Genomic DNA, 57,671 nt, shown 5'->3' on the forward strand with positions numbered 1-57,671 from the left:
AGCAGGAGCAAACAAGGAAGACCGTTCCGTATCCAAGAGAAATCCTCCATCCGCACGACAGCAGCAGAATGCAACAGCGCAATGCCTGTGTCAACCACAAGCCCAGTCATCTCTTGATTGAATCAACTCTGACGATCCAACCCACGGAGTTCGATAGCATTCGAGAAACCGCCGCACTTCCCTCCCTCGACCAGAACGATGCCCGTCGCAATGTGGCTCTCCGTAACATCGGTCAACGGGCCAGAAACGATAAGCGTAGAGCCGTCATCCATCAGGAATCTCGCCTCCACCATATTGCCGAAGACAGCACTCGCAGGCGTGGATTGCGTCGCGCCCGAACTGAAGCAAGGAGATCCTTGCACCTTGATACTACCTATGAGCAAAGCGCTGCTGAAATAGTTCGAAGCTGCTCCGTTCCCCGGATTCGTCACTGTGCCGCCCTGCTGCAGCGTCACTTCGAATGTGAGTGGCACTGCCTTCGGAACGCCATTCGGGCCCGCCAGTGTGCTCCCGGTTCCAACATAGACGCCGCTAACCAATGGAAACGATATTGCTGTGAATGTTCCTGAAAAATTCGCATCGCATGCAGGCAGATGTGCGCCGCCCAAAGATACGGTGTAACTGCCGGACCAGGGCTCTCCGCTTCCCTTGGGAGCCGTACCCTTGATCGATACCGCTTCAAGAGGAGAGGTTGTCGGAGCCACTGTAAAGCTCCCATCCGTAGCAAGAATCCCGCCTGCCACGTCCCCAAACTCGAACCCCGCCTCAACGTTGTCGCAGAAATTACTACCGAAACCTCCCGCGATCACTTGGTCGCCCGCCACATCGAAGGTCATCGCAAGTCTGACCCCACTCGGAGTAGGAGGAGCAGGAGGAAACGAAAACTCATTCGTCGGCATCGGCCCTACAAGAAGCCAATTTCCCGCCAATGGGCTTACAACCGCCGGTGTACTTCCCCCACCGCAACCACAAAGCAGCAAACTAATTCCACAAGCCGTGAAACTCAACAAGGCCCAAGTCTTCATGTCGGTAACACTCTAGCACGCGCTATCTTTCGCGACCATCAAAAAGAAAAGGACCGACGAGAGATCTCATCGGCCCTTCCTTCTTTGAGACAACCGCTAAAAGATATTCCAAAGCAGCTGGTTATAAACATCGTGATGGAACTGCACCTCAGGCGCCTTCACAATCGTCCCCAGCAGCCGCGCACAGCGATCCGCCGAAGCCTGCTTCAGATCCGCATACCGGGCCTTCACATCCTCGCCCAGCAGCTCCGTCGTCCACTCCGCCGCACGGAAGTTCTCGAGCGCCGTATAGACATTGTCCGGCAGATACCGCTCCGCCTGACGCAGGTTCTTGATCTTCGAAGTATCCCCATGCAGCCCGCTCTTGAAGATCGAGTACAGCGCCAGGTAAGGATTCGCATCCGGCCCAACCGAACGCACCTCCACACGCGCCGACTTCTCGTTCCCGATCGGAATCCGAACCATCGACCCGCGATCCGTAGCCGAAGCCTTGATCTGATTCGGAGCCTCAAAGTGCGGATCGAGCCGACGATATGCGTTCACACTCGCATTCAGCAGCAGGCAGATGTCATTGCCATGCGTCAAAATGCGATCCGTAAACTGCCACGCCATCTTCGAGATCTTCTCCTCGCCCTTTGGATCCCAGAACAGATTCTTCCCGCCCTTGGTAATCGAGACATTCGTGTGCATGCCGCTGCCGTTTACGCCCACCACAGGCTTCGGCAGAAAGCTCGCCGTCATCCCCATCTGCGTCGCGACCTGCCGGCAGATCAGCTTGTAGAGCTGAATCTGGTCCGCCGCCGCAACCACCTCACCATAGCTGTAGTTGATCTCGAACTGCGAAGGCGCAACCTCAGGATGGTCCTTCTCGTTCTCGAAGCCCATCGCCCGCTGCACTTCAGCCGTCGTATCGATAAACTCCCGCAGCGGATCGCCAGGCAGCGAGTGATAGTACCCGCCCTTGTTCACATACTCGAAGCTGCCCGTCTCGTGATAGCTTCGCTCAGCATCGATTCCCTCAAACAGGAATCCTTCAATCTCATTCGCCGCATTCAGCGTGTAGCCGCTCTTATCGAACAGCTCCTGCGAAAAAGCCTTCAACACTCCGCGAATATCAGCGTTGTACGTCGCGCCGTTCTTGTCGATCACCTCGCCGAACACCATCACCTTGCCCGCGCCAAAAACATCCGCCGGCACCCAGTAAAACGCGCTCCAGTCGATCCCCAGCCGCAGATCGCTCTCCCGCTGGGCCGTAAATCCGCGAATCGACGAGCCATCGAAGGTCAGGTTGTCGTAGCTCTTCACCAAAAACTTCTTGTCGTAGTCCAGCATGTGCAGACGACCTTCGAGATCGCTGAACAGAACTGTCACAGCCTTGATCCGCCGCTCATCGGTCAGGTACTTCAGCCGTTCCTCACGAATCACATCGGCTGCCACCCGCTTCCTGCGCTGCTCCTTGGCCGCCAGGTTCAGGTCCTCAAGTTCGCCGTAGGAAAGCTCCAGAAAATCACGAAATTCGCTCAAAATAACACTCCTTCTGCAATGAGATACACGTCTTACTGCAACTGCCGGGAAAGATGTTTTTAGGTGATTGGAAGAGGGCGCGCCTGACCTTGATCAAACCGCTCCACACCTCAAAACTAACAGAAAATTCACCGGCAAGAAAGCGAACTCCGTCATCCAACGCAAAGGACATCTGCGCCCCCCGCACTTCCATGCGCCTGAATCCATGCGCCCGAATCGTGGTCCGCTTCAAACACGTCTAATCAAATGTCCGTCCGAACCCTCGGCGAAAAGGATAACCATGCAATACAAGACTCTCGGTGACACCGGCCTCCTCGTCTCCACCCTCTGCTTCGGCACCATGACCTTCCACGGCGGCACCGGCCTCTTCCGCGCCATCGGCACCGTCGATCAGGCCGGAGCCGACCAGCTCATCAAAGCCTCCATCGACGCCGGCATCAACTTCTTCGACACCGCCGACGTCTACTCCGAAGGCGAGAGTGAAAAGGCCCTCGGCCAATCCCTCAAAACTCTCAACATCGCGCGCCACAGCGTAGTCATCGCCACCAAAGTCTTCGGCCGCACCGGCCCCGGCCGCAACGACGTCGGCGCCTCCCGCGGCCACATCATGGACGCCGTCGACGCCAGCCTCCGCCGCCTCCAGACCGACCACATCGACCTCTACCAGATCCACGGCAACGACTCCGTCACGCCCATCGAAGAGACCCTCCGCGCCCTCGACACTCTCGTCCAGCAGGGCAAGATCCGCTACATTGGCGTCTCCAACTGGCAGGCCTGGAAGATCGCCAAAGCCCTCGGCATCTCCGAGTTCAAAAACCTCGCCCGCTTCGACACCCTCCAGGCCTACTACTCCATCGCTGGCCGTGATCTCGAGCGCGACCTAGTTCCCCTACTCGAAGCCGAAAAAACCGGCCTCCTCGTCTGGAGCCCACTCGCCGGCGGCCTTCTCTCGGGCAAGTTCTCCCGCGAAAACCAGCGCCCCGAAGGCTCCCGCCGCTCCGAGTTCGACTTCCCCATCGTCGACAAAGAGCGCACCTGGCGCATCCTCGACGTCATGGCTCCCATCGCCAAGGCTCACAACTGCAGCCCCGCCCGCATCTCTCTCGCGTGGCTCCTAGCGAAGCCAGTGGTCACCTCCATCATCATCGGAGCCAAACGTCTCGACCAACTCGAAGACAACCTCGCAGCCGTAGACCTCAAGCTAGCCACCGAAGAGCTCAAGCAGCTCGACGAAGTAAGCGCGCTCCCACCCGAATACCCCGGCTGGATGCTCCCCTTCCAAAGCTCCAATCGCCTCGAGCCGATAGCTCGCACCGTCCCAGTCCCGCCGAAGAACTAAACTCCGGAGGACACTGACAGAGACTCAGTGTCCTCCGGCAATCAAAGCCGGGTGCCACTCATGCAGTCTCACCGCATGAGTGGGCATTCGCGCCCCGCGCGAACCGCTTTCCATCGAGGCGCCAAATCATCCAAAAGATTAAGCTCTCGCAAATTACCCACTCCCTGGCCGCCCACATCCTCACCTCACGCACAAACGCCTATAAACTTGAATCAGGATCATCATGACGACAACCAACAGCAAGACCACCACCAACAAACGCATCGGCCTCATCCAGATGTCCTGCGTCCCCGACACCGCAGCAAACCTCGACAAAGCCGCCGACCGTGTCCGCGAGGCCGCCCGCGCCGGAGCCAACGTCATCTGCCTGCCCGAGCTCTTCCGCGCCCAATACTTCTGCCAGCGCGAAGAGCACGCCCTCTTCGACACCGCCGAGTCCATCCCCGGCCCCTCCACCGAGCGCCTCAGCGCCGTCGCCAAAGAAGAGAAAGTAGTCGTCATCGCCAGCGTCTTCGAGCGCCGCGCCCCGGGCCTCTACCACAACACCGCCGCCGTCCTCGAGTCCGATGGCAGCCTCAAGGGCATCTACCGCAAGATGCACATCCCCGACGACCCCCTCTACTACGAGAAGTTCTACTTCACCCCCGGCGACCTCGGCTTCAAAGCCATGAAGACCACCCAGGGAGACATCGGCACGCTCGTCTGCTGGGACCAGTGGTACCCCGAGGCCGCCCGCGAGACCGCCCTCCGCGGCGCAAACACCCTCTTCTACCCCACCGCCATCGGCTGGCACCCCACCGAAAAAGCCGAGTACGGCGAAGCCCAGTACTCCGCCTGGCAGATCACCCAGCGCGCCCACGCCATCTCCAACGGTGTCTTCGTCGGAGCCGTCAACCGCGTGGGCCACGAGCACGGCGACGTAGTCCACGATGGTGTAGAAATGCGCGGCCCAGGCGACCACACCCCACAATCCGGCCTGGAGTTCTGGGGCGGCAGCTTCATCGCCGACCCCTTCGGCCGAGTCATCGCCCAAGCCAGCCACGACAAAGAAGAGATCCTAATCGCCGAGATCGACCTCAAGCTCCAAGAAGACACTCGCCGCAACTGGCCCTTCCTCCGCGACCGCCGCATCGACGCCTATAACGGCATCACCAGCCGCTTTCTGGATTAAGACCGAGGTTCTATGAAGAGTGAACCGATCGGCCTTCGAACGTTTACGTGCCTTGCAAACGAAACCACACACGAAGTCCTAACTGTCCTATATGCACCCATCGAAGCAGATGGCGCATATGGATGCCGCTTTACGGTGGAAGGGCCAACAATAAATCTCGTTGAAGATATAACGATCTTTGGCCAAGACGGTTTCCAGGCAATTCAGCTGGCACTGTTCATCCTAAGAAGTACTCTGATTACAACCAGCGAAACCTCCAATTGGCAGTGGTTAGGTCAAGACGAACTTGGCTTACCCACAGTAGCGACGTGAAGTCGTGTGCCGGGTGCCCCATTCATGCAGTCTCATCGCATGAATGGGCATTCGCGCGAAAGCGCGAACCGCATCTAGATAGGCCCAGCCTTCAGGCTTGTCCATCCCTTGCGGCCAGGAAGAAAGGGGCTTTAGCCCCTGGGGTATGCTCTCTCTCAATACCCGCAATCCGCCAAGGAGTCAGAATGCTTCCTCGCATCGTCCTCTCCCTCACACTCCTCACCTCTCCCGCCTTCGCCCAAACCGAACCCATCATCCACACCGCAACTGACCTCCAGCAGCGGGAGGCCAAACTCCTAGAAGCCGCGAAGGCAAGCCCCACCGGCCTCGCAATCGGCAGACTCGAAGACTACGGCAACGACTACACCCTCCTCGTAGTCCGCACCAGCACCGGCGAATCCGAGCGCCACCAACTCTTCGCCGATCAAATGGTCATCAAAACCGGCACGATCACCCTCGTCACCGGCGGCACCATGCAGGGAGAGCACCCCAACAACGGCCCCGGCCGCCCCGGCGAGACCCTCGGCTCCGGCATCGAAGGCGGAAAAGAAGTCCTCCTCCAAGCCGGAGACATCGTCCACATCCCCGCCGGCATCCCCCACTGGATCAAGCTCGCCCCCGGCATCACCACCACCTACCTCGTCTTCAAAGAAAAGTAGTCCCTCCCGAAACCCAACCGCGATCTGTCAACCCCCAAACCCACCCAACCTGCCGCCAATCAACGACATCCATGTGGCGTATCAGTTCCATCCCGCCAGCTATACTTTAATCAGTAGCTCAGCATGAGCCCGGTTCAGCAGAGATCAACTCCAATCTGGTACCCTGCCGCTGACGCGTACCGAAGTACAGGGCAAAGTCTTTTGGATGGAAGACTTTGCATACTTTAGACGGGGAGGGAGGGGTACCTCGCCGCGAGAAGCAGAACTCAAAGGAGCAGCATTCAAGTGACCAGAACCAACGACAAGCCGACGACCTACCGCATGCCCGCCGAGTGGTCCCCACACGCCGCCACCTGGATCGCCTGGCCCCACAATGCCGAAGACTGGCCCGGCAAGTTCCAACCCATCCCCTGGGTCTACAGCGAGATCGTCCGCCACCTCTCCCGCGTAGAAGACGTACACATCCTCGTCAACGATCTCGCCGCCGAGCGCCGCGCCACCAACCTCCTCCGCCGTGCCGGAGCCAACCTCGCCCGCCTCCACTTCCACCACTGGCCCACCGACCGCGTATGGCTGCGCGACTCCGGCCCCATCTTCGTCAAGAAGATGACCGAAGGTTCCACCAGACACCCGCAAGGCGAGCTAGCCATCACCAACTGGCACTTCAACGCCTGGGCCAAGTACGACAACTGGCACCGCGACGACCAGATCCCCAATCACGTCGCCAAGCTCTACAACATGCCCCAGTCGCAACCCGAGAGCGTCAACTACATCGGCCACCCCCACCGCCTCGTCCTCGAAGGCGGCAGCATCGACACCAACGGCGCCGGCCTCCTACTCACCACCGAAGAGTGCCTCCTCTCCGAGATCCAGCAGCGCAACCCCGGCCTCGGCACTGAAGCCGAAACGCGCGTCCGCCTCGAGCAAGCCTTCCACGACTACCTTGGCATCGAAAAGGTTCTCTGGCTCCACAAAGGCTGCGCCGGCGACGACACCCACGGCCACGTCGACGACATCACCCGCTTCGTAAGCGAAAACAAGATCCTCACCGCCGTCGAGCCCAACAGCCACGACGAAAATCATCTCCCCCTGGCCGAAAACCTCGACCGCCTCCGCAGCTTCCGCAATCTCGACAACAAGCCCTTCGAAATAGTCGAGCTCCCCATGCCCGCACCCGTCACCTTCGACAATCAGCGCCTCCCAGCCAGCTACGCCAACTTCTACATCGCTAACTCGCTCGTCCTGGTCCCCACCTTCAACGACCCCAACGACCGCCACGCCCTCAACATCCTCGCCGCCTGCTTCCCCGGCCGCGAGATCATAGGCATCCACGCCGTCGACCTCGTCTGGGGCCTCGGCACCCTCCACTGCCTCAGCCAACAGGAGCCCGCATAACTTCGTCGAGGAACAATGGACAACTTCACATGGCTAGAGTCGTGGTATCAGAAACACTGCAATGGAACATGGGAGCACCAATTTGGAATTACGATTGAGACAGTCGACAATCCTGGCTGGCACGTAGCGATTGATCTAAACGACACGCCCTACGCCATCCTTCCTAACTATCAGATCCTCAATGAATCGAACGGTGATTCAGATTGGATTCGGTGCAACTGTATAGACGGAAGATTCCAGGGTTATGGGGATCCGTCCAAACTGGGGCGAATAATTCAAATTTTCAGGACTTGGATTGAGAACTTCTAATGACCGCTAACCCGCCGCAGACTTCCCCCTACCGCGCCGCCATCGAGAACTACATCGCCACCCACGCAAACCCGACCCACAAGTTCGGCCATCAGCCCCGCCTCTACGCCCTCACCCAACAGATAGGCGCAGGACTGGGTCCAGCCCTCACCTACGACGACGACGTAGTCTTCGCCGCCGTCTGGCTCCACGACCTCGGCGTCTTCATCGGCCAACGCCCCGAAGACCCCGAAGCCCTCAAGACCTGGAACCACGTAACGTACATCATCGAGAAAGCCCCCGCCATCCTCACTGAAGCCGGCTTCCCCGCAGAAAAAATCCCCGCCGTCCTCGAAGTCATCCGCACCCACCAGCCGCAAGACACACCCCTCACCGTCGAGGCCACCATCGCCCGCGACGCCGACATCCTCGAACAACTCGGCGCCATCGGAATCACCCGCACCCTCGCCAAACTCGGCAGCGACACCCGCTTCGAGACCTTCACCGAAGCTCACGCGGCGCTCAAAAAACAACTCACCACTCTCCCCGATCAACTCAAACTCGACACCTCCAGAGCCCTCGCCATACCCCGCTTTCACATCATGCAATCTTTCCTCGATGCCCTCGAATCCGAAGCCGGCCAAAATCTCTACTAGGCGCAATCAACTCAAAGCAAATCTAAACTAGCCTCCCATGCCCTCCAGCGAAAACGACGTAGCCTACCTCCGCCAGGCCCTCGCCGAAGCCAACGACGCCGAAGCCAACGGCGAAGTCCCCGTCGGCGCCATCGTCGTCCACGGAGACAAGATCATCGGCCGCGGCCAGAACCGAGTCCTCCGCGACAGCGACCCCACCGCCCACGCCGAGATCGTCGCCCTCCGCCTCGCCGGCCTCCACCTCCGCAACTATCGCCTCGCAGACTGCACCCTCTACGTCACCCTCGAACCCTGCGCCATGTGCGCCGGTGCCATCCTCCACGCGCGCATCACCCGCCTCGTCTACGCCGCACCCGACCCCAAAGCGGGAGCCTGCGGCAGCGTCCTCTCCGTCATGAACCACCCCCAGCTCAACCACAAAGTCGAAGTCACCCCCAACCTCCTCGCCGAAGAGTGCAGCGCCCTCCTCACAACTTTTTTTCGCAAACGCCGCCAGGAAAAGTCACAAGCTCGCATCCTACAAAACGAAGCAGCGAGCAGAGAGACGGTCAAGGAGACACTCATGGCAACAAAGAAAAAGTGGTCCGCAGAGGTAGACACCGACTCAACCCATCCCGACGAGGACCTCTTCAAAAAGAGCGCTTCCTCTATAGCCAAAGCCCTCGCCACAAAGAAGGTCTCGCCTAAAGGTCCCGCCTCCGGCATGCAGATGCTGAACTTCTACATCAACCGCGCCGGCAAAAATCTATCGCAGGAGCGCCACGCCGAACTAGAAAAAGCCAAAACTCTCCTCTCCGAAATCATCGCCAAAACAAAACCAGAATCCGAAAAGCCAGCCACAAAATCCGCAGCAAAAAAAGCTCCAAAGAAAACAGCAAAGAAGGGCACGAAGAAAGCTCCCGCAAAAAAGAAAGCCCCTACAAAGTCGACCGCCAAAAAATCCACCAAAAGATAGGAGCCTTCCATGTCAGGTCGTCTCGCAGGCAAAGTAGCCATCGTCACCGGCTCAGGCTCCGGCATCGGCCAGGCCATCGCCATCCGCTTCGCCAGCGAAGGAGCCACAGTCGTCGTCGACTATCGCAACAACATCGACCAGGCCCAGGCGACCGTCTCCAAAGCCGAAGCCGCCGGCGGCAAAGCCATCCTCGTCAAAGCCGACGTCTCCAACCTCGCCGACACGCAAAACCTCGTCGATCAGGCCTACACCCAGCTAGGCCGCGGCGACATCCTCGTCAACAACGCCGGCATCGAAAAAGAAGCCGCCTTCTGGGACGTCACCGAAGCCGACTACGACGCCGTCCTCAACGTCAACCTCAAGGGCGCCTTCTTCCTCACCCAGGCCTTCGTCCGCCGCCTCCGCGACGCCAAACTTCCCGGCCGCATCATCAACATCTCCTCCGTCCACGAGGACATGGTCTTCCCCAACTTCGCCACCTACTGCGCCTCCAAGGGCGGCATCCGCATGCTCATGCGCGACCTCTCCGTCGAGCTCGGCCCTCTTAACATCACCGTCAACAATATCGCCCCCGGCGCCATCGCCACCCCAATCAACACCAAGCTCATGGAAGACAAACCCAAGCTCGACGCCCTCCTCGCCAACATCCCGCTAGGCCGCATGGGCACACCAGAAGAAGTCGCCGGCCTCGCTCTCTTCCTCGCCTCCGACGACGCCGCCTACGTCACCGGCTCCACCTACTTCGTCGACGGCGGCCTGATCCGCAACTACCACGAGCAATAAAGTCAATCCCGACCACGGGAGGGCCAGCACCGTAGCAATCGCAAGAAAAGGTAAACCCGCCACGAGTGGCCGCGTCGCGTGCAGCGAGCCCGTCCGGCAGGACAACCGGGTCTAGTGCGTAGCGTAATAAGCGGTCAAGTCGGTATTAGGAGGCTGCACCCCAAAGCCGCGAAGCATAGTAATAATCTGCCCACGATGGAAGCTCGAATGGTTGACTGCGTGAAGAACAATCTGCCAGCGAGGCACGCGGAAGTCGGCATCATCAGGCAAAATTGTGGAGAGCTCAAACGTCAGATCATCCTCAGAAGCCGCTTCGAGCCACCGACGATAACCCTCCCAAAGTTCAGGCCACGATTGAACCAGAGACTCAAACGAGTGCTCAGGAGCAGAGCCACGAGGCAGGCGATCATTGTCCACCTCCACCAGCCGGCGAAGCCAAACCTTCTCCCCGTCGTGACTATGGCGAAATGTCTGCAGAAGACTCGAATGGGACGCACCACAGTTGCGGCCAAGCTGCTCCTCCGTCAACGGCGAGCAGGCCTCCAGCACCCGGCGCGTAGCCCACGCGGAGTAACCAATATGCGCCAGCAGAAGCTCTCTAAGCTGCGACATAGCAGGATTGTAATTGAGCTGCCCGAACGGCCCCTGCCACGCAACAGGTAAAATAGAACTCTATGGATCTGACCGTCTACTCCGCCTCCTGGTGCCGCGACTGCCGCGAAGCCAAGCGCTTCCTCACCACGCACAACATCCCCTACAAAGAGATCGACATCGAGAACACCCCCGGCGCCGCCGACCTCGTCATCGCCAACGTAGGCAAGCGCGCCATCCCCCAGTTCGTCATCGACGGCAAGTGGGTCCAGCCCTACCGCCCCGGCGAAGGCTTCCTCCACGATGAGATGGCCGACCTCCTCGGCGTCGTGAACTCGTAAAACTCTTGAACTCGTAAATCTGTGCAGCCCTGGACACACATCTACTTGAAGTCGTCATCCTGAGCGAAGTTGCTCACGGCACTATGTGAGCAACGCAGTCGAAGGATCCCCGTATTTGCTTTCGCTTGTGCCATTGCTCTCTCTCTTCGCAGCGCGACACTTTTTCAGAAGAAGGAACCAACATGATCGCCCGCTACACACGCCCCGAGCTAGGCCGCATCTGGTCCGACGCCAACAAATATCAGTGCTGGCTCACCGTAGAAGTAGCCGCCTCCCAGGCCCTCGCAAAGTTCGGCCTCGTCCCCCAGTCCGCCGCCGACACCATCCGCGACAAGGGTGCCTTCACCGTAGACCGCATCAACGAGATCGAAGCCGAAGTCCGTCACGACGTCATCGCCTTCACCACCACCGTAGCCGAGCACATCGCCGACCCCGAAGCCTCCCGCTGGCTCCACTACGGCCTCACCAGCACCGACGTCGTCGACACCGCGCAATCTCTCCAGCTCAAAGAAGCCTCCGCCATCATCCGCGCCGGCATCGTAGCCCTCTCCGAAACCCTCAAAAAACGCGCGATAGAGTTCAAGCACACCCCCATCATCGGCCGCACCCACGGCATCCACGCCGAACCCTCCACCTTCGGCCTCAAGCTGCTCCTCTGGTACTCCGAGATGCAGCGCAACCTCACCCGCTTCGACGCCGCCGCCGAAGACCTCCGCGTCGGCAAGCTCTCCGGAGCCGTCGGCACCTTCGGCCACCTCAAGCCCGAACACGAAGAAGCAATTTGTAACCAATTAGGTCTCAAACCGGTAGCCATCGCCACGCAAGTCGTCCAGCGCGACCGCCACGCCGCCTACATCTCCACCCTCGCAGTCCTCGCCAGCACGCTAGACAAGATCGCCACCGAGATCCGCCACCTCCAGCGCACCGAGGTCCGCGAAGCCGAAGAGTTCTTCTCCGAAAAACAAAAGGGCTCCAGCGCCATGCCCCACAAGCGCAACCCCATCACCAGCGAACAGATCAGCGGCCTCGCCCGCGTTATCCGCGCGAACGCACAAATCGCATTCGAAAACGTAGCCCTCTGGCACGAGCGCGACATCTCCCACTCCTCCGCCGAGCGAGTCATCCTCCCCGACTCCACCATCCTCGCCGACTACCTCCTCGCCAAAACCGAAAACCTCATCGCCAAGCTCCTCGTCTACCCCGCCCGCATGTTGAAGAACCTCGAGTCCACCGGCGGCCTCATCTTCTCCGGCCAGCTCCTGCTCGACCTCGCCGAATCCGGTATGTCCCGCGAAGACGCCTACCGTCTCGTCCAGGGCCACGCCATGAACTCCTGGAAGAACGACCTCATCTTCCGCGACGAGATCGCCAAGGTCCCCGAGATCACCAGTCGCCTCTCCCCCGAAAAACTAGCCCGCGCCTTCGACTACAACCGCCAGCTAGCCAACGTAGACGCCATCTTCGCCCGCGTCCTCGACCAATAGAAATTTCCACCAGAGCGAGCGCTCTTCCTCATCCAATTCCAGCATCCCATCTAGGGGAGTTCTCATGCAGAAGAGGCCGTTTCGCAAAGTAATCCAAGTAGCCGCCACCCTCGCCTTCTTCGTCCTGCCCCTCGCCGCGCAGAACCCCGACTACGACCAGCCCTACCGCCCGCAGGTCCACTTCTCCCCCGAAGAGCACTGGACCAACGACCCCAACGGCCTCGTCTTTTACCAGGGCGAGTACCATCTCTTCTTCCAGTACAACCCCGAGGGCGACCAGTGGGGACACATGAGCTGGGGCCACGCCGTCAGCACCGACCTCCTCCACTGGCACGAGCTCCCCGTCGCCATCCCCGAGCACGACAACACCATGATCTTCACCGGCAGCGTCGTCGTCGATCATCAGAACACCAGCGGCCTCTGCACTCACGGCGACTGCCTCGTCGCCATCTACACCGGCCACACCCAAACCTCAGAAGGCATCCGCCAAACCCAAAACCTCGCCGTCAGCCTCGACAAAGGCCGCAACTGGGCACAGTACCCCGGCAACCCTGTCCTCGATCTCCACATGGCCGACTTTCGCGACCCCAGCGTCTCCTGGGATCCCATCGCGCGCCACTGGATCATGGCCGTCTCCCTGCCCAAAGAGCATAAGATCCGCTTCTATTCCTCCACCGACCTCAAGCAGTGGACACAGCTAAGCGACTTCGGACCCACCGGCGACATCAACGGCGACTGGGAGTGCCCCGACCTCATCCGAATCCCCGCGTCCAACAGCGCCAAAAGCATCTGGGCCCTCAAAGTAGGCCTCAACCCAGGAGCTCCGCAAGGCGGCTCCGGCGAGCAGTACTTCCTCGGCGACTTCGACGGCAAATCCTTCCATCAATCACGCCTCCGCGGCTCCCACGGCTGGACCAACTACGGCAAAGACGACTACTGCGCCATCAACTTCAACAACCTGCCCAAAGATCAGAAGCCAGTTCTCCTCGGATGGATGAGCAACTGGCAGTACGCCGCGAAGATTCCCACCACTCCCTGGCGAGGACAGATGAGCCTTCCCCGCCGTCTCTCCTATATCAGCGACCCCGCAGGTCTGGCTCTCAAACAGGAGCCCATCGTCGCTCCCCTCCGAGGAAAAAACTACGAGATCTCTGCCCTCTCCACGAACACCTCTGCCCTCTACGGGAGCGAACATACCCTCCAGCCTCCCTTCGAGATCCGCCTCCACTTCGGCCATCCCGTCGAACCCGTCTTCGGCCTCAAGATCTTCTCCGACCCGCAGCACTGGACCGAAGTAGCCTTCGACACCGCCAAAAAAGAGTTCTACATCGATCGCACCCACTCAGGCGCAGCCATCAGTCCGGACTTCCCCGTCCGCACCAAAGCGCCGCTCGTCACCACGCGCCCCTACGACCTCACCCTCATCGTCGACCGGTCCTCCGTCGAAGCCTTCGCCCAGGACGGCACCATCGCCATGACCGACCTCGTCTTCCCCGTCTCCAACAATCTTCAGATCCAGATCTTCCCCGACGACGCCAAGCCAATCCAAAGCGAAGGCCAACTCTGGGAGCTCAAATCAATCTGGTAGCCGCTTCCATAGTCTTTGTTACGATTCGAAGGCATGCCTAGCCGATCGGAGTTCTTCATGAAGAAAGCAACCCTCGCACTGTTCGCAAGTGCCCTGTTGATCGGTAGCGCAATCGCGGCCCAACCAGCAGACGTGATGACACCAATCCGCCAGTTCGTCGATGGCTTCAACAGCGGCGATACCCACTCAGCATTCGCCGCCTACGAAGACGGCGACATCACCATCATCGACGAGTTCCCTCCTCACCGATGGACAGGCCCCCACGCCGCTCACGAATGGGCCGCCGACTACGAAAAGCACGCAGCAGCCACAGGCGTCACTGACGGCATCGTCAAATACGACGCCCCCACCCGCACCGAGATCGAAGACGACCTCGCCTACGTCATCATCCCCACCCTCTACCTCTACAAGGAGCACGGCAAACCTCTCGCCGAAGAAGGCCAGGCGACCTTCGTCCTGCACGCGGGGCCGGCAGGCTGGAAGATCCGCAGTTGGACCTGGACCGGCGTCAAGCCGCACCCGGCAAAATAACTCCGAACACACCCAGCAAGCGGCTCACCCCAACACTCGCCCTCGCGACAGCGTTGAAGCCGAGCCCTGTTCGAAAACCATCAGCCCGTTATACGATCTCTCTATGAGTGATTTCATTCCAAAAGCAGCCGAAGTTAAGACACGCGGGCTAAGCCCGAAGGCACAGAAGCTCCAGGCCGCACGCGAAAAAGCCGCGGCTCAGGCAAAAGGCGGCGACAAGGCCCTCGCCGGATCATCGACCGCTTCCGTCAAGGCGAAGGACTCCTTCGCCGGAACCAAAAAAACAACCTTCCAGCGCAAAGCTGTCTAGCAACGTGGCGCCGGCCGCACAGTCAATCGTCAAACCAGGCCGGTGCCGCAAAACACGTAATCGAACGCGCCATCGAGCGCACAACCCTCCTCCGAATCACCCCACACGCAAACGTCATCCAATCGCAGTCAGCCGCTTGACCGAAAGGATCTCCCATGTCCCGCACCGCACTCATCGCCGGAGTCACCGGCATCGTCGGCATTAACCTCGCGCAGCAACTCCTAGCCAACGGCTGGCAGGTACACGGCCTCGCCCGTCGCCCGGCGAACAACATCGAAGGCGTAAACTTCATCGCCGCCGATCTCCTCGATCCCTCCGCTCTGCGCTCCGCCGTCGCCGGCCTCAAGCCGACTCACCTCTTCCTCACCACCTGGCTCCGCCAACCCACCGAAGCCGAAAACATTCGCGTCAACTCCGCGATGGTGCGCAACATCCTCCAAGCCGTCTCTCATACAAAGTCAGTCAAACACGTAGCCCTCGTCACCGGCCTCAAGCACTACCTCGGTCCCTTCGAGGCCTACGGCAAAGGCAATCTCCCCGCCACGCCCTTCCGCGAAGAGCAGCCCCGCCTCGACATCGAAAACTTCTACTACGCGCAGGAGGACGAGCTCTTCGCCTCTGCCACTCATCATCTCTTCAACTGGACCATCCATCGCCCCCACACCATCGTCGGCTTCGCCCTCGGCAACGCGATGAACATGGGCGTCACCCTCGCGGTTTACGCCACCATCTGCCGCGAAACCGGCCGCCCCTTCCTCTTCCCCGGCTCCGCAACCCAGTGGAACAGCCTCACCGACATGACCGACGCAAGACTCCTCGCCCGCCATCTCGAGTGGGCCTCCACAACTCCCGCCGCGCGCGATCACGCCTTCAACGTAGTCAATGGCGACGTCTTCCGTTGGAGCTGGATGTGGCCTCGCCTAGCCAGTTGGTTCGGCATCGAACCCGCTCCCTTCCCCGGCCACGCCACCCCACTCGAGCAGCAACTGGCCGGCACCGAAGAGATCTGGAGCAACATCGCAAAATCCCACAACCTCATCGAGCCCAACCTCAACAACCTCGCCTCCGCCTGGCACACCGACGCCGACCTCGGCCGCCCCATCGAAGTCGTCACCGACATGAGCAAGAGCCGCAAGTTCGGCTTCCTCGACTACCAACCCACCGACGAAAGCTTCTTCGACCTCTTCACCCGCCTCCGCCACGACCGCATCATTCCCTAAGAGGCCCCTTGGAAATGGCGACCAATAAGCGGTGCGAAACCTGCATTTCCGCACTGCGGAACCTTATAGTCGCTTCCACAGTCTAAGAAACTGATGAACACTACAAGAAGGACTGCGCGACGCTCCACTTACTTCCTTCGAATTGCGTTGCTCTTGGCTACGTTGGTTTCAACAATGCATGCCCAACACTGCGGCCCCTCCGCATCGAACAAAAAAAATCGATGGAAAGGCTTACAGCCGATCGTTCTCCTCACGGAATACAATCCTTGGGCGATGGCGATTTGCTCCGATTCTCCGTCCTTCGCTCTTTACGTCGATGGGACCGTAATCTATTGGCAGGGAGATCAACGATCTGGCCACTATGTATCAGGCCACCTTTCCAAAATCGAAATAGAAAATCTGCTCTCACTCTCGCATCTCGATCACGCTTCCGAATTCAACGATTGGTACAGCATTGTCGATGCTACTGATATGCCAACCAATGTTCTCGTCGTAAACACTGCAAACGGATTCAAGACAGTCTCCGTGTACGGTCCACTTCGCCATAGCATTCCAGATCTACCTATAAGAAAACTACCTTCCGATCTGCAGACGGCATTCGAAACACTATTCGCTTTTCGCGTCAGCGATCCAAAAACTTGGCAGCCCCCTTTTTTCGAAGTAATCATATGGCCATTTGCCTACGCAAAATCCAGTACAAAGTGGCCAGCCGATCTTCCGACTGTTAGAGATGCCCGCTCCGTCCAAACGAAGGACGGATACAATTTGTTCATACCCATTGCAAAACTTGCTGAGTACAAAACGTTTGTAGCGAAGCTGCAACCAAAACAAGCGGTAGAGATCAATGGAAAGAAATGGACAACGAGCGCACGTTTCCCTTTTCCACACGAATGATCTTTGCAAATGGTGTGACACAGATTCTGAGATGTGAGCATCCGCGTAAAACGAAAATCCTTCCACTTCGTTGCAAATGTCAGACACCCTTATCCAGATCGTAGACACCGCCCTAGCCGACGCCTACCAACGCGGCGGCCACCACCTCGTCTGCCATCCCGGCTGCTCCCAATGCTGCATAGGCGTCTTCCCCATCGCACACGAAGACGCAGCCCGCCTCCACGAAGGTCTCACGCTCCTCGAAACAACAGACCCTCAAAGAGCCGCACGCATCCGCGCAAGAGTAGCCGACTCCCTAACCCGCCTCGACCCCTGGTTCCCCGGCGACCTCACCACCGGCATCCTCAACGAGGACCACGAAGCCGCCATCCTCTTCGAAGAGTTCGCCAACGACGAGCCCTGCCCCGTCCTCGACCCCGATCACGGCACCTGCGACCTCTACGAGCACCGCCCCATCCTCTGCCGCACCTTCGGCCCACCCATACGCAGCGAAGGCGACAACGGCGAAGTCAACCTCGCCACCTGCGAGCTCTGCTTCATCCACGCCACCACGGAAGAGATCGCCGCGTGCGAACTCGACCCCACCATCCCCGCCCAGGAAGAAGCCAGCAACCACGCCTACAACGCCGCCCACAACCTCCACGGCCAAACCCTCATCGCCTACGCCCTACGCAACCAGCAACCCTGAACCCTGAACCCAGCACCCCGCTCTTATCAGCCTCTCATCCCTCTGATCACCGTTACGCCTTCCACCCATCAGCGATAATCATTCTGTGCCACAGTCCCTCCACACCGAAGCCCCGACCAACATCACCCTCGCCGTCACCGGGGCCAGCGGCAGCATCTACGCCGCCGAGATCCTCCGTGCCCTCGCCGCCGACAACCGCGTCGCCAGGATCAACTTCGTAGCCTCCGACAGCGCCCTCCGCGTCTTCGCCGAAGAGCTCAACCTCAGCGGCCGCAACGACCTCGCAGAAAAGCTCCTCGGCGCTCCCTGCCCCAAACTCCAGCAGCACGCCGAAACCGACATCGGAGCCAACATCGCCAGCGGCAGCTACCCCACCAACGCGATGGTCGTCCTCCCCTGCTCCATGGGCACCCTCGCATCCATCGCAAACGGCCTCGCGCAAAACCTGATCCACCGCGCCGCCGACGTCTGCCTCAAAGAGAACCGCCCCCTCATCCTCTGCATTCGCGAGACGCCCTTCAACCGCATCCACATCCGCAACATGCAGCTAGCCTCCGACGCCGGAGCCACCATCTTCCCTGCCATCCCCACCCTCTACAACCACCCGCAAAGCACGCAGGAGATGGCCCGCAACTTCGTCCACCGAGTCCTGGCCCACATCGGCCTGCCACAACCCAACGCCTACCAGTGGCAACCCGACTAATGCTATCGTCCCTGCCGGACGCGCCTCCTGCGCGGAGAGCGGTCACTTCGTGACGTGTATACCGGTCACGACAGGATGAGCTCTAAGGTCCTTCCGCTGGTCGGCACAATCTCCCACCGACCAACGGGAGGGACCAACCGAAGGGGTACACGCGTCACGAAGTGACCGCCCGAACCGGGGTCCCCGCAAACAGGTCTTCGTTTGCGGGGTGGCCTAGCGAAGTGGGCCCGTCCGGCAGGACATCTTTCAAAAGGACCCCGCAGCAAACGTCCGACCACCCCCACGCATAGGCGGCTGCGACCGCAAAAACTCCACCGTCCCCTCTACCACCGGCTTAGCGCACTCCGCAGGAGCCAGATGCCCGCACCCCTCGACAACATCCAGCACAGACTGCGGCACCCCCCGATGAATCGCCTCGCCCGACGCCAGCGGAATCAACTCATCCTGCGCGCCCCAGACAATCAACATCGGCTGCGAGATATCATGCAGACGAAAGTCCAGCAGATCGCGCCCACCGATCATCGAAGCCGTACTCCGATTCACCACCCACGCATTCCCCTGCAGCTTCCGCACCATCGCCTCCGCCGCAAAGTCCGGAATCACCCGAGGCTTCGGCGTAAGAATCGCAATCAACTTCCTCACCCCTGCCGGGTCGCTCGGAGTAAACAGCTCCGGCCCAAACGTAGCCGGAAAATACAGCCCCGCGCTGTCATACACAATCAGGCGGTCCACCATCTCCGGATGATCCAGCGCAAGCTTCATCGCCACCCATCCGCCCATCGACCATCCACCCACATCAGCCCGCGAAACATGCACCGCCTGCATGAACGCGGCCACCGTCTGCTCCTGCAGTGAGATCGAGTAACTCACATTCGGCTTAGGTGATCTTCCATATCCCAGCAGATCCGGCACATACACATGAAATCCCTGCGCCGCCAGCGCGGGAATCATCGCCCCCCAATCTTCCCCCCGCGCCCCCAGCCCATGCACCAGCACCAGAGGAGTCCCATCCGCAGAGCCCGCCTCAAAGTAATGAAGCCTGTACCCCCCAGCTTCGATATAGTCGCTCTTCACGCCCTGACGCCAAAGATGAAATCGAGTATGCTGATCCGCAAACCACAGCGGATACCGGTAAAAGGCCAGCCCAATCACCGCCGCCAAAAGCAAAACTACAACCAGAACGCGCAGTGCAAGCTTCATAGCCAGGTCATCTCCACTTACAGCTTCAGAGGCTTGCCAAACTCTTCTCCAAACACCGTATGTCCTATCTCGAACCGCCCGCCATCGAACTTGTCCGGACCCTTGGCATGTCCAATCGCCAGCAGCGCCACCACCCAATAACTCAGCGGAAGACGCAACACCTCATGCACCTTATCCTGTTCGAACCCCTCCATCGGCGCGGTGTCGTATCCCATCACCTCCGCCATCAGCATCATGTGCGTAAACGCCAGCATCACCTGCTTGTTCAGCCATGCCTGCATCTGTCCGCTGCTGAAGCTCGACATATAGTTCGGCACGCTGCTCTGTGCCTGCGCCGCGTAGCTCTCCGGCATCCCGCCCTTGCGCCCCTGCTCCAGGATCAGGTCCAGATCCTTGCGCCACCCATCTGAATCGCCGCAGGCCACAATCACCGCCGACGCCTCTTCCACCTTGCCCTGGTTATAGCTTGCCCCACGCAGCTTCTTCTTTTGCTCCGCCGACTGCACCACCACAAATCGCCAGGGCTGAAGATTGTACCCACTCGGAGCATGCAGACCCGCATCGAGAATCTGCCGCAGATCCTCCGCAGGAATCGGCGCACTATCAAAACTCGGTGTCGCCCTGCGCTCTTGAATTGCCTGACTCAGCGTCTTTTTATTTTTTGTCATTGTTCTCTTTCTCGTCCCTATCAATAGAGTGACAGTCCTACCCTGGAAGGTGAGTCTTGGTCCGGAGTTCTGGTCGTGAGTCCTGGTCCGGCGCATTCTTTACTGCCCTGCTAAAACGATTCTCAAGATATCACTACCCAGTCAACCGCCGGGAGAAGATCAAAAAAATGGACCCAGCGGACCATCTATCCGCTCAATGAATCTGGCTCATCGCCTGCTCCGTCGCAAAGGGGTTCTGACCAACAACCTCCGCAATCATCCACACTCCATGAAACGGCTTCCGCAACTCCGGATAAGCAGCCACCAGCGCTGCCATCGCATCCGCATTGCGCTTTCGTGCAGCAGCCGCATCGCCAAGCTCGTCCACCTTCAGGTGCGCCGTCACATCCACCTTGTCGTTCCCCAAAGAGTCATCCACGCCAAGCGCAGTAAACCGGTACTCCGCGCCATCGGCCCCCTTCACCACCAGTGGCGACTCGGCACTCACGCCCTCCGACAACGCAGGCGGAGCAACCGCCGTCTGCTCCGCCTTCAACTTCTCAAGATGCGTGCTCTGAATAAAATTCGTCGGCCGCAGCAGATTCTCCGCCTGCTGGTAATACAGCCACGCATTCCAACGTTCTTTCTGCAGCGTCATCTGCCGCGCCTGCGTCCAGTACCACAGCCCATCATGACCCGCCGCCAGCAAAGGCTTCGGATAAAACCCCGCCATCACCCACTGCCCCTGATCCTGCCGCAGCAAAAACGACAGCCGCCACGGCGCGCTGCCATCCGCGACATCCACAATCGCAAATCCATACCGCCCCGGAGCCAGCCCCGAGATTATAAAATCCGCCTCGGCCACCGACTTATTCAGCGAGCAGAAAAACTGCGCATCCGGCACCGACCCATCCGCCGCCCGCTTCAGCTGCGTTCCATCCAGCACGTACACTTGCTCCACCTTCAACGTGCCGCCCTTCACATGCGCAGAGGTACTTCCAACAACGTCTCCAATGCCGCCGAAGTCCTTCGCATACTCCGCCGCCGTAGCCGCACGCAGACCACTCACATCGCCGGCCTGCACCTTCGCCGCCAGCCCACGCGCCGCAGCAGCTAAAGCCTCCCGCTCCGGCCCCGTCATCTGCGACTGCGTCGTGCACACCTCAGCCGACGCCACCCCTCCCACCAACAACACCAACGCCAGCAATCCAGTCTTCCGTCTCATCATCACGCCCGCCCTATCAGCCTGTCGCCATGCCCCAACTCACAGGAATCAGATGCCCGATTCGAGCCACGCGAAAGGCCTCCCCAGTCTACAGCCACTCCATAAATCCAGACAGGATGTCCCTTTCACAGTTACTCTAATCAAGCCCGCAGCCGCGAAGAACAGCTTTGCTTGACGGAAAAGCTACACCGAAGATTCTCCCTGGGATTCACCTACTGTGAACCCGATTTAGACCCGTCCTCTAGGGCGAACGAGTATCCCAGCATAGTACTGTCGGCTCCCGAGTCGTCAGCTCCTTCAACCCCACCGGCCGAAGAATAAAGTGCCATTGCGGAGACGTTGTTTCGATAGGTCAGAACCCATGCGACCGTGCAGTTCTGAGCTCGGCCTACCTCGAGCAAAGCTCGTAGCACGGCTTTGCCCAGCCCGCGATGTCGATGAGTCGGTGCAAGCGCGACCTCGTTGATCCACAGCTCTGGCCCCTTGTCTGGGTGGATGTAGTGGACTCCCGATGCGAAACCGACGACCAACCCATCGTCGATAACAACAGCTATATGATGTCGAGAGTCTTCAAGAAATTCCCTGGTCAGGTCCGCATCAATTGGATTGTCGAACACCTCTTCGGCGACGTTCGTCAGAATGCTCTCGTCATCGCGCTGTAACACCTTGATTTCGATGCCCATAGCGGCACCTCATCCGCCATGTTACAGAACGGATCGTCTAACTTGCACTCTTCGCAAAATCAAAATTAGGACACTGCCCGAAATCCAGCATCTCCCGCTCCAGACCAAACGGGCCATCAGCTGGATGTGAAAGAAAAGTGGCTTCCCGCACCTCGTCCACAACACAATAAGTTAGATCGATAACCTGGATCACCTAATTGATAAACTGATTCATGACAGCATCTCGTCCCATCGGATGACCTTCCTTCGCCACAACCCGTCCTACTATCACATGCAGAGCATCACGCCAATTCGTTTCGTCACCTGCGTCGGCTTCACCCTCTCCGCTCTGCTGTCAGCCAAGCCGACCCCGGCCCAGACCAACCCGGCCCCGCAGGCCACACCCTCAGTCCAGTCAGTGTCCACCCTGCCGCCCACAGCCCCAACCAGCGCACCCGCGCCGCTCACGCCAGCCCTACCTCTCACCCCAGCCCAGGAACAACCAAAGCACGCTCAGGTCACCCTCGCCAACGGCATCCTCTCCGTCACCGCCGACAACTCCAGCCTCAACCAGATCCTCCGTCAAATCTCCCACGAGACCGGCATCAAGATCATAGGAGGGGTCGTCGACGAACGCGTCTTCGGCAAATACGGCCCCGACGCCCCCAGTCAGATACTGGCCGAGCTACTGGACGGTACCGGCAGCAACATGCTCCTCCTGGCACGCGACGGCGCAACCCCGGCACAACTCATTCTCACCCCGCGCCAGGGTGGTCCCACACCGCCTAACCCCAACGCGCAGGCCTTCGACGACAAACCCGACACCGACGACGCTCAATCAGCATCAGAGCCTCCGCCTGCTGCCTCCGCCGAACCACCTTCCCCCCGCAACAGGACGGCTCCACCCATCACCCCGGCCGAACCAGCTTCAGCGAATCCGACCGACGGGTCCCAGCCGGAGTCCCCCAATGGCGTCAAAACGCCCCAGCAGATCTACGAGCAGCTCCAGCGCCTCCGCCAGACAGCTCCTCCGCAATAGCATTCAGATGTGTGATTGAACTTCAAACAGACCGCGACTGTCAGCCCTTCTGCAGCGCCGCCTAGCTCTTCAAGACCTGCACCGCAGCCGTCACCTGACGAGCAGCATTCCCAGCGATCTGACGCGCATGCATCTGGAACGCGCTAAACATGGCGATACAGACTCCGTAAGCCACCAGAACGCCCACCGCCAACGAAGCCAACACCGCAGACACCAACACAATCGACGAATTCACACCCACTCCTCGGATTTCCAGGCTGCCAGCCCCTTCCGCCGGCAACAAGACTTTTACATCGTGGTTATTGTTACAAACTTCCGGGGGATTACAATGACCCGAAAGTCGAGCTTATTGCACCTTCGGATACATCTTTCCCATTCCGGGGTTGCCCGATCCAAACCCCCGCCACAAAACCGCCAGCCGCCCCAACAAAATCTCTCCCTCAAAATGCCGTATTCTAGAGACTTGGCCGAACATCGCCACAGACATCTCATGGGCATTACACACATCACCGTCCGCGGCGCTCGCCAGCACAATCTGCGCAACGTCGACGTCAGCATTCCGCGCAACACCCTCACCGTCGTCACCGGTCTCTCCGGCTCCGGCAAGAGCTCCCTCGCCTTCGACACCATCTACGCGGAGGGCCAACGCCGCTACGTAGAAACCTTATCGGCCTACGCCAGACAATTCTTAGACCAGATGGAGCGCCCCGACGTCGACGCCATCGACGGCCTCTCCCCCGCCATCTCCATCGAGCAGAAAACCACCTCCCGCAGCCCCCGCTCCACCGTCGGCACCATCACCGAAATCTATGATTATCTGAGGCTTCTGTACGCAAGCGTAGGCCAGCCCCACTGCCCCAACTGCCACCGCCCCATCACCCGCCAGACCGCCGAGCAGATCGTCGAGCGCATCGCCAGCCTCTCCCCCGGCGAGCGTATCACCGTCTACGCCCCCATCGTCCGCGGCCGCAAAGGCGAGTTCCGCGAAGAGCTCGAGGCCCTCGACCAGCAAGGCTTCCGCGCCCGCATCGACGGAGAGATGACCGAGCTCACCGAGGGCATGCGCCTCGAAAAGCGCAAGAACCACACCATCGAAGCCATCGTCGACCGCATCATCCTCAAACCGCTCCCGTCCGACAACGCAAACGCAGCCCTCGCCGTCGCTTCGAAAGAATCAGCCGCCCCCAAGTACGACACCCGCCGCCTCGAAACCTCCGTAGCCAAAGCCCTCCAGATGGCCAACGGCCTCGTCCTCATCGCCATCCACGGCATGGACGAGACCCTCTACTCCTCCTCCATGGCCTGCCCCGACTGCGGCATCAACGTCCCCCGCCTCGAGCCCCGCAGCTTTTCCTTCAACTCCAACTACGGCGCCTGCCCCAACTGCCACGGCCTCGGCAGCATCTACGACTTCGACCCCGCCAAGACCATCACCGACTGGTCCAAGCCCCTGCTCGACGGCGCCATGGGCCCAGGCTCCGGCTCCGCCTACCTCCTCCGCCTCATCAAGCTCTTCGCCGAAAAAACCAAGATCAACATCAAGCTCCCCTTCGAAGACCTCACCACCGAACAACAAAACCTCTTCCTCTACGGCCCACCGCGCAGCGAAGCCGGCCGCACCGGCTTCCACGGCATCTTCAACTACCTCCGCTCCAACCTCGAAGACACCAAATCCGAGGGCTATCGCGAGTACATGATGCAGTACATGTCCGCGACCCTCTGCCCCGTCTGCAAGGGTCGCCGCCTCCGCCCCGAGTCCTTAGCCGTCACAGTAAACGGCGCCTCCATAGCCGACTTCACCGGGCTCCCCCTGGTCCGCGCTCTCGAAGCCGCCCGCAACATGAACTTCGTAGGCCGCGACCGCATCATCGCCGACCGCCTCCAGCGCGAGATCATCGAGCGCCTCGAGTTCCTCAACGCCGTCGGCCTCGGCTACCTCGCGCTCGACCGCAGCGCCGCCACCCTCTCCGGAGGCGAAGGCCAGCGCATCCGCCTCGCCACGCAGATCGGCTCCCGTCTCCGCGGCGTCCTCTACGTCCTCGACGAGCCCTCCATCGGCCTCCATCAGCGCGACAACCAACGCCTCATCAACGCCCTCGAAGACCTCCGCGACCTCGGCAACACCGTCCTCGTCGTCGAGCACGATGAAGACACCATCCGCAAAGCCGACTACGTCCTCGACCTCGGCCCCGGCGCAGGAAAAAACGGCGGCCTTCTCATCGCCGACGGCACCCCCCAACAGATCATGGACAACCCAGCCTCCATCACCGGCCAATATCTCGCCGGCAAGATCGAGATCCTGGCCCGAACCGAACCACGCGCCCTCACCAACAACTGGATCACCGTCGAAGACGCCCACTCCCACAACCTGCAAAACGTCACCGCCCACTTCCCCCTCGGCGTCATGACCGTCATCACCGGAGTAAGCGGCAGCGGAAAATCCACCTTGGTCAACGACATCCTCTACCGCTCCCTCGCAAAGGAACTCTACGGCTCCCGCGAAGAGCCCGGCCAGCACGGCAAGGTCATCGGCATCGACCAGCTGGACAAAGTAATCCAAATCGACCAGTCCCCAATTGGCCGCACCCCACGCAGCAATCCCGCTACCTATACAGGGGTGTTTACGGCGATAAGAGATCTCTTCGCCATGCTCCCCGAGTCCCGCGAGCGAGGCTACAAGCCCGGCCGCTTCTCCTTCAACGTCCAGGGCGGACGCTGCGAAGCCTGCCAGGGCGAAGGCCAGCGCCGCATCGAGATGAACTTCCTCCCCGACGTCTACGTCCTCTGCGAAGTATGTAACGGACGCCGTTACAATCAGGAAACCCTCTCCGTCAAGTTCAACGGCTACTCCATCGCCGACCTCCTAGACCTCCCCATCGCCGACGCCGTCCCCATCCTCAAAGACATCCCCACCGTCAACATCAAGCTCCAAACCCTCGTAGACGTAGGCCTCGGCTACATCCACCTCGGCCAATCCGCCACCACCCTCTCCGGCGGCGAAGCCCAGCGCATGAAGCTAGCCCGCGAGCTCAGCAAGCGCCAGACCGGCCGCACCCTCTACCTCCTCGACGAGCCCACCACCGGCCTCCACTTCGACGACGTGCGCAAGCTCCTCGAAGTCCTCCACCGCCTCACCGACCTCGGCAACACCGTCATCATCATCGAGCACAATCTCGACATCATCCGCAACGCCGACTACATCCTCGACATGGGCCCCGAGGGCGGCGAAGGCGGCGGCCGCGTCATCGCCCACGGCACCCCCGAGCAGATCGCCACCGTCGCCGCCTCCCACACCGGCAGCTTCCTCGCCCGCTACTACTCCACCCACGCCTCCAGCTTCGCCAGCCGCAACGGTACCAGCCACGCCGGCCCCCAACCTGCAAATATCGCCGCCCAGCCCGACGCGATCAAACAACCCAAAGCCAAATTCATCGCGCCCGAGAAGAAGACCGGCCTCGCCAAAGCCAGCGCCACCAAGCCCGACGAGAGATCCCCCAAAAGCATCAAGCCAAAAGCCGCAAAGAAGTCCACAATAAGCAAAGCAGCAACTCAAGAATCAATAAAAGCAGCAACTCAAGAATCGACATCGAAGAAAGCACCCGCCTCAAAGCCGGCCCCACGCACGACGAAAGCATGAGCGACCTAACCCCGAACCCCGCCATCCCCGCAACTCGTCCCAAAACCGCCGGGGATCATTCCGCAACCGCCGGGCATCACTCCACAACCGCCGGGTGCCCCATCTTCGCCGCTGCTAAGGTGGACATGGTGCGAAGCACGACCGCCTTTTTCTCCCTCGGAATCCCCTCACAGCGAAGCCAGTCCGACGCCCCCGTGCGCCCGATACTTCCCGAACGCCCCATACTCCCCGAACTCTCCCTCCTTCCCGAAGGCGAGGCCATCCTCCAGCCTCCCATGGACAACACCCCCAACGACGCCCCCGAAGACGCGCCTCACCGCATCCCCAACCTCGGCCACGCCCTCCTCTTCCTCGCCATCGCCGGCCTCTTCCTCTTCCTCACCCAGCTTCTCCTCCTCGGCCTCACCCACGCTCCCGCGATCGGAGGCAAACTATCCGCCGCCTCCATCCCCCCCAAGCTGCTCATAGCCTCCGAGGCCATCACCTACCTCGCCACCCTCGCCCTCTCCTGGTTCGTCTTCCCCCTCCTCTGGAAGCGCCCCTTCGCCAGCGGCATCGACGCGAACCCCGACGCCGCCCGCCGCAACGCCTTCCGCCTCATCCCCCTCGGCCTCACCCTCTCCTTCGCCGTGCAGGCCATCTCGTCGGTCATCGCCATCCCCAAAGACATCCCCATCGACGACTTCTTCCGCACCCCATCCGACGTCTGGCTGGTCACCCTCTTCGGCATCCTCCTCGCACCCCTCTTCGAAGAGGTCCTCTTCCGCGGCTTCCTCCTCCCCGCCGTCGCCATCGCCTACGACTGGCTCTCGCTCCCCCGCACCCCCGCCGCCCGCGAGCTCTGGCACTCCAACAACAAGATCTCCACCCCCGCCCTGGTCTTCTCCGCCGTCTTCACCAGCATCCTCTTCGCCGCGCTCCACGGCCAGCAGACCGCCTTCACCTGGCCCGTCCTTCTGCTTCTCTTTTGCGTCTCGCTCATCCTCAGCGCCGTCCGCATCCGCCTGCGTTCTGTCCTCGCCTCCACCCTCATCCACGCCAGCTACAACTTCACCATCTTCCTCACCGCCTTCATAGCCACCGGCGGCTACCGACACCTCGAAAAGCTCTCCCACTAAAGCAACTTCCCTGAACAGGGAGACTGCTCTAACCCACTTCCGTCCCCACGGTCTCAACCGCTTCACCGCCAAGCAAACGCCGGTTCAAAGATCCTCCCGCAAACAACATCTCTTCCAGCGCTTCATCCACCGCAGCCTGTGTGAGAACACTCCCCCCGGAGCCTTCCATCTGAAACTGCGCGCAACGCCTCATCAGTTCTTTGATAAAGGCGCCGCTCACACCCTTCGTTCGCCGAACGATCAGCTCCAGCAGCTCCTCCGACATCTTCAGATCGCGCGCATACAGCTTCGTCAGCTTCGCACGGCCCTCCTCGTCCGGTAACGGAAACTCAATCGCCTGATCGATACGCCCCGGACGCGAGACCAGTGCCGGCTCAATCTGGTCGGGACGATTGGTCGTCAGGATAAACAACACCTCGGCATCTTCCCGCAGTCCATCCATCTCATTCAGCAGCTTGTTCAGCAACACCTCCTCGCCCCCGTTTCGCATCTGTGTTCTATCCCGGGCGATCAGGTCAACATCCTCAATCACCATCATGGAAGGCTGCAGGAACCGCGCCAGACGAAAATATTCTCCGATCAATCCCACCTGCTCAGCCGTCACCAGCAACGTTGTATGATTCGGCAACTGCGAAGCCAGATAGTGGATCGTGTGTGTCTTGCCCGTTCCCGGCGGTCCATAAAACAGCAGTCCCTTCCGCGCCTGAAAATGCATCGACTTCAGCGCGTCGCGTGCAGCCATAAAACCGCCAACATTACGATCGAGCGTAGCCAGCGTCTTCTGCGGAAGAATGACATCCTCCCGGCTCACACTAGCCAACCGATGCACCTTCACCGAACTGCCGCCTCCCATCGGATGATGATGCGCCTCAAGCGAAATGACGCGGCCGCGATAGCTGCGGCCCTCGCTGATCGCCTGCTCGAGTTGACGAAAGAAATCCTGCGAGAACCCGGAGCCTGGTTCGCCCGCGGCTACAGCAATCTCGACGTTTACACCCACCTGAACGCCGAATCGCCCACCCGTGGCGAGCATGATCGCAAAGGGTACCCCCTTCTCTCGCCCCATCCACAATCCATTTTTCAGACATCGTGCCGGTTCCGCGTCGCCAACATCGATCTCGTCGTACTGCAGTGGCCCCGTATCCACAGGAAAGTGAGAGCTGCCGAGCATTTGAGCGAACGTAAGGCCCTCATGCGCATTCGGTGAGACAAGTCCAGTCAATCGAGTCTGCGGTTCCCGTTTCAGCAACCCTTCCAGCCCGGTCTGAACATCGATCCGCGACGTAATCGGAAACTGTCGTGCCGCGGTCGCAATGTCACGAGCCGAGACCCCGAAGTGCTTCAATAGATTCCTGGAAAGCTGCGGCTCACGATACCCGTTGCCAACCGAAAAGGAGAACCCCATGCATCTCTAATACCAGCTTCTTCCGGCGCGGTGTGCTTTTTTTCAGGCTCGGACAAGATCTCCCCAGTCCTCCCAAAAAACCAGTCAAGCCCCAAAGCAAGCCAACTCCATGCAAAAAAAGGACATCTCCGTGGCACATTAGTTTACTCCAACTGGCTATAATAGAAACAGCAAGAAAAAGCCTCGGCCCAGCCGGGGCTTTCAACGTTAAACCCACAAGGAGGAATACAAGGCTAACCCCAGTGCAATGAGGACTTTGCCAACCGTAAATCTCCCAAGGTCTTGATTCCAGAGACTTTGACGCGTAAACCAAACCCGCAGTCAACATCTAAGTCGTCTGAATCGAAGACTTTGCACCAAAAAGTCACCCGTAGGGGGTATCCTAGAATCAGAACTGACCATGCCAACCAACAACCGCACGACCCTCCTCAACCTCATCGCCACTCACTCCTTCAAGCTAGGCGACTTCACCCTCGCCAGCGGCCAGAAGTCGGACTACTACATCGACTGCCGCATCACCACCCTCCACGCCGAAGGCGGACGCCTCTCCGGCCTCGTCCTCTACGACCTCATCCGCGAACAAATCCCCAACCCCGAAAAAATCGAAGCCGTAGGCGGCCTCACCATGGGAGCCGACCCGCTCGTCTCCAACACCGCCAGCGCCAGCGCCTGGGCCCTCGCCGACTACAACGAGATCGCCGAACTCTCCGACGTGCTCGAACTCGACCCCGACCAACGCAGCGACGAAGGCCCCGCACCCACCCTCCTCCACGGCTTCCTCGTCCGCAAAGCCGAAAAGGCTCACGGCACCGGCCGCCGCATCGAAGGCTTCCTCAAACCCGGCGCCCACGTCGTCATCGTCGACGACGTCTGCACCACCGGCGGCTCCACCATCACCGCCATCGAAGCCACCCGCGAAGCCGGCATGCACGTAGCCGGAGTCCTCTGCCTGGTAGACCGCGAACAAGGCGGCCGCGCCAACATCGAAGCCGCCATCCCCGGCGTCCCCTTCCTCTCCGTCTTCACCGCCTCCGACGTCCGCGCTGCACACATCGCCCTCGAAAGGAAGAAATGAGCACGACAGCAGCAGATCAACAATCCAATCAACAGTCCAAAGCACTCGCCTTCCTCCGCATCTCCGTCGCTCTTCTCTTTCTCATCTTTGCCGAGTACAAACTGGTCAACACCAAATTCATCTGGGGAGGATTAGCCCACGACCTCGGTCAGCTCCTCAACGAGGGCTCCTACCCCTTCATCCGCCCCCTGCTCAAAAACATCATCCTCCCGCACTCCGTCTTGTTCGCCGCCGTCATCGCCATCTCCGAACTGTTGATTGCACTGAGCTTGCTCTCAGGAGTGCTGGTCCGCTGGGCAAGCCTCGGCGGTCTGACCATGATGCTGCTCTTCCTCTTCACTTCGAACTATCCCGGCCCCAACTCCCCCTTCTGGCTGTTCTTCGGCGCATCTCTCGACAACTCCGTCCTCGCCCTCTGCTTCATTGCTTTCCTGATCAGCCCTCCCCACCAGCGCTGGACTCTTCGCCGTCCCAAACAATAGAGCGACCAGACGCAATCGAGCGACCAGACGCGCTTCTCCAGACAAGCCCGCGCTCCCCCGTTTTCCTGTGCCTAAAGGCCGCAGATGGAAGCTCCTGTTTATTTTCTTGACTGACTTGTATCGCCACTGGTAGGGTTCGTTCGTTCTTCAAACAATAACCAGTTCGGGCCTGAAAAAGTTGTCACACCTTCCGGAGGTTTCACGTGATCGCCCTAAAAAAAATAAGTCTTCTCCTTCTCCCGTTATTGATCCTCAGTCTGTCGCCATCTCTGTTTGGACAGGCGGTCAGCGGCACGCTGCTCGGCACCATCAATGATCCAACCGGAGCCGCAGTTGCCGCAGCGAGGGTCATCGTCATCGAAACTGCTACGCAGACGGCTCACGAAACCGTAACCAACGATAGCGGCAACTACACCCTGCCCAACCTTCCACCCGGCACCTACTCCATCACGGTCGAAGCCAATGGCTTCAAGAAAGATACCCATGAGGGCATCGATCTTCTCACCAACACCTCAACCCGCGTCGACTTCGCGCTCGTCACCGGCAGCGCCTCCGAGACGATCACCGTATCCACCGCTCCCGCGCTGCTGCAAACAGACCGCGCCGATATCTCCACCACCCTCGAGGCGCATCAGATCACCAATCTCCCCCTCAGCAGCGGCAACAGCTTTCAATCCTTGCTCAACACCGTGCCCGGCATGGCCCCCGTCGTCTTCAACAACTCACAGTTTTTCAACGCCAACAACGATCTGTCGGTGAATGCGAACGGTCAGTCCTCCTACGTCAACCTCTATCAAATTGAAGGTATCGACGACGATCAGCGCACCGGAATTCACATCATCCTCGTCCCCCCAGCCGCCGCAATCCAGAACGTCGACATCACCACCAATAACTTCGAGGCAGAGTTTGGCCGCGCCGTCGGCGGCGTCGTCAACGTCACCCTCAAGTCAGGTACGAATCAATTTCATGGATCTGCATTTCAAAACATGGAGAACAACGGCGTCAATGCGCGCAACTACTTCTCCAGCGGCCCCAACGGACGCCTCGTCTACAACTACACAGGCGGTTCGCTCGGTGGCCCAATCCTCAAAGACAAACTTTTCATCTTCGGCGACTTCCTCCGCACCTCCGATCATGAGGCTTCCACCGTCAACACGAATATCCCCTTCTACAACGTCGTTAACGGCAACATCGACCTCAGCAAATACGCTGGTCAGGTCTACGATCCGAAGACTGGAGATACAGCAGATTGCTACGGTGGTCCAACGCCGGCCAACTGCGGCAAGGGCCGCACCGCGTTCGCAGGCAATCAGATCCCGCTGAGCCGGGTCATGACGCCGGCAAACGACAGCAACATCGGGTTGACCGTCCTTCAAATGCTCGACACCCTCGCGAGAGATCCAAAGAAGAATCTCGCCTCCGCTGCCTATATCGCCGGTGCCAAGACCAACAACTTTTCGCAAAACTCACCCTTCAGCAAAGACGCAATCAGCTACGACATCAAATCAGACTGGACGATCTCCCAGAAAGATCACCTGAGTGGTCGCTTCAGCCATCAAAAAATCACCACCTTCCAGGCGCCTCTGTTCGGATCCTTTCTCGGTGGCCCAGCAGGCGGGGGGTTCGAAGCTACCGGAACGGCGACCGCTTACAGCACCGGCGTCAACTACGATCACGTCTTTTCGCCAACCTTGTTTACCGAGGCACGCTTTGGTGTAGCCCACCTTCGCAACTCAGCGCAACAGTCCGACTTTGGTACGGACGACGCTAAGAAACTCGGCATCCCCGGCACCAATCTCAGTTCGATCGATAGCGGACAAGTTGCCTTCCAGGTAAGCAACTTCGCCGGCAACGGAGAAAACGGCACCACCAATCCGCTCATCGGCTACTCCCAATCGCTCCCCTGGCTCCGCGCCGAGTCGAACATCGACTTCGCCAACAACTGGACCAAGATCCTTGGCAACCATGCGCTCAAAGCAGGCGTCGACATCCGCCGCATCCGCGACGATCTCCTTCAGGGAAACATCAACGCGGCTGCAGGAACCTTTTACTTCAGCGAAAACCAGACGTCCACCCCGGGCGCGCTCTCCAAGGGGCAGGCGAACGATATCGCCAGCATTCTCCTTGACACCCCGTATCAGGTAGGTCAGGACACGAACAGTACCTTCCCCGCCTACCGTCAGACCTGGCTCTTCTTCTTTGTCGCCGACAAGTGGCAGGCTACCTCGAAGCTGACCGTCGACGTCGGCCTGCGATATGAACTCTACCCACCCGCCACACCGCGTAAAGCGGGAGGATTTTCCAGCTACAGCCCAGCAACCAATGTGCTGACGATCGCCGGCGTAGCTGGAAATCCCTCGAATATCGGAATGAAGACCGACTACACCAACTTCGCACCCCGGCTCGGCGCCTCCTTTCGCGCCACCGATTCCACGGTCCTCCGAGCCGGATTCGGCGTCAGCTACGTTCCCTTCGTAGACAACACTTACGCCTACAACTATCCCATCAAGACCAGCACCGACTACACCAATATTCCGACCTATGGTGCCGCCGTACTGGGTTCCACGAATCAAGCACCAGTCAACTTCGTAAGCGGAATCCCACCCACCCCGCCCGTCCCCATCAGTGCCAATGGAACCATCACAGCAACCGGCAACACCTTCCTCAACAGCCTTGGCAACCTGTACATCCCGCTCAACTTCAAGAATGCTTACGTCTCCTCCTGGAATGCGGCCATCCAGCAGGCGCTCCCGCATGACAGCTCTCTCCAGATCGCTTATGTTGCCAACCACGGCACGCGAATTGACTCCTCGCAGAACATCAACGTCCCCAGCGTCTACGGAGAGAGTGCAGCCTTCGATCCGTTGAACATAGCCTTTGGAAAGACCGCCTCCGTGACTCAATTCTTTCTGGGCTACTCCTCCAACTACCAATCGCTGCAAGTACAATTCACTCGCCGATTCACCCACGGCATAGCCTATGGCTCAGCCTTTACCTGGGGCAAGGCGCAAAACTATGTGACCACCCCACAAGATGGAGCCCTGCTCTTCTACAGCGGCGACCGCCGTCGCAACTACGCCCTTGCGGACTTCGACCGCAGGCTCAACTTCTCCCAGACTCTCACCTGGGAGCTGCCGGCCGGCAGGAATCACAAGTACTTCAACTCAGGCATCGGCTCCTACGTACTGGGTGGCTGGAAGACCTCGGTCATCCTATCGGCGGTCTCCGGCCTGCCATTTACCCTCACAACCACAAGCGCGACCCCCGGTACAACCCAGACCGTCGATCAGGTTGCCCCCTTCCACGTCCTGCATCACCACAGCAACCCTAGCGGTAGTACACAATGGTTCGATCCAACCAGCTTCAGCGTCAGCAGACTCACTGGTTGCGTATCCCCCGGTCCGTGCGTCGTTGGAAACACGCAACGAAATCAGTTCCGCGGCCCCGGCTACTTCTCAGACAACCTGTCGCTCTTCAAAAGCTTTCCCATCTTCCGCGAGTCGTCTCTCGAGGCTCGCTTCGATGCCTTCAACCTGACCAACACACCCGCCTTCGGTCTGCCCGGAACCACCTTCGGCTCCAGTTCGTTTGGCGTCATCAGTACAACCCTCGGCAGTGGCGTCGGCAATGTCAACGGCGTCGGCGGCCCACGTGTCCTTCAGGCGGCAGTCAAGATCGCCTTCTAACCAGGAAGAGAAGTCCCGGTACCTCTCGCCGGGACTTCTCTCCTTGCTTCCAGATCTACCTTCGAGATTCGGCACGAGAGCTTCGCATCGTTGACCTCAAGAACGATGCAACTAATTAGCCAACGGATCGTCTAAAGTCCCTGTTCTCGCATCCTGCCAAAATGGCAAATAAGAAAGAGGAGTTCAAAATCATGAAGAGTGTTTCCAGGCGACAGTTCATAGGGGGTTCGGCTGGCTTAGCCGCATCGCTCTCTTTGCCTATGCGCGCATGGGCCGCAACTTCGCCCTTCAAAATCGCCGTCATCTCCGACGAAATCTCTCAGGACTTCGATCACGCCTGCTCGGTCATCGCGAACGACTTCGGCCTCCACTACGTCGAGCTGCGCGAGATGTGGGGCAAGAACCTTCAGGCCTCCTCCGACGCCGAGATCGCCGAAGCACTCAAGATCCTCGCCAAATACAACCTCCAGGTCACTGACATCGCCAGCCCGCTCTTCAAAGTGGACTGGCCCGGAGCCCCCAAATCGCAGTACAGCTCCAAAGAAGATCTTCACGGTGCCGCCGAGTCCGCCTACAAGCAACAGGACGAAGTCCTCGCCCGTTCCATCTCCCTCGCCAAACAATTCAAGACCGACAAGATCCGCTGCTTCGACTTCTGGCGTCTCGATGACGTAGCTCCCTACCGCGCAGCCATCAACGAGAAACTCCGCTCCACCGCTGAAGTCACCGGCAAACAAGGAATCCTCTTAGTCATCGAAAACGAGTTCGCCTGCAACACCGCCACCGGCCGCGAAGCAGCCAAGACCCTCGAAGCCGTACAATCCCCGCACTTCGTCCTCAACTGGGACGCGGGAAACGCCGTCATGCGCGGCGAGCTCGACGCCTTCCCCGGCGGCTGGGACGCTCTCCCCAAAAATCGCATCCACCACTGCCACTGCAAGAACGCCGTCAAGGACGACACCGGAAAGATCGTCTGGTCGCCAGTAGACAAAGGCTTCGTCGATTGGACCGCACAGTTCCGCGCCCTCAAGCAGTCCGGCTACCGCGATGCCGTCAGCCTCGAAACCCACTGGCGCGGAGCAGGCACGCCCGAAGCCTCCACGCGAATCAGTTGGGCCGGCATGAAGCAGTGCCTGATCAACTCAGGAACCTTCTAGTGCTTCCATTTACAGCGCCGTCATCCTGAACCACTTTCACCTTATGCCGTCATCCTGAGCGAAGTTGCTCGCGCACTTTGCGAGCAACGCAGTCGAAGGATCCCTGTATTTCGCTTTTGTCTCTCAACACTAGGCAAGCATCCTGCCTCAATCTCCTAAGGAGGAAAAACAATGATCACCAGACGAGAGTTTCTCGACACACTGGCAGTAGGAGCAGCGGGCCTCGCTGTCGCGTCAACCGCAAAGAGTTACGCGCAGATCCTCGGCTCCAACGACCGCCTCAACTTCGCCGTCATCGGCGTTCGCAGCCGCGCCTACGCTCACCTCTCCGCCCTCAAGGCGAACAAGAAAGATGCCCGCATCACCTACGTCTGCGACGTGGACAGCAACACGCTGAAGAAGTTCGCCGACGACACGCAAAAAGAGATGGGCGAAGCCCCCACTGCCGAAAAAGACTTCCGCCACATCCTCCAGCTGAAGGACGTCGACGCCATCACCATCGCAGCGCCCGACCACTGGCACACCCCCATGGCCATCGCCGGACTGCAAGCCGGCAAGCACGTCTACGTCGAAAAGCCCTGCAGCCACAACCCTGCCGAAGGCGCGCTCCTCGTCCAGGCCCAGCAGAAGTACGGAAAGCTCGTCCAGATGGGCACGCAGCAGCGCTCCTCCCCCCACACCATCGAGATCGTCGACAAGATTCACAACGGCCTCATCGGTCGCGCCTACTTCGCAAAAGCCTGGTACAGCAATGTAAGAAAATCAATCGGCACCGGCAAGGAAGCACCCGTCCCGCCGCAGCTCGACTGGGACCTCTGGCAGGGCCCGGCACCGCGCCGCGCCTACACCGACAACATCCAACCCTACAACTGGCACTGGTTCAGAACCTACGGCACCGGCGAAACCCTCAACAACGGCACCCACGAGGTCGACGTCTGCCGCTGGGCGCTCGGCGTCGACTTTCCCGACCGCGTCACCTCATCCGGCGGACGCTATCAGTTCAAGGACGACTGGCAGTTCTACGACACCCTCGTCACCAGCTTCTACTACCCCGACAAGATGATCACTTGGGAGGGCAAGAGCTGCCAGGGCATGAAGTACTACAACCGCGACCGTGGTTCAGCCATCATGGGAACCACCGGCACCGTCCTCGTCGACCGCGACGGATACGAGATCTACGACCTCAAAGGAAACAAGACCAGCGAGTTCACCACCGGCCAAGAGACCTCCTCCTCCGATCTCACCGGCCGCGACTCCATGACCGACGCTCACTTCGCGAACTTCATCGCCGGAGTCCGCAAGGGAGAAAAACTCAACGCTCCCGTCTCCATCGGAAACGTCGCAGTCACCATGCTTCAACTCTCCAACGTCGCCTGGGAGGTCAATCGCGAGCTCCAACTCGACAACTCCGATGGCAAGGTGCTCCACGACTCCGAAGCCATGAAGATGTGGGGCCGCGACTACGAAAAAGGCTGGGCGCCCCACGTCTAGACCTCACAACACGTGATGCCGACTGCTGTCGATCGCCAGTCCGCATCACGTTGCTCCAAATCTGCCGGGGCCGTCTCATCCATAAAAGATTCAAACACCAGCCGGCGGAGCCATCACAACACAAACAAACCCCAGGAAAGCGCGAGTCCGACCTCTCATGACCAATACGCTCTCACGTCGCAGCTTCGTCCAATCCGGCGCTCTCCTCGCGGCGGCAGGAATCACCTCCAACGCCCTTCCGTCCCTGGCGCTGCAGCCCTCGCACGTCACCGGAGCGCCGTCACCCATCCAACTCGGCCTCGCCAGCTACACCTTCCGCAACTTCACCCGAGCCCAGATGATCGGCTTCATGAAGCAGCTCAACATCACCGACCTCAACGTCAAGGACATCAAAGACCATCTCCCGATCGACCCCACCGAAGAGGCCAAGGCCCTCGCAGACTACACCGCCGCCGGCATCAAGCTCCGCGCCGCCGGAGCCATCTACTTTCCCAAAGACGACGACGCCGACATCCGCAGCAAGTTCGAGTACTGCAAGCGCGCCGGAATCTCCCTCATCGTCGCCGGCGACCCCTCCCCCGAAACCCTCCCCCGCGTAGAAAAATTCGTCAAGGAATACGACATCCGCATCGCCATCCACAACCACGGCCCCGAAGACAAGCTCTGGCACTCCCCCCTCGACATCCTCAAAGCCGTCAAAAACATGGACCCCCGCATCGGCTGCTGCATCGACGTCGGCCACACCGTCCGTGCCGGCACCGACGTCGTCCAGGCCATCCACGAAGTCGGCCCCCGCCTCTTCGACGTCCACATGAAGGACCTCACCAACTTCGACAGCAAAGAGAGCCAGGTAGCCGTCGGCGACGGAATCATGCCCGTCAGAGGCATCTTCGAGGCCCTCATCAAAACCAAATACAAAGGCTTCGTCGACCTCGAGTACGAAGTCCACGCCGACGACCCCATGCCAGGAGTCATCGCCAGCTTCTCCTACATGCGAGGAGTCCTGGCAGGAATGGGATATCTAACCCACGGCTGATCCCACTCTATCTTCTCTGCGAACCCCGCCGTCTCCAAGTCGCCCGGATGCAAATCTCCTGCCGCAAATCTCCTGCCCGCAATGTCATCGTGGGCAGGAGGATGTTATCCTGCCGCAGGCTGGCACGGTGGAGCTTTCGCTGCTGCCGATCGACTTGACCATCGACTTAACCGGCGGCAGACCATCGACAGTCGCTCTCAGGATGGGCCGATCCACCCAGCAGTTGTCGAGAAGAAGGAGCAGCATTTTGAACACGCTTGAGATCAAGATCATGAAGTACGGAGAGATCGAAGCGGTCGAACTGAGCGGTGCCCTCGTCCTCGGCACTCCGGTCAACAACCTGCGGCAAAAAATCGACAACCTCACCGCTCACGGTGCAAACCAGTTCGTCTTCAATCTCACAGGAATCACCCGCATGGACTCAAGCGGCATCGGCCTTCTGGTCATGATCATGAGTTCGACCAAGGAAGCGGGCGGAGCCTTGAAGCTTGTCAATCCATCCAAGCAGGTAACGCAGACCCTGAAGATGTGCAATCTCTTACCACTCTTCGAGATCTTCTCCGAAGAACAGGAAGCCATTTCCTCCTTCGCAAAATCCTGAACACGCGAAATCCTGAATACCAGAAGCGCATCCAAGAATCTGCTCTCCAACCGCAGGTCTCCAACTCCTCCTGCTCTGTCACCGGCAGCACCCAAATGCGCTAGTCAAGTACTGCTTCCAGAGATGTTGATCCGCCCGTAAGAATCAACTTCCCAACCTTGACAGTCTTTTGCCGTGACGCGCATAGTCTTACCGGTCAAACGTTTGCCTAGCCATATCCCTGTCCACAAAAGGACGCTCCCCTATGGCGGCAGATCCCCAGACGTTTCCCATCAGGAGGCCATCATGCAACACTTTCGTTCTAGCAGCATCGCTCCTCTCACGAGGCTCCGGCACTCTCTGCTCGGCCCAACATTGCTCGCCATCCTCTTCAGCCTGTGCGCGGTCACCGCTCACGCACAATTCCGCGCATCGATCCAGGGAACCGTCAGCGATACCGAAGGTGCCGTCATTCCGGGAGCAACCCTGACCCTCACCGATACCGACACAAACCACGTCATAACCGCCATCTCCAACGACAGCGGCACCTACAACTTCAACGCCCTCCCCCCAGACCACTTCAACCTCACCGTCGACGCAAAGGGATTCAAGCAGCAACTCATCCAGAACGTGCACATCATTCCCGAGCAATCCAATTCTGTCAATGTGACACTGTCGTTGGGTGAGGCAACAACGAGCGTCACCGTCTCCGGCGATGCCCTTCCCGCACTCGACACCGAGACCGCATCGATCAGCGGAACCGTAGACAGCAACCAGATCCAGCATCTCCCCTCCACCGGCCGCGACGTCTTCCAGCTTGTGCAACTCGCGCCCGGCGTCTTCGGCGACGGCGCACAGTCTTCAAACCCGGGCAATGCCAACCAGCTTCCTGGAACCCAGGGCCCCGGCGGCGCCAATCGAGCGAACGGCATCTTCCAAACCGAAAACGGCCCCCAGGCCAATGCCAACGGAGGCCAGTACGAGACCAACGGAATTCAGATCGACGGCATCAGCACCGTCAGCGCAGTCTGGGGCGGAACTTCTGTCATCACTCCCTCCGAAGACTCCGTCGGCAACGTCAAAGTCCTCTCGAACGGTTATGACGCCGAGAACGGCCGCTTCAGCGGCGCTCAAATCCAGGTCACCTCGAAGACCGGCAGCAATCAATACCACGGCAGCGCCTTCTTCCGCGCCAGCCGGCCCGGCCTCAATGCCTACCAGCGCTATAACGGCGCAGGCACCTTTCAACCTGGAACCCCGGACGAGCGCGGCCTTTTGCGAGACAGCGAAAGGGCAAACCAGATCGGCGGAAGCGTTGGCGGCCCTATTCTCCACGATAAGCTCTTCGCCTTCTTCGCCTACGAAACCCAGCGTAATAACTCGCAGACGCCGGGTACCGGCTGGTACGAAACTGCCGCCTTTCAAGCCCTCGCCCCTGCAAACAGCATCTCAAAGACATACCTCAGCTTCCCGGGCTCTCTAGTCTCGTCTTCGTCGCTCATCAATCAAACCTGCGTCAACGCCGGCCTGACCGAGGGTGTCAACTGCGTCACCATTCCCGGTCAAGGTCTCAACATCGGTTCGCCCCTCAATCAGCCTCTAGGAACCCAGGATCTAACCTGGAAGAGCACCACCAACCCCGGCGTTGGCGGAGGCCTCTCGAACGTACCCGACATCGCCTTCTACAACACGGTGAACCCCAGCACCCAAACCGCCAGCCAGTACAACGGGCGTCTCGACGCCAACATCACCAAGAAAGACCACGCGGCCTTTGCCGTCTACTGGGTCCCTCTCGTCACGACCAACTACAACAGTTCGGTCCGCGCATACAATCTTTTCAATCGCAAGCAGAACAACGAAGCATATTCCGTCATCTGGAACCACATCTTCTCGCCGACCTTCCTCAACGAAGCTCGCGCCAACGACGCCGGCTATCGCTTTAACGAGGTCACCTCTAACCCGCAGGCGCCCTTCGGTCTGCCGCTATCGATCGTCGACAATCTTGGCAGTATCAGCCTTGGCACATTCGGAGCCGGTGGCCCCGGCGATCTCAATCAACACACCTTCACCTATAAAGACATCGCCACCAAGATCGCCGCCAACCACACCATCAAATTCGGCGGCGAAGTAACCCGGCTCTATTACCTCAACAACAACGTCGGCGCGGCCCGCCCAATCTACTCCTTCTACAACATCTGGGACTTTCTCAACGACGCTCCGCATAGAGAAGACGGCAGCTTCAATCCTGCAACCGGTACACCCTCCGCAAACCGCCAGGACACTCGCGAAGACTTCTACGGCTTCTTCCTTCAAGACGACTGGAAGGCTCGCCCAAATCTGACCCTCAATGTAGGCCTTCGCTACTCGTACTTTGGCCCATTCTCCTCCAAGGAAAACAACCTCGGCGTCGTCGTGCTCGGCGGCGGTGCCAGCACCTACACCGACCTCACTATCCGGCATGGAGGCAACCTCACCAAAGCGCAAAAAGGAAACTTCGGTCCTGAGTTTGGCTTCGCTTTCAGTCCTGATATGTTTCATGGCAAGGCTGTCTTCCGCGGAGGCTATGGTCTCAACTACAACCAGACAGAGATCTCAATCTCCGGCAACTCCGGCAACAACCCACCCGGCATTCTGGGCGTCAGCTATGCCAGCGGCAGCCCCACCGCCATCGATCCGCGAATCGTCTACGGCATCGCCGCCGATCCCAAATCGCTCTTCGGCTATCCGCCAAACCCAAACGCCATCGGAGGCTTCAACTCCGTAAACCTCCCCATCTCTGGAGGAGCCTTCCTCTATGCGTTCCAGGCCAACCAGCCCACCATCTACACCCAGCACTTCTCCCTCGACACCCAGATAGATCTCGGCCACCAGTTCGTCGCCACCGTCGGCTACCAGGGAAGCACGACCAAGCATCTCATCGTTCAATCCTTCCTCTACGTCAACGCATTTGCAGCGGGACAAGCACAAAACCCCCTCGTGCAGAACATCGACGAGTATGCAAACACCGGCAACTCAAACAACAACTCTCTGCTGCTGGGCTTCAAGCACCAGATGTCTCACCAGTTCATGTTCGACGCGGAGTTCAACTACGCGAAGACGATGGACACCGGCTCCGGTCCCTTCTTTCAGAATCAATATCCTTACCTGCCTTACCTCGCATACGGCCGTTCCGACTTCAACTACGGCAAAGCGTTCAAGCTATACGGCCTCTGGCAGCCAAAGTTCTTCCACGGCAATGCACTGCTATCCAAAGTAGCGGATGGCTGGTCCCTCAGCGGCATCTTCAACCTGCACACCGGCTTTCCCTTCACCCCGACCTATAACGTGCCGGGAGGCAACCTCTACTACGCCGCCAGCGGATACAACACACTGCGTCCGGCCTCGTATAACGGAGGCGCAAAAAGCAGCAGCAGCAATGATGCCTTTGAAAACGGCAAACCCAACCTCAACTTCCCCGACGCCGGCCCCACCCAGCCCTACTTCACCGCGCCTGTCGCGCCCACCGCGGGCTCTTCCGGCTTCGCATCCGGACTGCCGCAACTTCCCGGTATCGCACGCAACTCCTTCAACGGCCCAGGCTATAGAGACGTCGACGCAACCCTCACCAAATCCTTCGGCCTACCGAAGGCAAAGATCATTGGAGAAGACGCCGCCATCGAGATCAGAGCCGACGCCTTCAACCTCTTCAACAACATTAACCTCACCCCGGGCTCGCTTAACACCAACATCCTGGTTCCAAACTTCGGTCAGGCCAACAACGCCCTCTCCGGCCGCATCATCAACCTCCAGGCCCGCTTCAGCTTCTAGTGCCTCATCTTTCTTGCAGTACAAGAGATGCTCCCTCGGGAGCATCTCTTTCTTCAACGTCCTAAGCCGCGCAATCGGCCACCACACGGCGCAAAAAAAGGACGCCGACGCAATCCAAAAAGTGGCTGCCTCATTTATGGTGCAACAATGGTGCAACGTCATCCCGAAATTTTTTCTGCAAAAAAACAACAAAACCCGCGTCATTCCTAACTCCGCACCACGCCAACATGGTGCTAATTCACCACGTTTCACCACCAGAAAACCACGTTGTCACCACGAATTCACCACAAGCTGCACACCCTGGAGAGATCTCTCATGATTCGATCCCGCACACTCGCCCTGGCCGCGCTTAGCCTCTGCCTTTTCAGCTCCTTATCCCTCACCGCCCAGCAAGCGGAGCAGATCCGCATCGACGCCAACGCCCCCACCACCCCCTTCCCCCACTTCTGGGAGCAAACCTTCGGCTCCGGTCGCGCCATCCTCTCCCTCCGTCAGAGCTACCGTGACGACCTTCGCACCGTCAAGAACGTAACCGACTTCAAATCAGTCCGCTTCCACGGCATCTTCATGGACGAAGTCGGCCTCTACGACCCCGACGCCACCACGAAGAACCCCGGCCTGCCTCCCGAAAAAGTTCAGGGCGCCGGCGTCTACAACTTCTCCTACATCGACCAGATCTACGACGGCCTCCTCGCCAACAACATCCGTCCTTTCACAGAGTTAAGCTTCATGCCCCGCAAGATGGCAGCCGACCCAAATCAGACGCAGGCCTTCTTCTACAAGCCCGTCGTGTCACCGCCAAAGGACTACGCCCTCTGGGACGCAATGATCACCGCCTTCGCCCAACACCTCATCGACCGCTACGGCATCGACGAAGTCGCAACCTGGAACTTCGAAGTCTGGAACGAACCCAACCTCGACTTCTGGGGCGGCCGTCCCAACATCCCCACCTACTTCGAACTCTACGATCACACCGCGCTCGCACTCAAAAAAGTCAGTCAAAGAATCCGTGTAGGCGGCCCATCGACGGCCCAGGCAGGGTACGTCGCGGACTTCCTCCAACACTGCAAAGACCACAACATCCCCGTCGACTTCGCCTCCACCCACGTCTACGCGAACGATACCGCCAAAGATGTCTTCCACACCGACGAACAGATTCCCCGCGACGTCATGGTCTATCGCGCGGTCAAAAAAGTGCACGACGAGATCGCCGCCTCACCCTACCCAAAGATGCCGCTCATCTTCAGCGAGTACAACGCCAGCTACTCCAACGAGCCCGACGTAACCGACACCACCTACCTCGGACCTTGGCTCGCCAACAACATCCGCCAGTGCGACGGCCTCACCGAGTCGATGAGCTACTGGACGTTCTCCGACGTCTTCGAAGAGCAGGGAGTCGTCCGAACGCCCTTCTACGGCGGCTTTGGCCTCGTCGCTGCAGACGGCATCCCCAAGCCTTCCCTCAACGCCTTCGCCATGCTGCACCGCCTTGGAGACCTCAGAATTGAACTTGAAAACGATGACGCACTCGCAACCAAATCGAGCGATGGCGCGGTAGAAGTCGCTCTCTGGAACTACGCCCCACCCTACGGCATCGGAGCCGCCTACACCCCTCCTCCCGCCAACAAAGGCCCAGACAAGAGCTTTCAGCTAACCTTCGCCAACCTCCCATCAAGCGCAAAGGTTGAACTCTTGCGAGTGGATGACGACCACGGAAACGCAGTGAAAGAGTTTGACGCCATGGGCAGGCCGCGCGACCTCACGCAGGATCAGATCAAAAAGTTGAGAGCCGCCGGTGCCATGTCGCCTGCAGAAAAACTCCGGCTCTCCAACGGTCATCTGCAGATCACTGTGCCGCCACACGGCCTGGTCGTTCTCATCGTTAAATAAAAAATGCCAAATAAAAACGGCCAAATAAAAACAGCCCTCCCCGCTGTTCAGAACGAGGTCACAAATGATGCGCCGCCGAAGCAGACTCCTACCGCTCTCTCTGATTCTTTTGTGCACTGCATGGCCGTGTTTCTCTCAGTCTCAGCCGCCCGCCGAAGAAGTCGTCACCATCGACGCCCACGCCACCACAACGCCATTCCCGCACTTCTGGGAGCAGATGTTCGGCTCCGGCCGCGCCATCCTCACCCTGCGCGAAGCCTATCGCGAAGACCTCCGCGCCGTTAAAAAAGTAGCCGACTTCCGCTACGTGCGCTTCCACGCTATCCTGCACGACGAGGTCGGCGTCTACAACGAGGACGAGCACGGCAACCCCGTCTACAACTTCGCCTACGTCGACTCCATCTACGACGGCCTCCTGAAGAACGACGTTCGCCCCGTCGTAGAGATCAGCTTCATGCCCAAAAAGCTTGCCTTCAACCCCGACGCACTCCATCCCTTCTGGTACAAGCAGAACGTCTCGCCACCAAAGAGCATGGAGCGTTGGGACGACCTCATCCAGCACTTCGCCCAGCACCTCGTCGAGCGTTACGGCATCGACGAAGTCTCTCAGTGGTACTTCGAGGTCTGGAACGAACCCAACATCGACTTCTGGAACGGCATCCCGCGCCAGGAGTCGTACTTCGAGCTCTACGATCACACCGCCGGCACACTCAAATCCGTCAGCCCTCGTCTGCGCGTAGGCGGCCCCGCCACCGCCGCAGCACAGTGGGTCCCAGAGTTTCTCCAGCACACCGCGGACAACCACATCCCCGTCGACTTCGTCTCGACCCACGGCTACGCCGACGATACCGTCCACAACATGTTCGGCACCCACGAAGACATCCCCATGGACGACCGCGTAGGCCGCGCCATAGCCAAGGTACGCGGAGAGATCGATCACTCCCCCACACCTCACCTCCCGCTCTTCTGGACCGAGTGGAACGTCCCCGGCATGATGGAGGCGCGCGACACCATCTACGTCGGCCCCGCTCTCGCCAACACCGTACGCGAGTCCGCCGGCAACGTAGACATGCTCTCCTTCTGGACCTTCTCCGACGTCTTCGAAGAAGGCGGCCCCACCAGCACCCCCTTCCGCGGAGACTTCGGACTACGCGCCTTCGACGGCATCAACAAGCCCAGCTACTACGCCTACGGTCTCCTGCACCAACTCGGCGACCAGCGTCTTGCCAACACCTCCCACAACCTGATCGTCACGCGAACATCCAACGGAGACCTGGCCATCGCAGCCTGGAATCTCGTTGACCCCGGCCACCAAGGTCTCTCCCGCGAGCTGAACCTCCATCTGTCCGGCGTCCCGCAAAACGCGAAGGTCGCGATGCAGCGAGTCGACCAGGCCCACGGAAACGTCCTGCCGCAGTGGGCAGCCATGGGCAAACCCAAAAACCCTACACCCGCCCAGGCCGAACAGCTAAACCGCGAGACCGCACTCCCCGCCCCGGAGCAGACCGCGCTTCACAATGGAACTCTCCACCTCAGCCTTACTCCGAATGCCCTGGTCCTGATTCAAATCGAAGACTCGCGACATTGAATCGCCCAAACCCAGACAGAATCGCTTCACCTCTCCACCGAGCCAGCGAAAAAAGAAATTCCAACTACGGAGCGACAGCGCAAATTTGTGCATCAAAAGGCAGAACAGATAAACGAAGCGCCGCATGGAGGAATTGCTCTCCTCTATTGCTAGCCCGTCCAAAGAGATCAGGATAAAATCTATGTAGAACGAGAGGGCTATTGAACCTTATCCCCATAGCGAAATGTTCGATTGAAGACACGCCTTCTCGTGCGCCTGAGATCTGCATTCTGCTCGGTCAAATCCTCATACTCCTGACAACTCTTCTTGTAGCGGTCATGCCCGTGACGGAGTATCTCTGGACCTTCGACAAGTTTCTCCGCGGCGGCCAGGACTGCGAGTTCGGACTCCTGGCTCTCGCAGCAATCCTCTGTCTCGTGCTCGTTCTCTCCCATCAACGCAGAGCAGTCCTTACCCTGATCCTCTCGCTTCGACGCGTGCTGTCTTCCCTTTTTCAGCCAGCTGATCCAACCGCCAGGTCTCTCTCCGGCCTGGTCGCGCCTGTGCAGTTCAATCTGCCGCGCAGCATCTCCCTTCACTCCATCAATCTTCCCCTACAAATCTGATACGTCTCTTCGTGCGTTCGCAGTCGCGACTCCCTCCGAGTCACTTGCGACCTCTATCCAAACTGATCAGTTCTCATCCAGCCGATCATGGAGAAGCAATGAAGAAATCAGCAGTCATCCACGCGTGGGCCAGAATTCTCGCCGGACGCGCCCCCTCGCTGTCTATCGAAATCACCAAAGAATGTCCCCTGCGGTGCCCCGGCTGCTATGCCTTCGACTCCGCACATCTCGGCGGAGACACCCAGCTCCGCGAACTCTCCGACTTCAAGGGAGACCAGCTCGTTCAGCGCGTGCTAGAACTTCTCGACAAAGAAAAGCCTCTACACGTCTCCCTCGTAGGCGGAGATCCCCTCGTCCGCCATCGCGAGCTCGAACTCCTTCTCCCACAGATCGAGGCTCGCGGCATCCACACCCAGATCGTCACCAGCGCCTTCCGCGTCATACCCGCCGAGTGGAAGAGATTCAAAAAGCTCCACATGGTCGTCTCCGTCGACGGCCTCCAACCCGAGCACGACGAACGCCGCAAACCCGCCACCTACCGCCGCATCCTCAAAAATATCCAGGACGCCAACATCACCATCCACTGCACCATCACCGCGCAGATCGCCGACCGCCCCAGATACCTCGACCAGTTCCTCCAGTTCTGGAGCAGTCAACCCGCGGTAACGAAGGTCTGGTTCAGCCTCTTCACCCCGCAGCGCGGCGCCACCGATCCAGAGATCCTCACCCCACGCCAGCGAGCCAACATCATCGCCGAGCTGCGCGAGCTCCGAAAGAAATATCCGGTCCTCGATATGCCGGATGTTGTTCTCCAAGAAATCTCTTCTCCACCAAAGACCCCCGAAGAGTGTATCTTCGCTCGAACAACTATGACCGTCTCCGCGGACCTCTCAACTAAAATCACCCCCTGCCAGTTTGGAGGCAACCCCGACTGCGAACAATGTGGCTGCATCGCCTCCATGGGACTGGCAGCAGTCGGCCACCACCGCGTCCTTGGTCCGCTCACCGCCGGCCACCTCTTCCTGGCCTCCGCCAAAATCGGCGAAGTCTGGCGAAACCTGCAAAGCCCCCTTTCTCCAAAACCTATCATCCGGATAAAAACATCTCCATTCGAAATCCTGTGAGGAAACATGCACTTTGAAAACCGTAATGGGATTACACTTCATGGCAACGAAAGAGGAACGATGATCGAAGAATGTATCGGCCGGCCCGAAGTAGAACTAAGGCGCGAACTCGTGCAGTTCGGCCGATGGCTCTCTCGACTCGGCTTCATGCCGGGAACCTCGGGAAACCTCTCCGTCAGGCTCGATCAGGAGCGCCTGCTGGTCACCCCCACCGGCATGAGCAAGTACCTCATGCGCCCCTCCGACATGGTCATCGTCGACCTCGAAGGACGACAGCTCGCAGGCTCAAGAAAGGTCACCAGCGAACTCAGCATGCACCTCGCCGTCTACCAGATGAGAGCCGACATCGAAGCCGTCGTCCACTCCCATCCCCCCATCGCCACCGCCTTCGCCTGCGCCGGCCGCGCCCTCGACGAGATGCTCTGCCAGGAGGCCGTCATGACCCTCGGCTCAGTCCCTCTGGCCCAGTACGCCACAACCGGTACCGACGAGGTCGCAGCCAGCCTCAGACCCTTCATCCCTCATCACACCGCTATCCTCATGGCCAATCACGGCGCCGTAGCCTACGGCCCCACCCTCACCGATGCCTTCCTCAAGATGGAGACCGTCGAGCACCTCGCCCACATCCGCCTCGTAGCCCACCAGCTAGGCTCCTCGCAGACCCTTAGCGACCATCAACTGGACGACCTGCTCCGCGCAAGACAAAAGTACCTCCGCAACGCAACCTAAATTCTCTTTCCTGGTACAGAGGCGGTGCCTTGGCAATCAATATCAAACGGGTTGTTATGCGGTCAGGGATAATCCTGGCCAGGTTCAATGTAAAATTTCTTACCTTCCTCTGCTTCCTAAGCCTGGCGCTGCGCGGCACGGCACAAGAGTGCGGCGTATGCACCAAGAACGGGATCGATATGCCGATCTCTCTAGGCATGGGTGTTGTGCGCACGCCAGAATTTTCTGCCAAACGCGGATTTTACAATGTTGATATCGACGTGAAGTGGCTTCTTCCTACTGATGAGTTGCGATGCAAAATGGGCTTCGCTGTGTCTCCATCAGATAATCACTGCAAATGGGCATCGCTTTTGGATATTAGATGGAGGGTTCTCGATGGAAGCGAAGTCGTTGCCGAGGGTACTGACTCAGGCAGAAGCACAGGTTTTGATGCTGACAGTCGATCATTGACGAGGAACGTAGCCAATTTTAAAGCCGCGGCTCACCACAAATCGTTGTCGAGCTAACATTTCTGAAAGATGCTAGCGCTCTTGATGTGGCGAAGCCTCGGTTGGTTGTAGAGCCACCCGGATTTGCGTTTTGATGCCTCCAGCCTCACGCACGTCCAAAGTCGATAAACGCATGTTGCGGATCGGTATGCAGCAGCGTCACATCCACCATATCCCCCACATCCAGCCCCTGCTCGCCCCGCACCACCTTGCCCTCCACCGGCGGATCGAACACCCGCACGTACGTCCCCTTATCGTTCGCGCCGGTAATCACTCCATGGAAGCTCTTCCCCACGCTCCCGGCCAGTGCCACCGCCGCCACTCGCTTCAGCATCGCCCGTTCCACCTTCCGCCCCGCCGACTCTCTCTCATTGCAGTGCGTCGCAATCGCCTCAAGCTCCTCATCAGTGTAAGGAGCAGCCTCGCCGGCCAGCATCGCCTTCACCACCCGCTGCGTCACCAGGTCCACAAACCGCCGGTTCGGCGCAGTCGAGTGCGCATAGTCCTGCGCCGCCAGCCCGAAGTGCCCCGGCTGCTCCGCATCATCATCGCCCTTAGCCAGCACATACTCTCCCGGCCCCATCAGCTTGATGATCGCCAGCGACAGATCCGGATAGTGCACCGCATCCGACTCCCTCTGTGCCTGCAAAAACGCGTTCAGCGCGCCCGAGTCAGGCTGCGCCGGCAGCACCGTCCCATGCCGCCCCACAAGCTCCACAATCCGCGCCCACCTCTCCGGCGACCGCACCACCCTGCGAATCGACGACCGCTTCGCCTCCCGCAGCATCCGCGCCATCGTCTCGTTCGTAGCGATCATCAACTCTTCAATCAAATCGCTCGCCCGATTATGAAACGCCGTCCCAATCGACTCCACCTTGCCATCCACCACCACCGGATCGGCCTCCACCCGGTTGAACTCCAGCGCGCCCATCTTCACCCTCTGAGCCCGCAGCGCCACTGCCGCCTCATCCTGCAGCCGCAGCTGCTCTTGCAACTCAACCGAAGCAGCCACCTTCGCATCCGGCCCCGCCTTCCCTTCAAGCCACGGCCCCACATGGCTGTAAGCCAGCTGCGCCCTGTTCCGAACCTGCGCCCTGTAGATGGCAGTGTTCTGCACCTTCCCTTCGCCATCCACCACAAACTCAACCACCACCGCCATCCGATCCTCGTCTTCATTCAACGAGGTCAGATCCGTGGAAAGCTCCGTCGGCAGCATGGAAAAGTTCCGCACCGCCGTATAAACCGTCTGCGTCTGCTCCGCCGCATGATGATCCAGCGGCGTATCCTTCAGCACCAAAGCCGAAACATCGGCCACCCCCACCCTTACGCGCACCCCACCGTCCACGCGCTCGGCCACCTCAATCTGGTCCAGATCCCGCGAGGTGTCATTATCAATCGAAGACCACAACAACCCACGCAGATCGCGAACATCCGCATCCGCCTTCGCTCCCGCAGTCGAACGAATCGCCGCCACCTGCGCGTCGCTGCCGTCAGGAAAGTCAACAGGAAAGCCCTCGCGAACCATCTCAGCGGAGGCAGAAGCAACCAGATCAAAGGGATGAGCAGACATGCAAAGGAAGCCTACCACGCGAGTGCTAACTCTTCGTAACCGTCTGCTCCAGAGCCAAAACCAACCGCCCCGCCCATCGCGACACCTGCTCCGCATCCGCGCCCGTCACCTCATCCCGGCTACCCTCCAGCACCGCCAGCTGCACCGCGAAGTTCCCCACCGTCGAGCTCTCCGCCGCGCCACGAAACAACTCCAACCCCGTAGCCTCCTGCGTCAGCCGATTCAGACAATCATTCTGACTCCCGCCACCCACCACAAACAACCGCTTCAACTTCTTCCCGCTATGAAACGCCACGCGCTCCAGCACCTCCGCATACCGAGCCGCCAGGCTATGAAAGATCAAACTCGCAAACGCCGGAGCATTCTCCGCACCTTCCTCCAAAGCCTCCAGCCCCATCCTCACCCGCTGCGCATTAATCCTCTGCGGCATGCCACCAGCCAGCAGCAGATCGGCGTCGTCCACATCCAGCAACCCCTCCGGCGTCGCCACCCTCTCCGCCGCCGCCACCAACTCCGGCACACTCCACTCCGGGCCCTCCTCAGCCCACTGATGCAGACACTGCCGGATCAACCACATCCCATTCACATTCTTGTGAAAGCAGACTCTCCCCCCCACCGCTCCAAGATTCGTGAAGTTCTCCGCCGCCACACCCGCATCGTTCCTCGGCTCCTTCAACACAGTCCCCACCAGCGACCACGTTCCCGAGCTGATATAAGCCCAATCATCCCCCACCGCCGGAATCCCCGCAATCGCCGAAGCCGTGTCATGACAGGCCGGAGCGATCAACACCGTATCGCGAAACGCCCCCAGCTTCGCCAACTCACCACTCAACCTGCCAACCTCAGTGCCCGGAGGAACCAGCCTCGGCGCCAGCGCAACATTCAGCTCCGCAGCCTGAAAGATCTCCTCACACCACCGCCGCCCATGCAAATCCACCATCTGCGAGTGAGTCGCGTTCGTGAACTCTGCCACCCGCGCCCCACCCCAACGCGACAGAACATACTCCGGCAGATTCATCCACTGCTCGCCTGCAGGCAGTCCCTCCAATCGATCCGCATACAACTGATACAGCGTGTTGATGCGCAGCAACTGCACTCCCGTACACTCCCGCAGCCGTTCAGGCGCAATCTCCTCGTACAGCATCTGCTCCGCCTCAATCGTCCTCTCATCGCGATAGCAAAACGGATCGGCCAACGCCCTCCCATCCCCATCCACGCGCACATAGTCCACCGCCCAGCCATCCACCGCAATCGAACGCACGCCCTCCACAGCAATCTCCGCACAGAGTCGAAGCCCATGCTCCAGCCCAGCTTCGATCATGCCTAAATCCCAGCGCAGTCCACCCTCCGTCTCACGCGGAGCGTTGGCAAACCGATGCACCAGCGTAATCACCGGCCGCCCCGCCACCCATCGCAGCAGCGACACCCGGCAACTCTCCGCCCCCAGGTCCACCGCCACCAAAGCCCGCGTATCCTGCGGAACCAGCGCCATATCTGGCGTCCGTCTCATCGCGCGCCTCTCCTATCGCAGATACGCTTCCGTCAAACCACCATCCACCGGAATCAAGTGTCCCGTCGTGCATCGAGCCAGAGGCCCCGCAAGGAACATAATCGCCTCCGCACAATCCTTCGGATCAATCGGCTGATGCGTCAACGTCCGCGTCGCATAAAACTGCGCCAGCACATTTCGCAATCCGTCATCCGTATCCGTCTCTTCAAACGGCAGTTTGTACTTCTTCAACGAAGCGATCACGCGATCCCGCGGAAACATCGTCGACCCCTTCACCACCGTAGCCGGACTGATCCCATTCACCCGCACCTTCGGCGACAGCGAAACCGCCAACTCCCGCACCAGATGACTCAACGCCGCCTTGCTCACGTCGTAAGCCTCACTGCCACGCTTCGCCACAACCGCATTCGCCGAACTCGTCAGCACCACGCTCGCATCGATCCCCTGCTCCGCAAAGATCTTCGCCGCCTCATCCGTCAGCAGATAGTTCGCCGTAACATTAACCTCCAGCGTCAAAGCCCACTGCGCATCGCTGATCACACCATCCGGCGAAGAAGGAAACAGCGCCGCCGTATTGATCAAAATATCGATCCCGCCAAACTGCTTCACCGTCGCCTCAAGAGCAGCCTTGATCGTCTTCCGATCACGAATATCAATGCTCGTCCAGCTGACAGCCTCTCTCCCGGCAATCGCCTTCACCTCCTCTGCAACCGCCTCCGCGCCCTTCACGTCGCGATCGGCCACCACCACATGCGCCCCGCGTTGAGCGGCAAGCAGCGCAACCTCGCGGCCAATTCCACTCCCACCGCCAACCACCAAAGCAACCCGCCGACTCAACTCCTTCTCCGGCGGCTGTCTGCGAATCTTCGCCTCTTCCAGCTTCCAGTACTCAATCCGAAACGCCTCACTCGGCGGCAGAGCAACATAGTTCGCATGCACCGTAAACTGATCCGCCGAAGCCGCGGGCCCAGCCTGCGGAATCTCCGGTGTCCCCGGCGAGCTTGCTCGCTGGGGTGAAATATCCTTGCAATCCACGCCCGCACCCAGGGCACCCGCGCCTTGCATCACGCCAATCGCATTGATGTAAAACTCGCCTGTAATCCGCGACTCCGTCTTATTCTTTCCAAAGCTGAACATCCCCACACCCGGCACCAACACCACCGTAGGGCTCGCATCCCGCACCGCAGGCGAATCCTTCACCGCATGCTTCTTGTAGTACTCCGCATACTCCGCGCGATAGGTCTCAAGCGAACTCTCAATCAACTCCTTCAGCTCCGCCGGATCACCCGCCGGATTCCACTTGAGAAACATCGGCCGAATCTTCGTTCGAATAAAGTGATCCGGGCAGCTCGTCCCCAGGTGCGCCAGCTTCTCCGCCTGCGCCGAGTTCACAAACTCCATCACCTGCGGCAGATCGCTAAAGCTCCCAATCCACCGCTGCTTCCGCGACACCACCCCACGCAGATAAGGCATCACCTGCAGCGCAATCGCAGCCCTGTCTTCGCGACTCTTCACCTGCCCGCCGCAAAAGTGCTTATGCCCCGTAACCGAACCATGCCGTTCAATAAACTGCCCCAGCTGATCGATGATCGTAATCGTATTCAGGTAGCTCTCGCGCTGCGTCTCTCCCCACGTAAACAGCCCATGCCCACCCAGCACCACGCCATCGCACCCCGGCGTCTCCTCCACGATCTTCTTCAGCATCATGCCCAGCTCAAACCCCGGCCTCTGCCACGGCAGCCACGCCAGCTTATGTCCAAACTCTTTGTTGAACTCCTCCATCTTGATCTTCCCGTTCGCCGAGGCCGCCAGTGCGATCCCCCAATCCGGATGCAGATGGTCCACATGCGCGAATGGCAAAAACCCATGCAGCGGCGTATCAATCGAAGCCGCAACCGGATTGTTCCCGAACGTACACAGCGGATACATCTCCACCATCTCGTCTTCGAGATCCACCCCGCGATACGCCTTCTCCAGCGTCAGCAGCTTATCCATGTAGAGCGTCGCAAACCCTGCGCGCTTGATGCTCCCCAGATCGCCCCCACTCCCCTTCACCCACAGAATCTGCTTCGTCTTACCATCCAGCGGATCGACCTGCTCCAACTTCGAGCTCGTATTTCCCCCACCGAAGTTGGTGATCCGCAGATCCGAGCCCAGCAGGTTCGATCTGTATCGCAGCAGCTCTGGTGCATCCAGCTTCGCCGATACCGCCTCATCCCAACGATCTTCCAAAAACTTCAGGCCGCCCTGTGCCGTCATGTGTCAACCTCTTCGTCCTGGCCTAAATCCAGGCCCCGACTATCATTCCACACGCAACACCAATACGGCAACTATTTCCAATGAGAAAATTAGGCCAAAACTCAAACCTCGCCGAGCGAATCCCGGGTCACCATCTTATGAGCCACATAGTTGTAGGGAGGCACCGTCTGCCCCCGCAGCAGCAACAGTCCAAGATGAATCAAACTCGGCCCATACGAGCTCGCCTCATGCGACACCGACCCGATCAACGGCGACTTGTCCCTCCGCATCTCCTGCATCGCCTCCGCAATGCAATCCTGCCCCACAATCGCCACATGCTTCTCGCGCTTCTGCTCCCGCACCGCATCCACCGCACCCAGCGCGCTCGAGTCCGTAGCCGCCGCAATCAGAATGCGCCTGTCCTTCGGATGTCGCTGCAGAAAATCCGAGATCAGCTTCTTGCTCCGGTCGCGCATCCCCCGCCCATCGATCCGCACAAACACCTCCACCGGCAGCTCCGGATGTCCGCTCCTCACCCCTTCAAACGCACCCGTAATCCGGCTCTGCACCAACTGCCCCGCCTCGGCCAGATCCAGCCCGATCACCCAATCCACCTTACCGTCCCAGTTCGCTGTCGCGTAGGCGCCCAGCGTCTCCCCAGCTTCGATCCCTACCCGATAGTTATCCACCCCGAAGTAAGTCGCATGAGGATGCGGAATATCGATCGCGATCAGCGGAATCTTCGCCCCCGCAATCTTGTCCCCGATCATCGGAGCAACCTCCTGCTCCACCTGAAACTCGATCACCAGATCCACCTTGCTCGAAACAAACTCCTCCGCATTCCGCAACGCAGTCGCTGCGTCATAGCGGTTATCCAGAATCAGCAGATCGACCCCCACCGCCGCTGCCGCATCCTTCAAACTCTCCGTCACCTCTACGGAAAACGGCATATCCGCGCTCTGCCCGCCAAAGCCAAACCGCATCTTCTTCGGCCGCGTCACCTGCCGGTACGTCCCATCGGGAGACTGCGAAAGATATCCCCGGTGAACGAACGTCTTCAACACCCGGTACACCGTCGTCTTCGAGATTCGCGTCTGCCGATGGATCGACTCCAGCGTCATCGGCTGGTTCTCCGCCTGCAGCAGCTCCAGAATATCCAGCGCCTTCGACAGCACCGGAATCAGATAAAGTCGTTTCGAGGTCTTTCGTACCGCCATAGTCTCCCGCCGAGGAGCGACCACTCAGCCGATCCATTATGCGGCACCTGCCCCGGTTTCGCTAATGGAATTCCCACGAAGCAGCGATCAAAGCATCAGAATCTCTCTTCCCAAAACCCAACCACCGCCTCACCCCGCGACGATCAGGAGAAAACATCTCTAAGCATAGGTCGAAACACTGCGAGCATTCTTGCTCTCTCGCTCCCGCGTAATCTTCTCCACATATCCGCTCTCCGCCAGCGCCTTCAGAGGCTCCGCCGGAAGCCCGCGCGCCGTCCTCCACTCCCTCACAATCGGCCGCACGTCCTGCCAGAAGCTATCCCGGAAGCACTCCTCAGCCTCCACCAGCCGGCACTCCTGCTGCATCTCCGCCAGCTTCACCTGGTCAATCAGCGCGGCCTTCGCATACAGCTCCTGCGCCGTCGCCACCGTCTGCACCATCGCCTCCACCTTGCCCTTCAGGTTGTGGCTCTGGTCGATCATGAAGGCAATATCCGTGCGATCCTTCTCCTCCGCACTCAAAATCTCATGGAAGATCCGAAACACCTGGTAAGGATCGATCGAGCCCAGCGTCAGGTCGTCATCCGCGTACTTCCGGTCGTTGAAATGAAATCCACCCAGCTCCTTCACATGCAGCAGCCACGTCACGATCTGTTCAATATTCGTCGCCTGCGCATGATGCCCCGTATCCACCAGCACCTTCGCCTTCGGCCCGCACCGTCGCACCAACTCCAGAGCCATCCCCCAGTCCGCAATGTCGGTGTGATAAAAAGCCGGCTCGAACGGCTTGTACTCGACCAGCATCCGCTGCCCGTCGCCCAGCGCAGCATGCGTCGCACCAAGCACCTCTTCCATCCATCCAATCCGCTTGCGAATACTCTGCGTCCCCGGATAGTTCGACCCATCCGCGATCCACAGCGAAACATCCTTCGACCCCAGCTCCCGCCCAATCGCCACCGACTCCAGCAGATGCTTCAACGCCATCCCGCGAATCTCCGCGCTGGGATTCGCAATCGATCCATACTTGTACTCCGCGCTCTGAAACAGATTCGGATTGATCGACCCAGCCTTCATCCCATACTTCTTCTCGAGCGTCTGAATCGCAGGAACATCCGCCGTCCCATTCGGCAGGTCCCACAGCACATGCAGCGCCACCGTCGGGCTCGCCCCCGTCAACGCATTCACCTGCGCCGCATCGCTGAACTTCTCTTCAATCGTCGTCGCCGCCCCACCCTGAAGAAACTTCCCGAACCGCGTCCCGGTATTCGCAAATCCCCACGATGGAAGCTCAATCCGAAAACCATCGAGCGCGCTGTACACCCTCTGTGCCTTCTGCTCTGCGACCCCTGCACCGTTGTTTCCCATCACTCGATTCCCCTTAGATCCAAGATATTACGATATAGAAATATACTCTCTATTGAAACATAGGCAGACTGCTCCTTTTTACTGTCGTTTGTCAAAAGATTTTTTCCACGCTTCAAACAATCAGAATCACATCCAGAGATCGCGGCCCATGCACTCCCTTGATCCGTGTCATCTCGATATCCGCCGTCGCAGACGGTCCCGAAACAAACGTAGTCGCGAGGCCAGCCGTCTCTTGCAGACGCCCCATCGCCTCCGGCACCGTCTCCACCACATCCTCCGCCCTCACCACGCACAGGTGATAGTCCGGCACCAGCGTCGCCGCCCGCCTTCCCTGCCCCGCAACATTCTGCAGCACGAACGTCCCCGTCTCCGCAATCGCCAGCGTCGCCCCCGTCATCACCCCATCGACATCATCCAACTCCTCCGAGGACAACCCCTCATCCACCACAAACTCCACCTCACCAGCCGAAGCCGGCAGCCACCCAACCGGCATCCATTCAACCGGCAACCCCACCGGCACCACCATCCGCCGAACGCCACGCTCCACCAGCCTCTTCGCCACACTCTGTCCTACGCCCTCACCCGCAGCCCGAACCACCCGCGCGTCATAGTCCCGCAACCGATCCTCCAGCAGCGCCAGCAG

At 59.5% G+C, this 57,671-nt stretch carries 51 protein-coding genes (2 of these 51 cut by a window edge); 35 read left to right on the top strand and 16 right to left on the bottom strand.

Going from position 1 to position 57,671, the window contains the following annotated elements:
• The 3 genes from HDF09_RS05175 to HDF09_RS05185 form a co-directional block, all read right to left on the bottom strand.
• A protein-coding gene (locus HDF09_RS05175) for an SIMPL domain-containing protein (RefSeq protein WP_260180925.1) crosses the window boundary here: on the bottom strand, nt 1-36 show its 5' end (the start). The gene continues 738 nt to the left of window position 1, outside the view; only the first 36 of its 774 coding nucleotides appear in the window; its start codon is at nt 34-36; its stop codon lies beyond the left edge, outside the window.
• An 86-nt stretch (nt 37-122) separates the two neighbouring features.
• Nucleotides 123-899: a hypothetical protein gene (locus tag HDF09_RS05180; protein WP_183762392.1), complete on the bottom strand. Its 777-nt coding sequence runs from the start codon at nt 897-899 to the stop codon at nt 123-125.
• Between the two features lie 222 nt (nt 900-1,121).
• Complete coding sequence (locus tag HDF09_RS05185; RefSeq protein WP_183763408.1) at nt 1,122-2,552, bottom strand: glutamine synthetase family protein; 1,431 nt, start codon at nt 2,550-2,552, stop codon at nt 1,122-1,124.
• A 277-nt stretch (nt 2,553-2,829) separates the two neighbouring features.
• Here HDF09_RS05185 and HDF09_RS05190 point away from each other — a divergent pair, with 277 nt between their 5' ends.
• The 9 genes from HDF09_RS05190 (at nt 2,830) to HDF09_RS05225 (ending at nt 10,107) form a co-directional block, all read left to right on the top strand.
• Nucleotides 2,830-3,888 carry an aldo/keto reductase gene (locus tag HDF09_RS05190; RefSeq protein ID WP_183762395.1) on the top strand — a complete coding sequence of 353 codons (1,059 nt, stop codon included), beginning with the start codon at nt 2,830-2,832 and terminating at the stop codon, nt 3,886-3,888.
• Nucleotides 3,889-4,111: 223 nt separating this feature from the next.
• Complete coding sequence (locus HDF09_RS05195) at nt 4,112-5,059, top strand: carbon-nitrogen hydrolase (protein ID WP_183762398.1); 948 nt, start codon at nt 4,112-4,114, stop codon at nt 5,057-5,059.
• A 12-nt stretch (nt 5,060-5,071) separates the two neighbouring features.
• Nucleotides 5,072-5,371: a DUF6968 family protein gene (locus HDF09_RS21260; protein WP_406704178.1), complete on the top strand. Its 300-nt coding sequence runs from the start codon at nt 5,072-5,074 to the stop codon at nt 5,369-5,371.
• Between the two features lie 185 nt (nt 5,372-5,556).
• Nucleotides 5,557-6,030 (top strand): cupin domain-containing protein, encoded by a 474-nt coding sequence (locus HDF09_RS05200; protein WP_183762401.1) that lies wholly within the window; start codon nt 5,557-5,559, stop codon nt 6,028-6,030.
• Nucleotides 6,031-6,351: 321 nt separating this feature from the next.
• Nucleotides 6,352-7,425: an agmatine deiminase family protein gene (locus HDF09_RS05205; RefSeq protein WP_183763411.1), complete on the top strand. Its 1,074-nt coding sequence runs from the start codon at nt 6,352-6,354 to the stop codon at nt 7,423-7,425.
• Nucleotides 7,426-7,440: 15 nt separating this feature from the next.
• Nucleotides 7,441-7,734: an immunity 53 family protein gene (locus HDF09_RS21265; RefSeq protein ID WP_183762404.1), complete on the top strand. Its 294-nt coding sequence runs from the start codon at nt 7,441-7,443 to the stop codon at nt 7,732-7,734.
• On the top strand, nt 7,734-8,369 hold the full coding sequence (locus HDF09_RS05215) for an HD domain-containing protein (protein WP_183762408.1): 636 nt from the start codon (nt 7,734-7,736) through the stop codon (nt 8,367-8,369). Before HDF09_RS21265 ends, HDF09_RS05215 begins: the two co-directional genes overlap by 1 nt.
• 37 nt (nt 8,370-8,406) lie before the next feature.
• The gene (gene tadA, locus HDF09_RS05220) at nt 8,407-9,324 is read left to right on the top strand and encodes a tRNA adenosine(34) deaminase TadA (protein ID WP_183762411.1); all 918 of its coding nucleotides are present in this window, start codon (nt 8,407-8,409) and stop codon (nt 9,322-9,324) included.
• A 9-nt stretch (nt 9,325-9,333) separates the two neighbouring features.
• On the top strand, nt 9,334-10,107 hold the full coding sequence (locus HDF09_RS05225; protein WP_183762413.1) for an SDR family NAD(P)-dependent oxidoreductase: 774 nt from the start codon (nt 9,334-9,336) through the stop codon (nt 10,105-10,107).
• A gap of 111 nt (nt 10,108-10,218) precedes the next feature.
• Here HDF09_RS05225 and HDF09_RS05230 read toward each other — a convergent pair whose 3' ends face one another.
• The gene (locus HDF09_RS05230; protein WP_183762415.1) at nt 10,219-10,719 is read right to left on the bottom strand and encodes a DinB family protein; all 501 of its coding nucleotides are present in this window, start codon (nt 10,717-10,719) and stop codon (nt 10,219-10,221) included.
• A gap of 62 nt (nt 10,720-10,781) precedes the next feature.
• On the opposite strand from HDF09_RS05230, the gene HDF09_RS05235 reads away from it, so the two are divergent.
• The 9 genes from HDF09_RS05235 (at nt 10,782) to HDF09_RS05275 (ending at nt 18,457) form a co-directional block, all read left to right on the top strand.
• Entirely contained in the window at nt 10,782-11,039 is a 258-nt protein-coding gene (locus HDF09_RS05235; RefSeq protein WP_183762417.1) for a glutaredoxin family protein, read from the top strand.
• 182 nt (nt 11,040-11,221) lie between these two features.
• Complete coding sequence (purB, locus tag HDF09_RS05240) at nt 11,222-12,523, top strand: adenylosuccinate lyase (RefSeq protein ID WP_183762419.1); 1,302 nt, start codon at nt 11,222-11,224, stop codon at nt 12,521-12,523.
• Nucleotides 12,524-12,587: 64 nt separating this feature from the next.
• Nucleotides 12,588-14,111: a glycoside hydrolase family 32 protein gene (locus HDF09_RS05245; RefSeq protein ID WP_183762421.1), complete on the top strand. Its 1,524-nt coding sequence runs from the start codon at nt 12,588-12,590 to the stop codon at nt 14,109-14,111.
• 57 nt (nt 14,112-14,168) lie between these two features.
• Nucleotides 14,169-14,642, top strand: a complete 474-nt coding sequence (locus HDF09_RS05250; RefSeq protein ID WP_183762424.1) for a Cif family virulence factor — start codon at nt 14,169-14,171, stop codon at nt 14,640-14,642.
• 103 nt (nt 14,643-14,745) lie between these two features.
• On the top strand, nt 14,746-14,952 hold the full coding sequence (locus HDF09_RS05255; protein ID WP_183762427.1) for a hypothetical protein: 207 nt from the start codon (nt 14,746-14,748) through the stop codon (nt 14,950-14,952).
• A 155-nt stretch (nt 14,953-15,107) separates the two neighbouring features.
• Nucleotides 15,108-16,172, top strand: a complete 1,065-nt coding sequence (locus HDF09_RS05260) for an SDR family oxidoreductase (RefSeq protein WP_183762430.1) — start codon at nt 15,108-15,110, stop codon at nt 16,170-16,172.
• A gap of 93 nt (nt 16,173-16,265) precedes the next feature.
• Entirely contained in the window at nt 16,266-17,066 is an 801-nt protein-coding gene (locus tag HDF09_RS05265) for a hypothetical protein (protein ID WP_183762433.1), read from the top strand.
• A gap of 76 nt (nt 17,067-17,142) precedes the next feature.
• Nucleotides 17,143-17,754 (top strand): YkgJ family cysteine cluster protein, encoded by a 612-nt coding sequence (locus tag HDF09_RS05270; RefSeq protein WP_183762436.1) that lies wholly within the window; start codon nt 17,143-17,145, stop codon nt 17,752-17,754.
• An 85-nt stretch (nt 17,755-17,839) separates the two neighbouring features.
• Nucleotides 17,840-18,457 (top strand): UbiX family flavin prenyltransferase, encoded by a 618-nt coding sequence (locus tag HDF09_RS05275; RefSeq protein WP_183762439.1) that lies wholly within the window; start codon nt 17,840-17,842, stop codon nt 18,455-18,457.
• A gap of 246 nt (nt 18,458-18,703) precedes the next feature.
• Here the strand turns inward: HDF09_RS05275 and HDF09_RS05280 are convergent, their stop codons facing one another.
• From HDF09_RS05280 to HDF09_RS05295, 4 genes are all read right to left on the bottom strand, one after another.
• Nucleotides 18,704-19,657: an alpha/beta fold hydrolase gene (locus HDF09_RS05280; RefSeq protein WP_183762442.1), complete on the bottom strand. Its 954-nt coding sequence runs from the start codon at nt 19,655-19,657 to the stop codon at nt 18,704-18,706.
• A gap of 17 nt (nt 19,658-19,674) precedes the next feature.
• Nucleotides 19,675-20,325 (bottom strand): nitroreductase family protein, encoded by a 651-nt coding sequence (locus tag HDF09_RS05285; protein ID WP_183762445.1) that lies wholly within the window; start codon nt 20,323-20,325, stop codon nt 19,675-19,677.
• Nucleotides 20,326-20,518: 193 nt separating this feature from the next.
• Entirely contained in the window at nt 20,519-21,532 is a 1,014-nt protein-coding gene (locus tag HDF09_RS05290; RefSeq protein ID WP_183762448.1) for a hypothetical protein, read from the bottom strand.
• A gap of 209 nt (nt 21,533-21,741) precedes the next feature.
• A complete protein-coding gene (locus HDF09_RS05295; RefSeq protein ID WP_183762451.1) occupies nt 21,742-22,212 on the bottom strand; it encodes a GNAT family N-acetyltransferase in 471 nt (156 codons plus the stop codon).
• Between the two features lie 235 nt (nt 22,213-22,447).
• Between HDF09_RS05295 and HDF09_RS05300 the strand changes: the two genes are divergently transcribed.
• Nucleotides 22,448-23,230 carry a hypothetical protein gene (locus tag HDF09_RS05300; RefSeq protein ID WP_183762454.1) on the top strand — a complete coding sequence of 261 codons (783 nt, stop codon included), beginning with the start codon at nt 22,448-22,450 and terminating at the stop codon, nt 23,228-23,230.
• Between the two features lie 61 nt (nt 23,231-23,291).
• Here the strand turns inward: HDF09_RS05300 and HDF09_RS05305 are convergent, their stop codons facing one another.
• The gene (locus HDF09_RS05305) at nt 23,292-23,465 is read right to left on the bottom strand and encodes a hypothetical protein (protein ID WP_183763480.1); all 174 of its coding nucleotides are present in this window, start codon (nt 23,463-23,465) and stop codon (nt 23,292-23,294) included.
• A 255-nt stretch (nt 23,466-23,720) separates the two neighbouring features.
• Between HDF09_RS05305 and uvrA the strand changes: the two genes are divergently transcribed.
• Nucleotides 23,721-26,867 (top strand): excinuclease ABC subunit UvrA, encoded by a 3,147-nt coding sequence (uvrA, locus tag HDF09_RS05310; protein WP_183762457.1) that lies wholly within the window; start codon nt 23,721-23,723, stop codon nt 26,865-26,867.
• A complete protein-coding gene (locus tag HDF09_RS05315) occupies nt 26,864-27,985 on the top strand; it encodes a CPBP family intramembrane glutamic endopeptidase (protein WP_183762460.1) in 1,122 nt (373 codons plus the stop codon). The genes uvrA and HDF09_RS05315 overlap by 4 nt, the downstream gene beginning before the upstream one ends.
• Before the next feature lie 28 nt (nt 27,986-28,013).
• Here HDF09_RS05315 and HDF09_RS05320 read toward each other — a convergent pair whose 3' ends face one another.
• On the bottom strand, nt 28,014-29,390 hold the full coding sequence (locus tag HDF09_RS05320) for an AAA family ATPase (protein ID WP_183762463.1): 1,377 nt from the start codon (nt 29,388-29,390) through the stop codon (nt 28,014-28,016).
• Between the two features lie 400 nt (nt 29,391-29,790).
• Here HDF09_RS05320 and HDF09_RS05325 point away from each other — a divergent pair, with 400 nt between their 5' ends.
• From HDF09_RS05325 to HDF09_RS05390, 14 genes are all read left to right on the top strand, one after another.
• Complete coding sequence (locus HDF09_RS05325) at nt 29,791-30,465, top strand: orotate phosphoribosyltransferase (protein ID WP_183762466.1); 675 nt, start codon at nt 29,791-29,793, stop codon at nt 30,463-30,465.
• Nucleotides 30,462-30,947 (top strand): DoxX family protein, encoded by a 486-nt coding sequence (locus HDF09_RS05330; protein ID WP_183762470.1) that lies wholly within the window; start codon nt 30,462-30,464, stop codon nt 30,945-30,947. The genes HDF09_RS05325 and HDF09_RS05330 overlap by 4 nt, the downstream gene beginning before the upstream one ends.
• Before the next feature lie 203 nt (nt 30,948-31,150).
• Nucleotides 31,151-34,633, top strand: a complete 3,483-nt coding sequence (locus HDF09_RS05335) for a TonB-dependent receptor (RefSeq protein WP_183762473.1) — start codon at nt 31,151-31,153, stop codon at nt 34,631-34,633.
• 191 nt (nt 34,634-34,824) lie between these two features.
• The gene (locus tag HDF09_RS05340; RefSeq protein ID WP_183762478.1) at nt 34,825-35,790 is read left to right on the top strand and encodes a sugar phosphate isomerase/epimerase family protein; all 966 of its coding nucleotides are present in this window, start codon (nt 34,825-34,827) and stop codon (nt 35,788-35,790) included.
• A gap of 171 nt (nt 35,791-35,961) precedes the next feature.
• Nucleotides 35,962-37,281 (top strand): Gfo/Idh/MocA family protein, encoded by a 1,320-nt coding sequence (locus HDF09_RS05345; protein WP_183762481.1) that lies wholly within the window; start codon nt 35,962-35,964, stop codon nt 37,279-37,281.
• Nucleotides 37,282-37,438: 157 nt separating this feature from the next.
• Complete coding sequence (locus HDF09_RS05350; protein WP_183762483.1) at nt 37,439-38,317, top strand: sugar phosphate isomerase/epimerase family protein; 879 nt, start codon at nt 37,439-37,441, stop codon at nt 38,315-38,317.
• A 247-nt stretch (nt 38,318-38,564) separates the two neighbouring features.
• Entirely contained in the window at nt 38,565-38,918 is a 354-nt protein-coding gene (locus tag HDF09_RS05355; protein WP_183762485.1) for an STAS domain-containing protein, read from the top strand.
• Between the two features lie 285 nt (nt 38,919-39,203).
• Complete coding sequence (locus HDF09_RS05360; RefSeq protein WP_183762487.1) at nt 39,204-42,704, top strand: TonB-dependent receptor; 3,501 nt, start codon at nt 39,204-39,206, stop codon at nt 42,702-42,704.
• A 315-nt stretch (nt 42,705-43,019) separates the two neighbouring features.
• Complete coding sequence (locus HDF09_RS05365; RefSeq protein ID WP_183762489.1) at nt 43,020-44,594, top strand: GH39 family glycosyl hydrolase; 1,575 nt, start codon at nt 43,020-43,022, stop codon at nt 44,592-44,594.
• A 64-nt stretch (nt 44,595-44,658) separates the two neighbouring features.
• A complete protein-coding gene (locus HDF09_RS05370) occupies nt 44,659-46,182 on the top strand; it encodes a GH39 family glycosyl hydrolase (RefSeq protein ID WP_260180926.1) in 1,524 nt (507 codons plus the stop codon).
• Nucleotides 46,183-46,499: 317 nt separating this feature from the next.
• Nucleotides 46,500-46,787, top strand: coding sequence for a hypothetical protein (locus HDF09_RS05375; protein ID WP_183762491.1), 288 nt, complete (start codon nt 46,500-46,502; stop codon nt 46,785-46,787).
• A 98-nt stretch (nt 46,788-46,885) separates the two neighbouring features.
• On the top strand, nt 46,886-47,911 hold the full coding sequence (locus HDF09_RS05380; RefSeq protein WP_183762493.1) for a radical SAM protein: 1,026 nt from the start codon (nt 46,886-46,888) through the stop codon (nt 47,909-47,911).
• 60 nt (nt 47,912-47,971) lie between these two features.
• The gene (locus tag HDF09_RS05385; protein WP_183762496.1) at nt 47,972-48,640 is read left to right on the top strand and encodes a class II aldolase/adducin family protein; all 669 of its coding nucleotides are present in this window, start codon (nt 47,972-47,974) and stop codon (nt 48,638-48,640) included.
• A gap of 29 nt (nt 48,641-48,669) precedes the next feature.
• Nucleotides 48,670-49,146 carry a hypothetical protein gene (locus tag HDF09_RS05390; protein WP_183762499.1) on the top strand — a complete coding sequence of 159 codons (477 nt, stop codon included), beginning with the start codon at nt 48,670-48,672 and terminating at the stop codon, nt 49,144-49,146.
• Between the two features lie 88 nt (nt 49,147-49,234).
• Here the strand turns inward: HDF09_RS05390 and HDF09_RS05395 are convergent, their stop codons facing one another.
• From HDF09_RS05395 to HDF09_RS05420, 6 genes are all read right to left on the bottom strand, one after another.
• Nucleotides 49,235-50,698, bottom strand: a complete 1,464-nt coding sequence (locus HDF09_RS05395; protein ID WP_183762502.1) for an RNB domain-containing ribonuclease — start codon at nt 50,696-50,698, stop codon at nt 49,235-49,237.
• A gap of 25 nt (nt 50,699-50,723) precedes the next feature.
• The gene (locus HDF09_RS05400; protein WP_260180927.1) at nt 50,724-52,208 is read right to left on the bottom strand and encodes a rhamnulokinase; all 1,485 of its coding nucleotides are present in this window, start codon (nt 52,206-52,208) and stop codon (nt 50,724-50,726) included.
• Between the two features lie 12 nt (nt 52,209-52,220).
• Nucleotides 52,221-54,467, bottom strand: a complete 2,247-nt coding sequence (locus HDF09_RS05405) for a bifunctional rhamnulose-1-phosphate aldolase/short-chain dehydrogenase (protein WP_183762505.1) — start codon at nt 54,465-54,467, stop codon at nt 52,221-52,223.
• Between the two features lie 101 nt (nt 54,468-54,568).
• Nucleotides 54,569-55,663, bottom strand: a complete 1,095-nt coding sequence (locus tag HDF09_RS05410) for a substrate-binding domain-containing protein (protein WP_183762507.1) — start codon at nt 55,661-55,663, stop codon at nt 54,569-54,571.
• A 159-nt stretch (nt 55,664-55,822) separates the two neighbouring features.
• Complete coding sequence (locus HDF09_RS05415) at nt 55,823-57,028, bottom strand: sugar isomerase (RefSeq protein ID WP_183762510.1); 1,206 nt, start codon at nt 57,026-57,028, stop codon at nt 55,823-55,825.
• Nucleotides 57,029-57,140: 112 nt separating this feature from the next.
• Nucleotides 57,141-57,671, bottom strand: partial view of a LutC/YkgG family protein gene (locus HDF09_RS05420; RefSeq protein WP_183762513.1) — the 3' portion only. It continues 153 nt past the right edge of the window; 531 of the gene's 684 nt are visible here — the last part of the coding sequence; its start codon lies beyond the right edge, outside the window; the stop codon is at nt 57,141-57,143.

The organism is Edaphobacter lichenicola (genome assembly GCF_014201315.1).
Lineage (GTDB): Bacteria > Acidobacteriota > Terriglobia > Terriglobales > Acidobacteriaceae > Edaphobacter > Edaphobacter lichenicola_B.

Bases quoted from the DNA above. Each gene is read 5' to 3' on its own strand.
- HDF09_RS05205 (WP_183763411.1), top strand. From the start codon at position 6,352: ATGCCCGCCGAGTGGTCCCCACACGCCGCCACCTGGATCGCCTGGCCC.
- HDF09_RS05180 (WP_183762392.1), bottom strand. From the start codon at position 899: ATGCCGACGAATGAGTTTTCGTTTCCTCCTGCTCCTCCTACTCCGAGT.
- HDF09_RS05320 (WP_183762463.1), bottom strand. From the start codon at position 29,390: ATGGGGTTCTCCTTTTCGGTTGGCAACGGGTATCGTGAGCCGCAGCTT.
- HDF09_RS05290 (WP_183762448.1), bottom strand. From the start codon at position 21,532: ATGATGAGACGGAAGACTGGATTGCTGGCGTTGGTGTTGTTGGTGGGA.
- HDF09_RS05370 (WP_260180926.1), top strand. From the start codon at position 44,659: ATGATGCGCCGCCGAAGCAGACTCCTACCGCTCTCTCTGATTCTTTTG.
- HDF09_RS05270 (WP_183762436.1), top strand. From the start codon at position 17,143: ATGTCAGACACCCTTATCCAGATCGTAGACACCGCCCTAGCCGACGCC.
- HDF09_RS05365 (WP_183762489.1), top strand. From the start codon at position 43,020: ATGATTCGATCCCGCACACTCGCCCTGGCCGCGCTTAGCCTCTGCCTT.
- HDF09_RS05250 (WP_183762424.1), top strand. From the start codon at position 14,169: ATGAAGAAAGCAACCCTCGCACTGTTCGCAAGTGCCCTGTTGATCGGT.
- HDF09_RS05265 (WP_183762433.1), top strand. From the start codon at position 16,266: ATGAACACTACAAGAAGGACTGCGCGACGCTCCACTTACTTCCTTCGA.
- HDF09_RS05325 (WP_183762466.1), top strand. From the start codon at position 29,791: ATGCCAACCAACAACCGCACGACCCTCCTCAACCTCATCGCCACTCAC.
- HDF09_RS05330 (WP_183762470.1), top strand. From the start codon at position 30,462: ATGAGCACGACAGCAGCAGATCAACAATCCAATCAACAGTCCAAAGCA.
- HDF09_RS21265 (WP_183762404.1), top strand. From the start codon at position 7,441: ATGGACAACTTCACATGGCTAGAGTCGTGGTATCAGAAACACTGCAAT.
- HDF09_RS05315 (WP_183762460.1), top strand. From the start codon at position 26,864: ATGAGCGACCTAACCCCGAACCCCGCCATCCCCGCAACTCGTCCCAAA.
- uvrA (WP_183762457.1), top strand. From the start codon at position 23,721: ATGGGCATTACACACATCACCGTCCGCGGCGCTCGCCAGCACAATCTG.
- HDF09_RS05195 (WP_183762398.1), top strand. From the start codon at position 4,112: ATGACGACAACCAACAGCAAGACCACCACCAACAAACGCATCGGCCTC.
- HDF09_RS05395 (WP_183762502.1), bottom strand. From the start codon at position 50,698: ATGTCTGCTCATCCCTTTGATCTGGTTGCTTCTGCCTCCGCTGAGATG.
- HDF09_RS05405 (WP_183762505.1), bottom strand. From the start codon at position 54,467: ATGACGGCACAGGGCGGCCTGAAGTTTTTGGAAGATCGTTGGGATGAG.
- HDF09_RS05245 (WP_183762421.1), top strand. From the start codon at position 12,588: ATGCAGAAGAGGCCGTTTCGCAAAGTAATCCAAGTAGCCGCCACCCTC.
- HDF09_RS05260 (WP_183762430.1), top strand. From the start codon at position 15,108: ATGTCCCGCACCGCACTCATCGCCGGAGTCACCGGCATCGTCGGCATT.
- HDF09_RS05280 (WP_183762442.1), bottom strand. From the start codon at position 19,657: ATGAAGCTTGCACTGCGCGTTCTGGTTGTAGTTTTGCTTTTGGCGGCG.
- HDF09_RS05375 (WP_183762491.1), top strand. From the start codon at position 46,500: ATGCCCGTGACGGAGTATCTCTGGACCTTCGACAAGTTTCTCCGCGGC.
- purB (WP_183762419.1), top strand. From the start codon at position 11,222: ATGATCGCCCGCTACACACGCCCCGAGCTAGGCCGCATCTGGTCCGAC.
- HDF09_RS05215 (WP_183762408.1), top strand. From the start codon at position 7,734: ATGACCGCTAACCCGCCGCAGACTTCCCCCTACCGCGCCGCCATCGAG.
- HDF09_RS05410 (WP_183762507.1), bottom strand. From the start codon at position 55,663: ATGGCGGTACGAAAGACCTCGAAACGACTTTATCTGATTCCGGTGCTG.
- HDF09_RS05400 (WP_260180927.1), bottom strand. From the start codon at position 52,208: ATGAGACGGACGCCAGATATGGCGCTGGTTCCGCAGGATACGCGGGCT.
- HDF09_RS05295 (WP_183762451.1), bottom strand. From the start codon at position 22,212: ATGGGCATCGAAATCAAGGTGTTACAGCGCGATGACGAGAGCATTCTG.
- HDF09_RS05385 (WP_183762496.1), top strand. From the start codon at position 47,972: ATGATCGAAGAATGTATCGGCCGGCCCGAAGTAGAACTAAGGCGCGAA.
- HDF09_RS05300 (WP_183762454.1), top strand. From the start codon at position 22,448: ATGACCTTCCTTCGCCACAACCCGTCCTACTATCACATGCAGAGCATC.
- HDF09_RS05230 (WP_183762415.1), bottom strand. From the start codon at position 10,719: ATGTCGCAGCTTAGAGAGCTTCTGCTGGCGCATATTGGTTACTCCGCG.
- HDF09_RS05235 (WP_183762417.1), top strand. From the start codon at position 10,782: ATGGATCTGACCGTCTACTCCGCCTCCTGGTGCCGCGACTGCCGCGAA.
- HDF09_RS05225 (WP_183762413.1), top strand. From the start codon at position 9,334: ATGTCAGGTCGTCTCGCAGGCAAAGTAGCCATCGTCACCGGCTCAGGC.
- HDF09_RS05200 (WP_183762401.1), top strand. From the start codon at position 5,557: ATGCTTCCTCGCATCGTCCTCTCCCTCACACTCCTCACCTCTCCCGCC.
- HDF09_RS05340 (WP_183762478.1), top strand. From the start codon at position 34,825: ATGAAGAGTGTTTCCAGGCGACAGTTCATAGGGGGTTCGGCTGGCTTA.
- HDF09_RS05380 (WP_183762493.1), top strand. From the start codon at position 46,886: ATGAAGAAATCAGCAGTCATCCACGCGTGGGCCAGAATTCTCGCCGGA.
- HDF09_RS05360 (WP_183762487.1), top strand. From the start codon at position 39,204: ATGCAACACTTTCGTTCTAGCAGCATCGCTCCTCTCACGAGGCTCCGG.
- HDF09_RS05285 (WP_183762445.1), bottom strand. From the start codon at position 20,325: ATGACAAAAAATAAAAAGACGCTGAGTCAGGCAATTCAAGAGCGCAGG.
- HDF09_RS05255 (WP_183762427.1), top strand. From the start codon at position 14,746: ATGAGTGATTTCATTCCAAAAGCAGCCGAAGTTAAGACACGCGGGCTA.
- HDF09_RS05415 (WP_183762510.1), bottom strand. From the start codon at position 57,028: ATGGGAAACAACGGTGCAGGGGTCGCAGAGCAGAAGGCACAGAGGGTG.
- HDF09_RS05190 (WP_183762395.1), top strand. From the start codon at position 2,830: ATGCAATACAAGACTCTCGGTGACACCGGCCTCCTCGTCTCCACCCTC.
- HDF09_RS05345 (WP_183762481.1), top strand. From the start codon at position 35,962: ATGATCACCAGACGAGAGTTTCTCGACACACTGGCAGTAGGAGCAGCG.
- HDF09_RS05350 (WP_183762483.1), top strand. From the start codon at position 37,439: ATGACCAATACGCTCTCACGTCGCAGCTTCGTCCAATCCGGCGCTCTC.
- HDF09_RS21260 (WP_406704178.1), top strand. From the start codon at position 5,072: ATGAAGAGTGAACCGATCGGCCTTCGAACGTTTACGTGCCTTGCAAAC.
- tadA (WP_183762411.1), top strand. From the start codon at position 8,407: ATGCCCTCCAGCGAAAACGACGTAGCCTACCTCCGCCAGGCCCTCGCC.